Origin of the sequence: Variovorax sp. PAMC26660, from assembly GCF_014302995.1 — a bacterium.
Lineage (GTDB): Bacteria > Pseudomonadota > Gammaproteobacteria > Burkholderiales > Burkholderiaceae_C > Variovorax.
Genome location: NZ_CP060295.1, coordinates 6,891,757 through 6,946,782, shown reverse-complemented (window position 1 = coordinate 6,946,782; position 55,026 = coordinate 6,891,757). Strand labels below are relative to the sequence as shown.

Sequence of the window (55,026 nt, the reverse complement as noted above, 5' to 3'; positions counted from 1 at the left end):
ATCATCCTGACCGCCTCGGGTGGCCCTTTCCTCACGCGTGCCCCCGAAACCCTGGGAACGGTGACGCCGGAGCAAGCCTGCGCCCATCCGAACTGGGTCATGGGCCGCAAAATTTCGGTCGATTCGGCCACGATGATGAACAAGGCGCTGGAGGTGATCGAAGCGCGGCATCTGTTCGGCATCGCACCCGAACAGATCGAGGTGGTCATTCATCCGCAGAGCGTGGTGCATTCAATGGTGCAGTTCACTGACGCCTCTGTCATGGCACAGCTCGGCACGCCCGACATGCGGGTGCCGATCGCGGTCGGCTTGGCGTGGCCCGAGCGTATCGAAAGTGGTGCGGCGCGCCTCGATTTCCGCCAGATGGCATCCTTGAGCTTTGAAGCCCCGGACGCCGCGCTCTTTCCGGGATTGAGCCTTGCCTGGCACGCGCTGCGCGCTGCGCCGGGCACCACCGCGGTGTTGAACGCTGCCAACGAGGTGGCTGTCGAGGCTTTCCTGGACCGGCGCCTGCGTTTTGATCGGATTCATGCGGTCAACATGGAAACTTTGGAGAGGGTCTCCCCCTCCAAGCCGGCATCGCTGGCGGATCTGCTGGCGCTCGACGCCAGCGCCCGCGCAGCGGCCAACGCTGCGGCACTGCGTTTCGCAGCCTGACTGAACCCGTAGCACTCAAAGGTCCCGCATGCTTACTGTCGTAGCCTTTGTTGTCGCGCTCGGTGTCCTGATTGCAGTGCACGAATATGGGCATTACCGCGTCGCGGTGGCTTGTGGTGTCAAGGTCGAGCGGTTCTCGGTCGGGTTCGGCAAAACACTGTTCCGTTGGCAGCCCAAGCGCCAGCATCCGGGGCAGGCAACCGAATTCGTCATCGGTGCCTTCCCTCTTGGCGGCTACGTCAAGATGCTCGACGAGCGTGAAGGGCCGGTTGCACCGGAAGAACGCCACAGGGCTTTCAACACGCAGCCGCTGCGTTCGCGCGCAGCCATCGTCGCTGCCGGCCCGATTGCCAATCTGTTGCTTGCCGTCGTGCTTTACACGGCCGTCAACTGGATCGGCGTGCAGGAGCCGGTCGCCAAGCTGGCGCGGCCAGTGGCGGCCTCGCTGGCCGAAGCAGCGGGCCTGCGCGGAGGCGAGCAGATCACCCAGGCGGGTTTCGACGGCGACCTGTCGCCTGTGCAGTCCTTCGAGGATCTGCGCTGGCGCATGACACGGGGCGCGCTCGACGGCCATGACCTGACGCTCGAAGTGGCGGGCGAGGGCGGTCGTGCTGCGCGCCAACTGGTGCTTCCGCTGAGCCGCATCGAGACCCGGGATGCCGATCCGCAGATGTTCCGAAAGATCGGCGTGCTTGCCCCGTTGACCCGGCCCGAGATCGGGGAGGTCATGGCAGGCAGCGCGGCCGAGCGTGCAGGTCTTCGCAATGGTGACCTGGTGCGTGCCATTGGTAGCACCGCCATCATCGATGGGCAACAGTTGCGCGAGGTGATCCGCGCTTCGGTCGACGGCGACCAGCCGCGAGCCCAGGCCTGGCAGATCGAGCGCGGCAGCCAGCCGCTCACGCTCGAAGTGACGCCTGAAGTGCGGGAAGAGAACGGCGCGAAGGTCGGCCGTGTCGGCGCCTATGTCGGCGCCCCGCCCGAAATGGTGACAGTGCGGCTGGGCCCGGTCGACGGTGTCTGGCGCGGTGTGGTACGGACCTGGGAGGTGTCTGCGCTCACCGTGCGCATGATGGGCAAGATGGTGATTGGCGAGGCTTCGCTCAAGAACCTGAGCGGCCCGCTCACGATCGCAGACTATGCGGGCAAATCCGCCAGTCTTGGCTTCACCCAGTACCTCGTCTTCCTCGCGCTCATCAGCGTGAGCCTGGGCGTGCTCAATCTCATGCCGCTGCCGGTCCTCGATGGGGGACACCTGATGTATTATCTTTGGGAGGGCCTGACCGGCAAAAGCGTCTCTGACGCCTGGATGGAACGGCTTCAGCGCGGCGGTGTCGCTTTGCTGCTGGTCATGATGTCGGTCGCACTCTTCAACGACGTCACGCGGCTCTTTGGTTAACTTTCTGCTGGCCCTTTCCGTGCCGGCTCAATTCACAGATGAACAAAAACTTCAGTCGCTTTCGCCTGCGTAGCGTTGCCGCGGTGGTTGCCAGCGCGCTGGCAGCCACGGCAGCTTGGGCCGTCGAGCCCTTCACGGTACGCGACATTCGCGTCGAAGGCTTGCAACGTGTCGAGGCCGGTACGATCTTCGCGTCGCTGCCTTTGCGCGTTGGCGATACCTACAGTGACGAGCGCGGTTCCGCCGCGATCCGCGCGCTGTTCGACCTGGGGTTGTTCAAGGATGTGCGCATCGACGTGAACGGCAACGTGCTGGTGGTGATCGTTGAAGAGCGGCCCACCATTGCAGACGTCGATTTCGTCGGCGCTAAAGAATTCGACAAGGCAGCGCTGCAAAAGGCCTTGCGCGAGGTGGGGCTGACCGATGGCCGCCCGTACGACAAGGCCCTGGCGGACCGCGCAGAGCAGGAGCTCAAGCGCCAGTACGTGAGCCGCAGCCTCTACAACGCGCAGGTCGTGACCACCGTCACGCCGATCGAGCGCAATCGTGTCAACCTGACGTTCACCGTCACCGAAGGCGACTCGGCGCGCATCCGTGAAGTCCACGTGGTCGGTAACAAGGCCTTCAGCGAATCGACGCTGCTCAGCTTGTTCGACCAGGACAGCGGCGGTTACCTGAGCTGGTATACCAAGTCCAACCAGTACTCGCGCGCCAAGCTCACCGCCGACCTGGAAACGCTGCGCTCGTACTACATCACGCGCGGCTACCTCGAGTTCCGCATCGAATCGACCCAGGTTGCCATTTCGCCGGACCGCAAGGACCTGACGGTGACGGTCAACATCACCGAAGGCGAGAAGTTCGTGGTGGCGGGCGTCAAGCTCGATGGCAACTACCTCGGCCGCGATGACGAATTCAAGTCGCTGATCACGATCAAGCCAGGCGAGCCCTACAACGGCGAGCAGGTCACCGAGACCACCAAGGCCTTCAACGACTATTTCGGCACTTTCGGCTATGCGTTTGCCAAGGTACAGGCGCGGCCCGAGATCGATCGCGCCAATAACCGCGTCACGTTGACGCTGCAGGCCGAGCCTTCGCGCCGCGTCTATGTGCGCCGCGTTTCCGTTGGCGGCAACAACAAGACGCGCGACGAAGTGATTCGCCGCGAGTTCCGCCAGTTCGAAGCTTCCTGGTATGACGGCGACAAGATCAAGCTCTCGCGCGATCGCGTGGACCGCCTCGGTTTCTTCACCGAAGTGAACGTCGAGACACAGGAAGTGCCGGGCACACCCGACCAGGTGGACCTGGTCATCAATGTGGCCGAAAAGCCGACTGGCAGCCTTCAACTCGGTGCTGGTTATTCGAGCTCGGACAAGGTGGCGCTGACCTTCGGTATCTCGCAGGAGAACGTGTTCGGCTCAGGCAATTTCCTGGGCGTGCAGGTCAACACCAGCAAGTACAACCGTACGCTGTCGCTGACCACGACCGATCCTTACTTCACCAAGGACGGCATCTCGCGCACGATCAGCGTTTATCACACGACGACCCGCCCGTACTCGACCAACATCGATGGCGACTACAAGCTGGTCAACCAGGGCGCATCCATCCGCTTTGGCGTGCCGTTCAGCGAGGTCGACACGGTCTTCTTCGGCGTCGGGCTCGAGCGCTACGCGTTCGATCCGAACAAGTCAACGGCGTTCGCCGGGCTCACAACGCCGCGGTCTTATCTCGATTACTTCGGCTGCAAGCTGAATCAGACCCCCTTGTCCAACGGTTTCCTGCCCCCGACGCCTGCTGGCTGGGCGGTCACGGGTTGCTCGACCGACAGTGTCTGGGGTGTACCGCTGACTGTGGGTTGGGGGCGTGACAGCCGTGACAGCGCGCTGGTTCCGACCACCGGGGTTCTCCAGCGCGCCAATCTGGAATTGGGGATTGGCGGTGACATGAAGTATGTCAAGACCAACTACCAGTACCAGCAGTTCTTCGCGATCAACAAGCAGTACACCTTCGCGATCAACGGCGAGGTCGGTTACGCCAAGGCGCTTGGAGGCAAGGTTTATCCGATCTTCAAGAACTTCTATGCCGGTGGACTGGGTTCGATCCGCGGCTTTGAGCAAAACTCGCTGGGCCCGCGCGATGTGCCACTCTTTGGTCAAACCGAAGGTGCGGCACTGGGCGGTACCAAGAAAGCCATCTTCAACGCCGAGTTCAGCACGCCATTCCCGGGCGCCGGCAACGACCGCACCCTGCGCCTGTACTCGTTCTTCGACATCGGCAACGTGTTCGGTTCGCGCGCTGCCGGCCTGACGGATGCGCAATGGAAGGCGCAAAAGAAATTGCGCGCCTCGGTCGGTCTTGGCATCAGCTGGATTTCGCCGCTTGGCCCGCTGCGCCTGGCTTATGCCTTCCCCGTCATGTCCCAAAAGGAAGTGCTGGACCCTGCCACCGGCTTCGTCGTGATCCCGAAGGATAGAATTCAGCGCCTCCAATTCCAGATCGGAACGTCTTTCTAAATGAAGCATTTGATTCGCGCCGCAGCAGGCGCGTTGTTGGTCCCCATTTTCCTGCTCGCTGCTGTGCCTGCTCAGGCGCAGGAAACCTTTCGCATCGGGTTCGTGAATCCGGACCGCGTGCTGCGCGAAGCGCAGCCTGCCAAGGCGGCCCAGGCGAAGCTCGAAGCCGAGTTTCTCAAGCGCGAGAAGGATCTGACCGGGCAGGGCGACGCGCTGAAAGCGGCCTCGGAGAAGTTCGAGCGCGAGGCGCCGACGCTGTCTGAAAGTCAACGGGTTTCGCGTCAACGCGCGCTCGTCGACCAGGACCGCGATTTCCAGCGCAAGCGCCGGGAATTCCAGGAGGACCTCAATGCCCGCAAGAACGAAGAACTCCAGCAGGTCTACGAACGCGCCAACCGTGTGGTGAAGCAGGTGGCCGAAGCTGAAAAGTACGACGCCATCTTGCAGGAAGCGATCTACATCAACCCGAAGCACGACATCACCGACAAGGTGATCAAGGCGCTGAACGCATCGGCGGTCGGCTCTTCTGCGCCTGCGGCCGGCAAGTAACGCCGCGAACCGGCGTGTCGCTGCAGCTCGGAGCCATCGTTGACGCCCTTGGGGGCGAGCTTCATGGGGACGCCACTCTGTCCATCGAGCGGCTCTCACCGCTCCAGAATGCACAGCCCGACGCGCTCAGCTTCCTGAGCCATCCCAAGTACCAGCAGGAGCTGGCGGCCTCGAAGGCTGCCTGCGTGATCGTGTCGCCCGCCATGCGCGAGGCGGCCGAGGCACGTGGCGCATTCATCGTGACGCCTGATCCGTATTTCTACTTCGCGCGCCTGACGCAACTCTGGAAGGCGCATCACGCGCGTCCGGACGCCGATCGCATTCACCCCAGCGCGGTGATCCATGCCGAAGCGCAAGTCGACGCCACGGCGCGCATTGGCGCGCTTTGCGTGGTGGAGCGGGGGGCGCGCATTGGCGCGGGCACGGTGCTGAAGTCGCGCGTGACGGTCAGTGAAGACTGCAGCATCGGCGAGCGCTGCCTGCTGCACCCGGGTGTGGTCATCGGGGCCGACGGTTTCGGTCTCGCGTTGCACGAAGGGCAGTGGGTCAAGATCGAGCAACTGGGCGCGGTGCGTATCGGCAACGATGTCGAGATCGGCGCGAACACCTGTATCGACCGTGGCGCACTCGACGACACCGTGATCGAAGACGGCGTGAAGCTCGACAACCTGATCCAGATCGGCCACAACGTGCGCGTCGGCAAGAACACCGCCATGGCCGGCTGTGTCGGTGTGGCTGGCAGCGCCACCATCGGCGCCAACTGCACCTTTGGTGGTGGTGCCATCGTGCTGGGGCATCTGACGGTGGCCGACGACGTGCACGTGTCCGCCGCCACCACGGTAACCCGTTCGATTCACAAGGCCGGCCAGTACACCGGCATGTTTCCCATCGATGACAATGCGAGCTGGGAAAAGAATGCGGCAACGCTCAAGCAGTTGCACAGCCTGCGCGAACGACTGAAGGCGCTGGAGAAAGCCCCCTCGAAAAAATGACGACGATGCAGGAACAGAACATCATGACGACGACGCTCGATATCCACCAAATTCTCAAGTTGCTGCCGCATCGCTACCCGTTCCTTCTGGTGGACCGGGTGCTCGACATGGAAAAAGGCAAGCGCATCACGGCACTGAAGAACGTGACGATGAACGAGCCCTTCTTCAACGGCCACTTCCCGCACCGCCCGGTGATGCCGGGCGTGCTGATGCTCGAAGCCATGGCGCAGGCCGCGGCGCTGCTGTCGTTCCATTCGCTCGACATCGTGCCGGACGACAACACCGTCTACTACTTTGCCGCCATCGACGGCGCGCGCTTCAAGCGGCCGGTGGAGCCGGGCGACCAGCTCACGCTCGAGGTCGAGATCGAACGCATGAAGGCCGGCATCTCGAAGTTCAAGGGTCGCGCCCGGGTCGGCAGCGAACTCGCCTGCGAGGCCACGCTGATGTGCGCCATGCGCCAGATCAGCTGATCCGGCCGCAGTCATTTGCAAGGCATGACCCAGGTTCATTCGACAGCACTCGTCGACCCCAAGGCAGAACTCGACGCCTCGGTGTCGGTCGGGCCGTACACCGTGATCGGTCCGCATGTGCGGATCGGTGCGGGCACCACCATCGGCGCGCACTGCGTGATCGAGGGGCGGACCACCATCGGGTGCGACAACCGGATTTTTCAGTTCTCGTCGCTCGGCGCGGTGCCGCAGGACAAGAAGTACGCGGGCGAGCCGACCGAACTGGTCATCGGCGACCGCAACGTCATTCGCGAGTTCTGCACCTTCAACCTCGGCGTGCCGGGGGCAGGAGGCGTCACGCGCGTGGGCAACGACAACTGGATCATGGCGTACACGCACATCGCGCACGACTGCCGTGTCGACAACCACACCACGCTGGCCAACCAGACGACGCTCGCTGGTCACGTGCATCTGGCCGACTGGGTCACGATCGGCGGACTGACGGGCATTCACCAATTTGTGTCGATCGGCGCCCACGCCATGATCGGCTTTGCCAGTGCCGTGTCGCAAGACGTGCCGCCGTTCATGCTGGTCGACGGCAACCCACTGGCGGTCCGCGGCTTCAATGTCGTGGGCCTGCGTCGGCGCGAATTCTCGGCGCAGCGGCTCGCGGCAGTGAAGCAGATGCATCGCCTGTTGTATCGCCAGGGCAAGACGCTCGAAGAGGCGCGCGCGGGCATCGCGGCGCTGGCCACCGAAATGCCGGAAGCCGCCGAGGATGTCGCGTTGATGGAGTCCTTCATCGCCAACTCGACGCGCGGCATCGCGCGTTGACGTGACCGCGATGCAGACGGACGCACAGCGACGCTTCGCGCTGGTCGCTGGAGAAGCCTCCGGCGACCTGCTCGCCGGTCTGTTGCTCGATGGTCTCCATGCCCGATGGCCCGCACTGCAGACCGCCGGCATCGGCGGTCCCCGCATGCTGGCCCATGGTTTCCAGAGCTGGTGGCCGCAGGAAAAGCTCGCGGTTCGCGGCTATATCGAGGTGCTGCGCCACTACGCCGAGATCGCGGGCATCCGCCGCCAGCTCAAGGCCCGGCTGCTGCGCGAATGGCCTGAACTGTTCATCGGCGTCGACGCGCCCGATTTCAATCTCGACCTCGAAGCCGGGCTGCGCAGCCGCGGCATGAAGACCGTGCATTTCGTTTGCCCGTCGATCTGGGCCTGGCGCGCGGACCGCATCGAGAAGATCCGGGCCGCGGCCGACCACGTGCTGTGCATCTTTCCGTTCGAGCCCGCGCTGCTGGAAGAGCATGGCGTGGCTGCCAGTTATGTGGGCCATCCCCTGGCCAACGTGATTCCGATGACCCCCGACCGTGCCGGCGCGCGCGCCGCGCTGGGCCTGGCGCCCGACGCACAGGTCGTTGCGCTGCTGCCCGGCAGCCGCCGCTCGGAAGTGCGCTACCTGGCCGCGCGGTTCTTCGCCGCCGCGGCGCTGATGCAGAAGGCGCGGCCCGCGCTCCAGTTCGTGGCGCCCATCCTGCCGGGGCTGCGCACCGAGGTTGAAGCGATGCTGCAGGCCAGCGGCATGACCGGCCGTGTGAAGCTGCTCGATGGCCAGTCGCACGCCGCGCTGGCCGCTTGCGACGTCACGCTGATCGCCAGTGGCACGGCGACCCTCGAAGCCGCGCTGTTCAAGCGGCCGATGGTCATTGCGTACAACATGAACGCGCTCTCGTGGCGCCTGATGCAGCGCAAGCAACTGCAGCCGTGGGTCGGTCTGCCCAACATCCTGTGCCGCGAATTCGTGGTGCCCGAGCTGCTGCAGGAGGCCGCCACGCCGGAGGCGCTGGCCCAAGCCACGCTGGCCTGGCTGGACGCGCCCGAAAAGACGCAGGCGCTGCAACAAAGATTTTCCGAGCTGCACGTGCAATTGCAGCGCGATACGCCGACACTTTGCGCCGATGCGATCCAGAAAGTTCTTGAAGGCTGAGCAGGCCCCGCTGGTGTGGGACGCGCCAGGCCTGCTCGCGGGCGTCGATGAGGCGGGGCGCGGCCCCCTGGCCGGCCCGGTGGTGGCTGCGGCCGTGATCCTCGACGACCTGCGGCCGATCCGTGGCCTCGCCGACTCCAAGACCCTCACGGCCCTGCAGCGCGAGCGCCTGCACGACCAGATCCTGGCCAAGGCCCTGTGCTGCTCGATCGCGCACGCCACGGTCGAGGAAATCGACACCCACAACATCCTGCAGGCCACGATGCTCGCGATGCGCCGCGCGGTCGAAGGGCTGCGCCTGAAGCCGGCGAAGGTGCTGGTCGACGGCAACCGCCTGCCGACGCTCGATGTGCTGGCTGAAGCCATCGTCAAGGGCGACTCGCTGGTCAAGGCGATCTCTGCCGCGTCGATCCTGGCCAAGGTGCACCGTGACCGGCTGTGCGAGCAACTGCATACCGAATTCCCGCACTACGGCTTTGCCGGCCACAAGGGCTACGGCACGCCCGAACACCTGGAAGCGCTGAAGCGCCACGGGGCCTGCGTGCACCACCGCAAGTCGTTCAGCCCGGTGGCTGCGGCGCTGGCACGCACTGCTGCGGCGGCCACGAGCGTTGTCGTGGTGCCGGTGGGGGGCGCGTCAGCCGCAATGGTCATCGGAGCCTCCGAGCCTGTGCGCCTCGATCTGCGCGCTGCATCTTGAACCCCCAATGACATCCGAAGCCGGCGCCAGCCACATCAGCTCGCGCGACAACCCTCTGCTCAAGGATTTGCGCAAGCTGGCTCAGGACCCGGGTGCCTACCGCAAGCTGGGCCGCATCTGGCTTGAAGGGGACCATCTGTGCCGGGCAGCGTTGGCGCGCGGCGTGAAGCCGGCCATCGCTGTGTTTTCAGAGTCTTTCTGGGCCAAAGCGCACGCCGAATGGGTGAATGGCGCTATCAAAATCGTAGTGATCAGCGACGATCTGCTGCGCGGCGTCAGCGGCCTGGAGTCGCCCGCACCCATGGGCTTCGTGCTGGATCTGCCGACACGTCCGGAGCTGATTCCCGACGCGCCAAGCGTGGTGCTCGACCGCTTGCAGGACGCCGGCAATGCCGGCTCCATCCTGCGCAGCGCAGCCGCTTTCGGCTTCACCCAGGTGATCGCGCTCAAGGGCACGGCTGCACTGTGGGCGCCGAAGGTACTGCGCGCCGGCATGGGCGCTCATTTCGGTTTGCGCCTGATCGAGGGCGTCGAGGCCGACCTGCTCGACGGGCTGAAGGTGCCGCTCGTGGCGACCAGCTCGCACCACGGCGAGTGGCTGCACAAGGCCCACTTGCCGCACCCCTGCGCCTGGCTGATGGGCCACGAAGGGCAGGGCGTTTCGCCGGCCCTGGAGGCCCGCGCAACGCACCACATCCGCATTGCCCAGCCCGGCGGCGAGGAGTCGCTGAACGTGGCTGCAGCCGCCGCCATCTGCCTGCACGCAAGCGGAGCGGCCCTTCAAGCCGGATAGGGCCGCAGTCCGGGCTACAATCGGGGGCTTACTCGCAATAGCGTCGCCCGGCCGCCTTTCACGCCAAAATCCCCTTAAGCAGCAGTCCGCAGGCAACGCGCCTGGGGCTCCGGGCGACCGTAACCATTCGGAGAACCCAGTGCTTTTGTCTCTCAAGGGAAACTTCCCGCCCGCCATCCTGGCGCTCGCAGACGGCACGGTCTTTCAAGGCAATTCGATCGGAGCCGCCGGCTCCACGACCGGTGAAGTGGTGTTCAACACCGCCATGACCGGTTACCAGGAAATCCTCACCGACCCGAGCTACTGCCAGCAGATCGTCACCTTGACGTATCCGCACATCGGCAACTACGGCGTCAACGGGGAAGACATCGAAGCCGACAAGATCCATGCCGCGGGCCTGATCATCAAGGACCTGCCCCTCGTCGCTTCCAACTTTCGCAAGACCGCCACGCTGAGCGAATACCTCGTGGCCGGCAAGACGGTGGCTATCGCGAACATCGACACCCGCAAGCTCACGCGCCACCTGCGAACCCATGGCGCGCAGAACGGCTGCATCCTGGGCCTGGCCGCAGGCGAAGCTGTGACGCAGGCGCTGATCGACAAGGCCATCGCCGCCGCCAAGGCCGCGCCGAGCATGTCCGGCCTCGACCTTGCCAAGGTGGTGTCGGTCACGCAAACCTACGAATGGACCGAAACCGAGTGGAAGCTCGGTGCGGGCTACGGCGTGCAGATCACGCCGAAGTTCCACGTCGTCGCCTTCGACTACGGCGTCAAGAAGAACATCCTGCGCATGATCGCGCAGCGCGGCGCACGTATCACCGTCGTGCCGGCCCAAACGCCCGCAGCCGACGTGCTCAAGCTCAAGCCCGATGGCATCTTCCTGGCCAACGGCCCCGGCGACCCGGAGCCCTGCGACTACGCCATCAGCGCCGTCAAGGAACTGATCGAGACCGGCATTCCCACTTTCGGCATCTGCCTGGGCCACCAGATCATGGCGCTGGCCTCGGGTGCGAAGACCTTCAAGATGAAGTTCGGCCACCACGGTGCGAATCATCCGGTGAAGGACCTGGACAACGGCCGCGTGAGCATCACCAGCCAGAACCATGGCTTCGCGGTCGACGAGAAGTCGCTGCCGGCCAACCTGCGCCCGACCCACATCAGCCTGTTCGACAACACGCTGCAGGGCTTGGCCCGCACCGACAAGCCCGCGTTCTGCTTCCAGGGCCACCCGGAAGCCTCGCCGGGCCCGCACGACATCGGCTATTTGTTCGATCGCTTCACGGCACTCATGGAAAAGAACAAGACGGAAAAGACGGAGAAAGAGAATGCCTAAGCGTACAGACCTCAAATCGATCCTCATCATCGGCGCCGGCCCGATCATCATCGGCCAAGCCTGCGAGTTCGACTACTCCGGCGTGCAAGCCTGCAAGGCGCTGCGCGAAGAGGGCTACAAGGTCATTCTGATCAACAGCAACCCTGCAACGATCATGACCGACCCGGCCACGGCCGACGTCACCTACATCGAGCCCATCACCTGGCAGACGGTCGAAAAAATCATCGCCAAGGAACGCCCCGACGCGATCCTGCCGACCATGGGCGGCCAGACCGCGCTGAACTGCGCGCTGGACCTGTGGCGCAACGGCGTGCTCGACAAGTACACGGGCGCGGCCACCAACAAGCCGGTCGAGCTGATCGGCGCCACCCCTGAAGCCATCGACAAGGCCGAGGACCGCCTGAAGTTCAAGGACGCGATGACCAAGATCGGTCTCGGTTCGGCGCGCTCGGGTATCGCGCACACGATGGACGAAGCCTGGGCCGTGCAGAAGACGCTCGGTTTCCCGACCGTCATCCGTCCCAGCTTCACACTCGGCGGCACCGGCGGCGGCATTGCCTACAACCCCGACGAATTCGAGACCATCTGCAAGCGCGGCATCGAAGCCTCGCCCACCAATGAGCTGCTGATCGAAGAATCGCTGCTCGGCTGGAAAGAGTACGAGATGGAAGTCGTGCGCGACAAGGCTGACAACTGCATCATCGTCTGCTCGATCGAAAACCTCGACCCGATGGGCGTGCACACCGGGGACTCGATCACCGTGGCACCTGCGCAGACGCTGTCCGACAAGGAATACCAGATCCTGCGCAACGCCTCGCTGGCCGTGCTGCGCGAGATCGGCGTGGACACCGGCGGCTCGAACGTGCAGTTTTCCATCAACCCGAAGGACGGCCGCATGGTCGTCATCGAGATGAACCCGCGCGTGTCGCGTTCTTCGGCGTTGGCCTCCAAGGCCACGGGTTTCCCGATCGCCAAGGTCGCGGCCAAGCTGGCCGTGGGCTACACGCTCGACGAACTGCGCAACGAAATCACCGGCGGCGCCACGCCGGCATCGTTCGAACCGTCGATCGACTACGTGGTCACCAAGATTCCGCGTTTCGCGTTCGAGAAATTCCCGCAGGCCGACTCGCGTCTCACGACGCAGATGAAGTCGGTGGGCGAAGTGATGGCCATGGGCCGCACCTTCCAGGAGTCGTTCCAGAAGGCACTGCGCGGCCTTGAAGTGGGCGTCGACGGTCTGAACGAGAAGACGCAAGACCGCGAAGTGCTCGAAAAGGAATTGGGCGAGCCCGGCCCCGAGCGCATCTGGTACGTGGGCGATGCCTTCGCCATGGGCCTGAGCGTGGACGAAGTGTTTGCGCTGACCAAGATCGATCCGTGGTTCCTGGTGCAGATCGAAGAGATCGTGAAGATCGAACTCGAACTGGAAACCAAGTCGCTCGACGACATCGACAAGGACACGCTGCTCGCGCTGAAGAAGAAGGGCTTCTCCGACCGCCGCCTCGCGCGCCAGCTTAAGACCACCGACACCGCGATCCGCGAAAAGCGCCGCGCTCTCGGTGTGCGCCCGGTCTACAAGCGCGTCGACACCTGCGCGGCCGAGTTCGCGACCAACACGGCCTACATGTACTCGACCTATGAAGACGAGTGCGAAGCCGATCCGACGGACAAGAAGAAGATCATGGTGCTCGGCGGCGGTCCCAACCGCATCGGCCAAGGCATCGAGTTCGACTACTGCTGCGTGCACGCCGCGCTCGCCATGCGCGAAGACGGCTACGAGACCATCATGGTCAACTGCAACCCCGAGACCGTCTCGACCGACTACGACACCTCCGACCGCCTGTACTTCGAGCCGCTGACGCTCGAAGACGTGCTCGAGATCGTCGACAAGGAAAAGCCACTCGGCGTGATCGTGCAGTACGGCGGCCAGACGCCGTTGAAGCTCGCGCTCGACCTCGAAGCCAACGGCGTCCCGATCATCGGCACCTCGCCCGACATGATCGACGCGGCCGAAGACCGTGAGCGCTTCCAGAAGCTGCTGCATGAGCTGGGCCTGCGCCAGCCGCCGAATGCCACGGCGCGCACCGAACCCGAAGCGCTCGAAAAGGCTGCGGCCCTCGGCTATCCGCTGGTGGTGCGTCCGAGCTACGTGCTGGGCGGCCGTGCGATGGAGATCGTGCACGAGCAGCGCGACCTCGAGCGCTACATGCGTGAAGCGGTCAAGGTCAGCAACGACTCGCCGGTGCTGCTCGACCGCTTCCTGAACGACGCAGTGGAATGCGACGTCGACTGCATCCGCGACGCCGAAGGCGGCACGCTGATCGGCGGCGTGATGGAACACATCGAACAGGCCGGCGTGCACTCGGGCGACTCTGCCTGCTCGCTGCCGCCCTACAGCCTGAACGCCGACACCATCGCCGAACTGAAGCGCCAGAGCGCTGCCATGGCGAAGGCACTGAACGTGGTCGGCCTGATGAACGTGCAGTTCGCGATCCAGCAAAAAGATGGCAAGGACGTCATCTATGTGCTCGAAGTGAACCCGCGTGCTTCGCGCACCGTGCCTTACGTGAGCAAGGCGACCGGCATCCAGCTCGCCAAGGTGGCGGCCCGCTGCATGGCGGGCCAGTCGCTCGCGTCGCAAGGCGTGACGAAGGAAGTCACGCCGCCGTACTTCAGCGTGAAGGAAGCCGTGTTCCCGTTCGTCAAGTTCCCGGGCGTGGATACCATCCTCGGCCCTGAGATGAAGTCGACCGGCGAAGTGATGGGCGTGGGCAAGACCTTCGGCGAAGCCTTCGTGAAGTCGCAGATCGGCGCGGGCACGCTGCTGCCGAAGTCGGGCAAGGTCTTCATCTCGGTGAAAAACAACGACAAGGCGCGTGCCGTGGAAGTGGCGCGCGGCCTGGTCAAGCTGGGCTTCGTGCTGACCGCCACCAAGGGCACGGCCGCAGCCATCAGCGCGGCAGGCATCGAGTGTGCGACGGTGAACAAGGTCACCGAAGGCCGCCCGCACATCGTGGACATGATCAAGAACAACGAGATTGCCCTGGTCATCAACACGGTGGAAGAGCGCCGCAACGCGATCACCGATTCCCGGCAGATCCGCACCTCGGCGCTGTTGGCCCGCGTGACCACCTTCACCACGATCTTCGGTGCCGAAGCCGCGGTCGAAGGCATGGGCTTCATGGACGAGCTTGGCGTGATCTCGGTGCAGGAGATGCACGCGCAACTGGCGGCTGCCTGAGCCGCAGCGTCATGGAAACCCAGCTCGTCGAACTGGACCTGAGCGACTGGAACGCGGCCACGCCCAACAAGGCGTGGATCGCGGAGCTGGAAGCGGGCAAGGTGCTGTTCTTTCCGCGGTTGGGCTTCGAGCTGTTGCCTGAAGAGCGCAGCCTGCTGACGCCCAGCCTGCTGTCGCCCGACGTTCGCAACATCAGCCTCGATGCCAACGGCAAGCTCAAGGGCGCCGTTGGTGACGAGGCAGTGCAGCGTACGGCGGCCGCGATGGTGGGGCGGTTTCGCGCGCAGGCGCAACAGCTCATTCATGGCCTGCTGCCGCACTACACGCCGGCCCTGCGCCTCGCGCCCACGAGCTACCGGCCTGCGCAGGTCGAGACGCGCGTGCAGTCCTGGCGGGCGGACGACAGGCGACTGCACGTTGACGCCTTCCCGTCGCGGCCCAACTACGGCGAGCGCATCCTGCGTGTGTTCACCAACGTCAATCCCGAAGGCGCACCGCGCGTGTGGCGTGTGGGTGAGCCCTTCGAGGACATCGCCAGACGCTTCCTGCCGCGCGCCAAGCCCTATGTGCGCTGGCAGGCCAAGCTGCTGCGCGCGCTGCGCGTGACCAAGTCGTTCCGCAGCGAGTACGACCACCTGATGCTGCAACTGCACGACGGCATGAAGTCGGACATGGGCTACCAGGAAAGCTCGCCGCAAGAGACGGCCAAGTTCCCGCCCGGCTCCGTGTGGGTGTGCTTCTCCGACCAGACCTCGCACGCCGTGATGGCGGGCCAGTACATGCTCGAGCAGACGCTTCATCTGGCTGCGTCGAAGCAATACAATCCCGACTCGAGCCCGCTCGCCATCCTGAGCCGGCTGACCGGACGCACACTCGTCTGATCTTGTCCCTCATCGACCGCCGAACGGCAGCGTTCGGCGGTTTCGCTTTATGGAGAACCAACAACATGGCCACCATCCCTGTCACCAAGCGCGGCGCTGAAAAACTGCGTGCCGAACTGCATCAACTCAAGACGGTGGACCGTCCCTGGGTCATCAACGCCATCTCGGAAGCGCGCGCGCAGGGCGACCTGAGCGAAAACGCCGAATACGAAGTCGCGAAAGACCGCCAGGGCTTCATCGAAGGCCGAATCCAGGAAGTCGAAGGCAAGCTCTCGGCTGCGCAGATCATCGATCCGACCGAACTCGATGCCGGTGGCAAGGTGGTCTTCGGCTCGACCGTCGAACTCGAAGAAGAAGAGAGCGGCGAAGCGGTGAAATACCAGATCGTCGGCGAAGACGAAGCCGACCTGAAGCTGGGCCTCATCAACATCTCCAGCCCGATCGCGCGCGCGCTGATCGGCAAGGAAGAGGGCGACACGGCCGAAGTGCAGGCGCCCGGCGGCCTGAAGCGCTACGAGATCGTCGCGGTTCGCTACATCTGAGTTCCAGGATGAAAGACCGTGTTGCGCTGATGCTGGCCGCCTTCTGGTGGGGCAGCCTCACCACGATCGGCTTTCTGGTGGTGCCGATGCTGTTCGCCAGGCTCGGCAACCCTTCGGTGGCTGGCAACTTCGCCGGTCAGTTGTTCGAGGCGCAAAGCTGGATTGCGATTGCCTGTGGGCTGATCCTGCTGATCCACTTCCGTGCCAAAGCGGATGAGCGCATGGATGGCCCCGCGTTGACGGCCATCTTCCTGATCCTTGGGGCTTTGCTTTTGGCGCTGCTTCAGCAGTACGCCGTGGCGCCGCGCATTCTTGCGCGCGAGAACCTCAAGCTGTGGCACGCCGTGGGCAGCGGCATGTACCTCGTGCAGTGGCTGTGCGCCGGTGTGCTGCTCTGGCGCATGGGCGCTCGCGCGCCGCGCTGAAGAAGGGCTGCGACCTTTGAGGTCGCCAGCCGCTCGCTCATCTCGTCATTCTTTCCAGAACTTCGCGACCCAGCGTGCCGGTCGGATGTAGCGGAAGGCGCGGTTGCGCCGGCCAGCCAATGCATCGGGCGGATTGCACTCGCCATGGAACACCATGATGCGTGCGCCTTCGGGCACGAAGGGCTCTTCCCAGTAGTTGGTTGGCCAGGTCGGGATGCCGTGGTACTTGAAACTCGGGCACCAGGCGTCGGGCCAATAGGCGAGCTTGCCTTGTTTGTGCAGCACGTCCGAGAGGTAGGTCTGCTCGTTGCGGTAGTCGGCCTGGACTTTGTCCATGTTGGCGCGAAAGTACGCCAGCACATCGGCATGGGCGCCCAGCTCGAAGCGGTAGACCGATGAATTTCCCCTGATCCGCTGACTGCGCCAGGGGCGGGCGTAGTCGTGAATGATCAGGAATTCACCGGGCTGCTCGAAGAAGGCATCCAGGCTGCCAACGACGACCACATCGACATCGAGGAACAGGGCCGTGCCGCGCAGTCCATGCAGGTCCTGCTCGAAGGTCGTGAGCTTCTTCCAGGCACCGTCGCGCTGCCCAGGAGCAAGTTGCAGGTTGAGTGGGGGAATCGGCAGGCACGTCACCTCGGGGCGAATGCCGTTGCCATCGTCGGTCAGGCACACGAACTTGAAGTCGCCGCTGAGATTGCGGCGGACCATCGCGTAGAGCCGGTTGACGTATTCGGGGCCGTACTTCGTGCCCCACTTCATGCAGAGGATGTGGCGCTGTGCGCCTTGAACCGCCGCCAAGCTCAATCTGCCTGGTTGCGCTTCTTGGCCGACAACGGCCGCTTGGCCTTGGCGCGCTTGATGGTGCCGCCAGGCGTGAGACGCTGGTTGCCGAGCACGCGCAGGGTCTTGATTTCGGGGCGTTGGCCGCCGCGCTTGCTGTACTTCAGGATCTTGACGTCGCGCGGGCCGGGCATGCGGTCTTCATCGACCGCTTTTTCCTTTTCGGGAATCGGGCGCCAGAGCACCAGCAGCTTGCCGATGTGCTGGATGGGGGCGGCGTCGAGCTCGTTGGCGAGTTCTTGCAGCATGGCGTCGCGGGCGAGACGGTCGTCGGAGAACACGCGCACCTTGATCAGGCCGTGGGCCTTCAGGGCGGCATCCGCCTCTTTTTTCACGGCAGGGGTGAGCCCGTCTCCACCGACCATGACGATCGGATCCAGGTGGTGAGCTTCGGCGCGGTGCACCTTGCGCTCGGCAGGGGTAAGTTGAATGGCGGGCATCCCCGTATTATCGAGGGTAGATAAGCACCTCATGAGCACTAAAGCAAAAAGCAAAAAAGTCAATAAAGCCTGGCTTCACGATCACATCAATGATCCGTACGTGAAATTGGCCACGCGAGAGGGGTACCGCGCACGCGCTGCCTACAAGCTCAAGGAGATCGACGAGTCACTCGGATTGATCAAACCGGGCCAACTTGTGGTCGACCTGGGCTCCACGCCCGGGGCCTGGAGCCAGTACCTGCGGCGGCGCATGTCGCCCGGAGGCGCCGCGGCCGGCGAGCTGAACGGCACCATCATCGCGCTCGACATGCTGCCGATGGACCCGATCGAGGGCGTGACCTTCCTGCAGGGGGATTTCCGCGAGGCAGAGCTGCTGGAGCAGGTCCTGAGCGTGCTGGCCGGCCGGAAGGCCGATGTTGTGGTGTCGGACATGGCGCCCAACCTGTCGGGCATCCATTCGGCCGATGGTGCCCGCATTGCGCACCTGATCGAGCTTGCGATCGACTTCGCCCAGCACCATCTGAAGCCCGAAGGGGCGTTGGTGGCCAAGCTCTTTCATGGCAGCGGATATGACGAATCGGTGAAGCTCTTCAAGGCCAGTTTCCGCACTGTCAAGCCGTTCAAACCCAAGGCGTCGCGGGATAAATCGTCCGAGACTTTCCTGGTCGGCATGGGCTTAAAGGCCACAGATACGCCTTGATACCTTGCTGCAGGGGCGTGCGCTCAGGGCGCAAACCCCTGTCAGCCTATGGCTGCTTTAGGGAAATGCCCGCTTTTCGCAGCTTGAAAAGCCTAAAATGGGGCGCAATTGCGTACTCACAGCGCGTATTTCACATTCTCGTCACGCGCTTTCGACTGGAGCTTCGTTTGAACAATCAGTGGTTTTCCAAAGTTGCCGTATGGCTCGTCATTGCCATGGTGTTGTTCACTGTGTTCAAGCAGTTCGACACCCGCGGTGGCGTCGGCTCAGGAGCAGTCAGCTACTCCGAGTTCCTTGACCAGGTCCGGAACAACCAGATCAAAAGTGCCGTCATCCCCGAGGGCGCCGGCGGCGGCGAGATCATCGCTGTCACCAATGACGACCGCAAGATTCGTACGACGGCCACGGTCCTTGACCGCGGCCTCGTGGGCGACCTGATCGACCACAACGTCAAGTTCGACGTCAAGCCGCGCGAAGAGGGCTCGCTGCTCATGACGCTGCTGGTCAGCTGGGGCCCGATGCTGCTGCTGATCGGCGTCTGGATCTACTTCATGCGCCAGATGCAGGGCGGCGGCAAGGGCGGGGCGTTCAGCTTCGGCAAAAGCAAGGCCCGCATGATGGACGAGAACAACAACACGGTGACCTTCGCCGACGTCGCGGGCTGCGACGAGGCGAAAGAAGAAGTCCGTGAAGTGGTCGACTTCCTGAAAGACCCGCAGCGCTTCCAGAAGCTCGGTGGCCGTATTCCGCGCGGTCTGCTGCTGGTCGGCCCTCCGGGTACCGGCAAGACCTTGCTGGCCAAGTCGATCGCCGGCGAAGCCAAGGTGCCGTTCTTCTCGATCTCGGGTTCCGACTTCGTTGAAATGTTCGTCGGCGTGGGCGCTGCCCGTGTCCGCGACATGTTCGAGAACGCCAAGAAGAACGCGCCTTGCATCATCTTCATCGACGAAATCGATGCGGTGGGTCGTCAGCGCGGTGCCGGTCTCGGCGGCGGCAATGACGAACGCGAACAAACCTTGAACCAGATGCTGGTCGAGATGGACGGTTTTGAAACCAACCTCGGCGTGATCGTGGTGGCTGCCACCAACCGCCCGGACATCCTGGACGCCGCGCTGCTGCGCCCCGGCCGTTTCGACCGTCAGGTGTATGTCACGCTGCCCGACATCCGTGGCCGCGAACAGATCCTCGGCGTGCACATGCGCAAGGTCCCGCTGGGCCAGGACGTGAACCCGAGCGTGATTGCCCGCGGCACGCCCGGCATGTCTGGCGCCGACCTGGCCAACCTTTGCAATGAAGCCGCCCTGATGGCAGCACGCCGCAATGCGCGCGTCGTTGAAATGCAGGACTTCGAGAAGGCCAAGGACAAGATCTTCATGGGCCCCGAGCGCAAGAGCATGGTCATGCCCGAGGAAGAACGCCGCAACACGGCGTACCACGAGTCCGGCCACGCCCTCATCGGCAAGCTGCTGCCCAAGTGCGACCCGGTCCACAAGGTCACGATCATTCCGCGTGGCCGTGCCCTTGGCGTGACCATGAGCCTGCCGGCGCAAGACCGCTACAGCTACGACCGCGAATACATGCTCAACCAGATCAGCATGCTGTTCGGTGGCCGTATTGCTGAAGAAGTGTTCATGCACCAGATGACCACCGGTGCCAGCAACGACTTTGAGCGTGCGACTTCCATTGCCCGCGACATGGTCACGCGCTACGGCATGACCGACGCGCTGGGCCCGATGGTCTACGCCGAGAACGAAGGCGAAGTGTTCCTGGGCCGCTCGGTCACCAAGACCACGACCATGAGCGAACAGACCATGGAAAAGGTCGACGGCGAAGTGCGCCGCATCATCGACGAGCAATACGCCCTGGCGCGTGGCCTGATCGAAGCGAACAGCGACAAGATGCACGCGATGGCGAAGGCGCTGCTCGAATGGGAAACCATCGACTCCGAGCAGCTCGACGACATCATGGCTGGCCGCGCACCGCGTCCGCCCAAGGACTGGACGCCGCGCACCCCTCCTTCGGGCAGCGGTGGCAGTGGCGGCACGCCGGCCGTCAATACCGACCCGGCGCCGACCGCCGCTTGAGGTGGGCTTGATATCAAGCAACAACGGGGCCTCTGGCCCCGTTTTCCATGGTGCGCCGTCGAACGCGGTCTGGCAGACCTCGCGCTTCGCAATCGACCTTGCACAGCCGCGTGTGATGGGCATCGTCAACGTCACGCCCGATTCCTTTTCGGACGGTGGTGCGCACGCTTCCACCGGCACCGCGCTGAAGCATTGCGAGCAGTTGCTGAAGGAGGGCGCGGACATCCTCGACATCGGCGGCGAATCGACCCGCCCCGGCAGCCCGGCAGTCCCCCTCGATGCGGAACTGGCGCGCGTGCTGCCCGTGGTGCGCGAGGCCGTGAAGCTGAACGCGCCGCTGTCCATCGACACCTACAAGCCCGAAGTCATGCGCGCGGTGCTCGACCTGGGCGCGGACATCGTCAACGACATCTGGGCGCTGCGCCAACCGGGCGCGCTGGAAGCCGTTGCCGCGCACCGTTCGTGCGGCATCTGCCTGATGCACATGCACCGCGATCCGCAGACCATGCAGGCCACGCCCATGGATGGCGACGTGATCCCCGAGGTGCTGTCGTTCTGGGCCGAGCAGGTGGCACGGCTTCGCGCGCTGCGCATCGATCCCTCGCGCATCACGCTCGATCCGGGCGTTGGCTTCGGCAAGACCGTGGCGCAGAATTTCGCGCTGCTCGCGCGACAAGGCGAACTGCTCGAAGGCGGCTATCCGCTGCTGCTGGGCTGGTCGCGCAAGTCGTCCATCGGCGCCGTCACCGGGATCGAAGCGGCGAATGAGCGCATCGCACCCAGCGTGGCTGCGGCACTGCTCGCCGTCGAGCGGGGCGCGGCTGTGGTGCGCGTGCACGATGTGCGCGACACGGTCGCTGCCGTCGCGGTATGGCGCGCCATGAGGGCGCAAGAGTCACAACAAACACAAGAACGAACACCATCACCATGACCCGCAAATATTTCGGCACCGACGGCATCCGCGGCACCGTCGGCCAGGCGCCCATCACACCCGACTTCGTGCTGCGCCTTGCGCATGCCGTGGGCCGCGTGCTCAAGAAAACCGAGTCCCGGCCCCGGGTGCTGATCGGCAAGGACACCCGCATTTCCGGCTACATGCTCGAATCGGCGCTCGAATCGGGCTTCAATTCGGCCGGTGTCGACGTGGTGCTGCTGGGCCCGCTGCCCACGCCCGGCGTGGCGTACCTCACACGCGCCCAGCGCGCGAGCCTCGGCGTGGTGATCAGCGCCAGCCACAACGCCTTTCCCGACAACGGCATCAAGTTCTTCAGCGCGCAAGGCACCAAGCTCGACGACGCCTGGGAGCTGGCCGTCGAAGCCGCGCTGGAAGAAGCGCCGGTGTGGGTGGACTCCGTCAACCTCGGCAAGGCCCGGCGACTGGACGATGCGTCCGGCCGCTACATCGAGTTCTGCAAGAGCACTTTCGCCAACGATCTCTCGCTGCGCAACATGAAGCTGGTGGTCGACGCGGCGCATGGTGCGGCCTACCAGGTGGCGCCCAACGTGTTCCACGAGCTGGGCGCGGAAGTCACCAGCATCGGCTGCGCCCCGGACGGACTCAACATCAACAAGGGCTTCGGCGCGACGCATCCCGAAGCGCTGGTCGCCGCAGTGACGGCGCAGAAGGCCGACTACGGCATCGCACTCGACGGTGACGCCGACCGCCTGCAATTGGTCGATGCCAGCGGCCGCCTGTTCAATGGCGACGAGTTGCTTTACCTGATGGTGGCCGAGCGTATCGCGCGCGGTGAAAAGCCGGCAGGCGTGGTCGGCACGCTGATGACCAACAAGGCCGTCGAAGTGGCGTTGCGCGGGCAGGGCATCGAGTTCGTGCGTGCCAAGGTCGGCGACCGCTATGTGCTCGAAGAGTTGGACAAGCGCGGCTGGCTGCTCGGCGGCGAAGGCTCGGGCCACTTGCTCGCGCTCGACCGCCACACCACAGGCGACGGCATCGTGAGCGCGCTGCAGGTGCTGCAGGCCTGCGTGCGCAGCGGCAAGACGGTGGCGCAACTGCTCGAAGGCGTCACGCTGTTCCCGCAGACCCTGATCAACGTGCGCCTGGCGCCCGGCCAGAACTGGAAAGACAACAAGGCGCTCGCCAGCGAAACGCAGCGCATCGAGGCCGAGCTTGGCGATGCCGGCCGCGTGCTGATCCGTGCGAGCGGCACCGAGCCGCTGGTGCGTGTGATGGTCGAGGCGCGCGATGCAAAGCAATCGCTGTCTTGCGCGCAGCGCCTCGCCGCAACGCTGGAGCCGGCGCAATGAGCAACATCGAAACCCTGGTGGCGAACTACCGCGATGCGGTGCAGGCCGCGGCCGTGGTCGATTTGCTCAATGCCTATGCGAGCGACCCCGTCGGCGGCGGCACGCCGCTCGATGCAGCCGTGCGCGAGAAGCTGCCTGCCGCACTCGCAGCACGCCCGCAAGCCTTCAGCGTGCTGGCCTTCGACGGCGACACACCCGTGGGCCTCGTCAACTGCATCGAAGGCTTCTCGACCTTCGCCTGCCAGCCGCTGGTGAATGTGCACGACGTGGTCGTGCTGCCCAGCCATCGCGGCCAGCGCGTGGCACAGAAGATGTTCGCGCAGGTGGAGCAGGAAGCGCGCAGGCGTGGTGCCTGCAAGCTCACGCTTGAAGTGCTGTCGGGCAACGCGCCCGCGCTGCGCACCTACGAGCGTGAAGGCTTCACCAACTACCAGCTCGATCCCGCCTTCGGCAGCGCGGTCTTCCTGCAGAAGAAGCTCTGAAAATAAAAAGGGCCGAGGCGAGTTCATCGCTGTCGGCCCTCACCCCAAGCCTCTCCCCGAGGGGAGAGTGGGTAAGACAGATCAGAAGCGAGTGACAGGCATGTCGGCTTCGGTCTTGTCGGCCGAGTACCTGCCCAGCTCCCACTTGGCAATCGCGTTGCGGTGCACCTCGTCCGGGCCGTCCGCAAAACGCAGCGTGCGCGCATGGGCGTAGGCGTTGGCCAGCGGGAAGTCGTCGCACATGCCGCCGCCACCGTGAACTTGCATGGCCCAGTCGATCACCTGGCAGGCCATGGTCGGTGCCACCACCTTGATCATCGCGATCTCGTTCTTGGCGACCTTGTTGCCGGCCACGTCCATCAGCCATGCGGCCTTGAGCGTGAGCAGGCGCGCCATGTCGATCTTGCAGCGTGCTTCGGCGATGCGTTCCTGCGTCACGGTCTGCGAGGCGACGGTCTTGCCGAAGGCCACGCGCGACGAGGCGCGCTTGCACATCAGCTCCAACGCGCGCTCGGCCAGACCGATCAGGCGCATGCAATGGTGGATGCGTCCCGGGCCAAGGCGACCCTGGGCGATCTCGAAACCGCGGCCTTCGCCGAGCAGGATGTTGCCCACCGGCACGCGCACGTTCTCGAAGTACATCTCGACGTGGCCGTGCGGCGCATCGTCGTAGCCCATCACGTTGAGCGGGCGCACGATGCGGATGCCCTTGGCGTCCGCCGGCACGATGACCATGCTCTGTTGTGAATGGCGGGGCGCGTCGGGGTCGGTCTTGCCCATGGTGATGTACACCGCGCAGCGCGGATCGGCCGCGCCGGAGATCCACCACTTGTGGCCGTTGATCACGTACTCGTCGCCCTGGCGTTCGATGCGCGTCGAGATGTTGGTGGCGTCGCTCGAGGCCACTTCGGGTTCGGTCATCGCGAAGGCCGAGCGGATCTGGCCTTCGAGCAGCGGCTTGAGCCAGCGTGCCTTGATCTCTTCCGAGCCATAGCGCGCGATGGTTTCCATGTTGCCGGTGTCGGGCGCCGAGCAGTTGAAGGCTTCGCTCGCCCACGGCACCGCACCCATGATCTCGGCCAGCGGTGCGTATTCCTGGTTGGTCAGGCCGGCACCGGCGTAGCCGGAAGCCGAGGCGCTGTCGACCGGCAGGAACAGGTTCCACAGGCCCTGGGCCTTGGCTTTGTCCTTGACCTTCTCGACCGTCTTCAGCGCGGTCCAGCGCTTGCCCGCGACCGTGTTGGCGGCCAGCTCGGCGCTGTACTCGGCTTCGGCCGGGTAGATGTTTTCATCCATGAACGCCTTGACGCGTTTCTGCAGATCTTTGGTTTTGGCCGAGTATTCGAAATCCATCTTCGTCTCCTGGTGGGTGTAGGGGCGGTTTACTGAGTAACCTTCGCCTTCGGCTGCGGTATTCGCCTTGGGGCGGCCCTGCGGCTCATGCCTTTTGGGCAAACTGCCAGGCCATTTCGGCCATCGGACGCGCGCCACGGGCCGAAGCCACGGCTTGCTCGCTAGATGCGGTACCGGCCTCGACCCGCTTGGCAATGCCTTGCAGGATCGCGGCCATGCGAAACAGGTTGTAGGCCTGGTAGAAATTCCAGTCGGGCGCCAGCGCCTCGGGCGTGCTGATGCGGGTGCGTTCGCAATAGCGGCGGATGTATTCGCTCTCGGTGGGAATGCCCAGCGAGGCGACATCCACGCCGCCGATGCCGCGCCCGGTGGTGGGCGGCATGTGCCACGACATGCAGTGGTAGCTGAAGTCGGCCAGCGGATGGCCCAGCGTGGAGAGTTCCCAGTCGAGCACCGCGATGATGCGCGGCTCGGTGGCGTGGAACATCACGTTGTCCAGGCGGTAGTCGCCATGGACGATCGACACCTTGCTTTCGTCGCGTGCGCTCGCCGGCATGTGGGCGGGCAGCCAGTCGATCAGCCGCTCCATGGCCTCGATGGGCTGCGACAGTTCGCTGGCGCCATCCGCCGAAGCTTTGTACTGCTTGCTCCAGCGGCCGATCTGGCGCTCGAAGTAGTTGCCGGGCTTGCCGTAGTCGGCCAGGCCGCGGGCGGCGAAGTCGACGGTGTGCAGCGCCGAGATCACGCGGTTCATTTCGTCGTAGTGGGCTGCGCGCTCGGCATTGCTCATGCCGGGCAGCGACTGGTCCCACAGCACGCGGCCCTGCATGAACTCCATGACGTAGAAGGCGCGGCCGATGATGGCTTCGTCTTCGCACAGGCAGTGCATGCGCGGCACCGGCACGTCGGTGCCGGCGAGGCCGCGCATGACCTTGAACTCGCGTTCCACTGCATGGGCCGAGGGCAGCAGCTTGGCGACCGGGCCCGGCTTGGCGCGCATCACGTAGCTCTGCGAGGGCGTGAGGAGCTTGTAGGTCGGGTTCGACTGCCCGCCCTTGAACATCTCGACCGTCAGCGGTCCCTTGAAACCATCGAGATTTTTTTCGAGCCAGGCGGAGAGCGCATCGACGTCGAAAGCGTGCTGTTGCGAAACGGCGCGGGTGCCGATGAAGTTGGAGAAGTCCTGGCTCATTTCAGCTTTCTAGCTTTCTGCTTCCGACACGCGCATCAAGGCCGCGCGATCCGAAACGACGAGGCCGCCCGGCTCGATCCGGATCGTGCCCTCGCGCTCCATGGTCTTGAGTTCCTGGTTGACCCGCTGGCGCGAAGCGCCGAGCAACTGCGCGAGTTCTTCCTGCGCCAGTTGCAGGCCGATGCGCATCTGGCTGCCGTCTTCCAGGTTGGGCACGCCGTAGCTGCGCACCAGATGAATGAGCTGCTTGGCCAGCCGTGCCCGCAGGGGCAGGGTGTTGAGGTCTTCCACCAGCCCGAACAATGTGCGGATGCGGCGTGCCTGCAGCCGCATCAGTGCTTCGTACAGCTCCACATGCGAGGCGAGGATCTTCTGGAAGTCCGCACGCGCCACGCAAAGAATGGTGCTGTCCCCGTGCGAGTAGGTGTCGTGTGTGCGCCGGTCCCCGTCGAACATCGCCACGTCGCCGAACCAGATGCCCGGCTCCACGTAGGTCAGCGTCACCTGCTTGCCCGAGACGGCCGTCGAGCTGACGCGCACCGCGCCCTTGGCGCAGGCAATCCAGTGGTCGGGCGGGTCGCCGCGGGCAGCGATCAGGTCGCCGTCCTTGTAGCGTTTGACGAAAGCACATCGGAGGATGTCGTGCCGTAGCGATGGAGATAGGGAAGAAAACCAGCGACCACTGTTGATCGCTTCACGTTCTTCGATAGTAAGAATGGGGTCGTCCATTGGTCTGTCCTCTCGGCGACTGAAAAGCTGAAGGGTGTCACGGGAGCGACGCCGTCAGGCGTTACTCGTATTGCGGCGGTTTCTTGTCGAGGAACGCGGCGATGCCGATGCCCGCGTTCGCGTGGTGCAGGTTGCGCACGAAGTGGTCGCGCTCCTGCGAAAGCTGCGAGGCCAGCGTGGCGCCGTGCGCCTCGCTCAGCAGCTCCTTGATGCTGGCCAGCGAGTTCGGCGCGCGTGCGTTGAGCTTGCCGGCCAGCGCCAGGGCGCCCGCGAGCGCCTGGCCGTTCTCGGTCAGCTCGTTCACCAGCCCTGCTGCATGCAGGCGCGGTGCGCCGATGCGCTCGCCGTTCATGAGCCATTCGCTGGCCAACTGGCGCGGCAGTTGCTGCCCCAGGTGCCAGCTCAGGCCGCCGTCGGGCGACAGCGCCACGTTGCTGTACGAGGCCGCGAAGACCGCGTCACGCGCGGCCACCACGAAGTCGCAGGCCAGCGCGAGCGAGAAGCCCGCGCCCGCCGCCGCGCCTTCGACCGCCGCGATGATCGGCTTGGGGAAGGTGCGGATCGAGTCGATCCAGTTGTGCAGGCCCTCGATGCTCTCGGCCTGCACCGAGCGGTCGAGCTGGCGGTTGGCCAGCAGCCGCTGCAGCGAGCCGCCAGCGCAGAACCATGCGCCTTCGCCCACGATGACGACGCTGCGGATCTCGCTGCTGCCCTCGGCGCCGTTGAGCGCCTCGATGCCTGCGGCGTAGATCTCGGGGCCCAGTGCATTGCGCTGGGTCGGGTTGGCGATGGTCAGCACCATGGTGCTGCCCTCGCTGGTGCTCTTGAGTTCGGCGGTCATCGCTGTGTCGCGTTTCCAGTCGGTCGGTTGTTGGTTTCTTATTCTTCTTCGTGCAGCAGGCTCAGGCCCAGGGCGCCGCGGCGGCGCAGCCACGGGCTCGGGCGATAGCGCGGATCGCCGTACACGGTCTGCAGGTTGAACAGCACTTCGAGCATGTTGGTCGGGCCGTAGAGGTTGCCCATGGCCAGCGGGCCGCGGGGATAACCCAGGCCCAGTTGCACGGCCGTTTCGAGGTCGGCCGGCGAGCACACGCGCTGCTGGCACATGTCGGTGGCGATGTTGACGATGGTGCCGATCACGCGCTGCGTGACGAAGCCGCCGCTGTCGCGGATCACGCTCACGGCCTTGCCGTCGCGTGCGAAGAGGGCGTGCGCGGCATCGCGGATGTCGCGGCGCGTGGCGGGGTTGGTGGCGAGCACGCGGCGCTTGGTGGCGGCGTCGTCGATCAGCATGTCGATGCCGATGGTGCGCGTGGCGTCCAGGCGCTCGACGGCGGCGACGGTGGTCACGTCGAAGCCCAGCGGCGCGACCAGGATCAGCGATTGCGGGGCGGCCGTGGCGCCGCTGTCGATCTGCGCGCCCAGCGTGTTGATCAGGCGCAGCAGCTCGGCACGGCGTGCGGCGCGCGGCGACACCCACACCGAAGGCGTGCCCTCGACAACGGGTGCGGGGGCCTCGGGTGTCTGCTGCATCACGCCGTCGGTGTAGCGGTAGAAGCCTTCACCGGTCTTGCGGCCCAGTGCGCCGGCAGCCAGGCGCTGCGCAGTGATCACGCTCGGGCGGAAGCGCGGTTCCTCGAAATACTGGTGGTAGATCGACTCCATCACCGGATGCGACACGTCGAGCGCCGTCAGGTCCAGCAGCTCGAAGGGGCCAAGGCGAAAGCCCGCCTGGTCTTTCAGGATGCGGTCGACGGTCGCGAAGTCGGCCACGCCTTCGCCGACGATTCGCAGCGCCTCGGTGCCGTAGCCACGGCCCGCGTGGTTGACGATGAAGCCGGGCGTGTCTTGCGCCTGCACGGCGCTGTGGCCCATCTGCACCGCGTAGCCGGCGAGCTGCTTGCAGACCTCGGGCGCGGTCTTGAAGCCCGCGACCACCTCGACCACCTTCATGAGCGGCACGGGGTTGAAGAAGTGGAAGCCCGCGATGCGTTCGGGACGCGCCAGCCCGGCCGCGATGGCCGTGACCGAGAGCGACGAGGTGTTGGTGACCAGCGTGGCCGTCGGTGCCACCACGGTTTCGAGTTCACGGAACAGCTTGCGCTTGACTTCGAGGTCTTCGATCACGGCCTCGATCACCAGATCGCAGCCGGCCAGGGCCTGGATGGCATCGACCGCCTTGACGCGGGCGATCTGGGCATCGCGCGCGGCGGCGTCGATCTTGCCCTTCTCGTGCAGCTTGTTCCATTGGACGACGAGGGCTTCGCGGCCGCGCTCGGCGGCGCCGGCAAAGCTGTCGAGCAGCAGCACCTCGCTGCCCGCCTGGGCGGCGATCTGAGCGATGCCGCGACCCATGGCGCCGGCGCCGATCACGCCGATTCGGGTGTAGTTCACTGTCATTGGTTGAAGATTTTCGCTGGTTGAGTGGTATCCGGGCCGCAGCGCCGGGAGGGGGCGAGGCGCGGTGGCAAGCTCCGATTTTGCAATCCCGCGCGGGCAGGGCGTGACGGGTTTTACGCGGAGGCGCGATTCAAGGCCGAACGGTGGCTGCGGTCGATGGCCGCGCTGAGGGCGATGGCGAGCAGCATCAGGGCAAAACCGACCCAGCTCATCCATGCCGCCGCGTCGTTGGCCAGCAGCCAGCCGCCCAGGGCCGCGCCCACCGCCTGACCGGTATAGATGCCCGAACTGTTCAATGCAACGGAGCCCGGCGCGAGAGCGGGCGCCAGACCCACCAGGCGCGCCTGCTGGGCCGAGTTGGTGGCGAAGCAGCCCAGACCCCAGGGAACGAGCACCACGGCCAGCCAGGCGAGCGTGGAAGCCAGCGGCCACAGCAGCAGGCTCAGTGCAATCAGCACGGTCGTGACCAGCACCATGCGCCCGGCGCCGATGCGGTCGATGAAGCGGCTGACCACCATGTTGCCCACCAGGCCGCAGGCGCCGAACAGCGCCCACATCACGCTCAGCGTGGTGGCATCGGCGCCGAAGCTCTGCTTGAGGATCGGGCCGAAATAGCTGAAGAGCACGAACTGGCCGGCCCCTTGCAACGCCGTGACCGAGACGATGCCCATCAGCACCGGACTGCGCAGCACGCGCGACCACGCGGCGGCCGTCAGCGCGGCTGGGCGAATGCCCTGGGGAAGGGTGAGCCAGATCGACGCGGCGCTCACGATACTCAGCGCCGCAATCGCCATGAAGGCCATCCGCCAGCCCAGGTGGCCGCCGATCAGCGCGCCGATGGGCAGGCCCAGCACCGAGGCCATCGACCAGCCCAGAAAGACGAAGGTCACGGCCCGCCCGCGCTGCTCAGGCGGCACGAGCATGCCGGCGCAGGCGGCGGCCTGTGGCGTGAAGATCGCGGGGGCGATCACCGTGAGCATGCGCATTGGCAGCAGGGTGCCGAAGCTCGGCATCAGCGCCGAGAGTGCGTGCCCTGCGGCGTACCAGAGCAGGGTCAGGGCCAGCAACTGCCGGCGGTCCCAGCCGGCGACCGCGGCGGCCAGCAGCGGCGCGCCAATGCACATCACCGCTGCCGCGGCCGCGATCAGTTGGCCCGCGGTTGCGACACTGACGGCGAGAGATGTGCTGATTTCATTGAGCGTGCCCGGCACGACCATCACGCCCGTGCCGATCACGAAGTTGCCGGCCAGCAGCGCCCAGAGCGCGCCCCGCGGCGCGGGCTGCCGACTCATGAATTCACCGGCGAACCTGCAGCGCGCCTGGATTCACGATGTTCGTGGGATTGCCGTTGATGTAGCTCACGACGTTGTCGAACGCCTGGCCGAAATAGCTCTCGTAGCTTTCCTGCTCGACATAGCCGATGTGCGGCGTGCAGATGCAGTTTTCCAGCCGCAGCAGGGCATGGCCTTGCAGCGGCGGCTCGCTCTCGAACACGTCGATGGCCGCCAGGCCCGGGCGCCCGCGATTGAGCGCGGCAAGCAGGGCATCGGCTTCGACCAGCTCGGCGCGGGAGGTGTTGACGAACAGCGCCGTCGGCTTCATGCGCGAGAGGTCTTCCAGCGTGATGAGGCCGTTGGTTTCTTCGTTCAGCCGCAGATGCACCGACAGCACGTCGGCCTGGGCAAAGAATTCGTGGCGGTTCTGCGCCACCTGAAAGCCGTCGGATCGGGCCTTGGCGCAGCTCGCTTCGCGGCCCCAGATCACGACCTGCATGCCGAATGCCTGCCCGTAGCGCGCGACCAGTTGGCCGATGCGGCCATAGCCCCAGATGCAGAGCGTCTTGCCCTTGAGCACCGAGCCGAGCCCGAAGTTGGGTGGCATCGAGGCCGACTTGAGCCCCGATTGCTGCCACGCCCCGTGCTTGAGGTTGCTGATGTACTGCGGCAGTCGGCGCATGGCCGCCATGATCAGAGCCCATGTGAGCTCTGCAGGCGCCTGGGGGGAGCCAGTGCCTTCGGCCACCGCAACGCCCCGCTCGGTGCAGGCCGTGACGTCGATGTGGCCACCGACCCGTCCGGTTTGCGAAATGAGCTTGAGCTTGGGCAGCTTTTCGATCAGCTGGCGCGAAATCTGGCTGCGCTCTCGGATCAGCACGATCACGTCGGCATCCTTGAGGCGAACCGAGAGTTGTCCGATGCCTTTGACCGTGTTGGTGTAGACCTTGGCCGCGTACGCGTCCAGCTTGGCGGCACAGCGCAATTTGCGCACGGCGTCCTGGTAGTCGTCGAGGATCACAATGTTCATGGCGTGCCATTGTGCCTCGCAGCATTGGGATGTCGCGCCTGTGAACGTTTGGATACCCACCCCAGAAGGCTTTCGCAGGGGTGTTCGGGCTCAGTGCAGGTGTGCCGAACGGGGGGCGGTGGCCATGATTTCCGCCGTTTCGAGCGCCGCCAGTCGGTCGAGTTCTGCGCACACATCGGCCATGCGGCCCGAGATCACGACACGGTTGTTGGTGCGTTGTGAGCCCTGCCGGTCAATCACGCGAACCACGCGCAGCGGGCGTGCCGGTGCGGCGGCTGCCGTTGGCGACGTGGCGGCGTTGGCAGACCGGGTGGTGCAGGCGGGACGCACTGCGACGTAGCGCAGCCCGGCCGAGGTTTCGCTGTGGTCGAGCTTGTCCAGCCGGTGAGGGCGGCGAGCCGGCATCAGGCGGCTGGCGAGCGATTGCAGCGGCATCCAGAAATCAGCGATGGCGAGGAGGGCGATTCCCATGTGAACTCCAAAAAAATATGAGGTTGAACACAGGCAGGATTTCTTGAATCGGCCGCGACAGGGTGATGGCGACTTCGCGCCATACGCCCGCCACCTGTTGCGGCCGGATGGGGTGCTGCTGCAAGCAGGCCGTGCGGCCTACATCAGCATGGTGTTGCGGATGAGTCCGACAGCGAGGCCTTCGATTTCGAAAGGTTCGCCGGGCTGGACGATGATGGTCGGGTAGTCGGGGTTTTCGGCGTGCAGCTCGATCACCAGCTTGTTGCGCTTCAGGCGCTTGACCGTGACTTCGTCGCCAAGGCGCGCCACCACGATCTGGCCGTTGCGCGCTTCCTTGGTGGCCTGCACGGCGAGCAGGTCGCCGTCCATGATGCCGGCGTCGCGCATCGACATGCCGCGCACCTTGAGCAGGTAGTCGGGCTGGCGCTGGAACAGCGTGTTCTCGACGTAGTAGGTCTGGTCGATGTGCTCTTGCGCCAAGATGGGCGAGCCGGCTGCGACGCGACCGATGAGCGGCAGCGCCAATTGCGCCATGCCGGGCAGCGAGAGCGAGAACTGGCCGCCTTCGCGATGGCGTGTTTCGTTGAGCGAACGCAACGCGTCGCCCTTGAGGCGGATGCCGCGCGAGGTGCCGCTGACGAGTTCGATCACACCCTTGCGGGCGAGCGCCTGCAGGTGTTCTTCGGCGGCGTTGGCCGACTTGAACCCCAGCTCGTTGGCGATTTCGGCGCGCGTTGGCGGCGCACCGGTACGTGCGATGGCGCTCTGGATCAGGTCCAGGATCTGCTGCTGGCGGGCTGTAAGCTTCACGGCGAACTGCATATGTGGTTCCTTGCGGCACTGGCTATTTATCCAGTGCCTGTATTTTTAACCAGTTTTTAGAAGTTGACAAGCCATGGCCAATGCCCCTTTGTCCGAGTTGCGTCGCGTGGTGGTTCTGGGCACCGGCGGAACCATTGCCGGCCGGGCGGCCAGCAGCGGCGACAACATCGGCTACACCGCCGGGCAGGTGGGGGTGGCCGACCTGCTGGGCGGCATCGAGGCGCCAGAGGGCGTGACGCTGGTGGCGGAGCAGGTGGCGCAGGTCGACAGCAAGGACATGTCGCTCGACATCTGGCAGAAACTTGCGCAGCGCTGCGTGCATTGGCTGGCGCAGCCCGATGTGGTCGGGGTGGTGATCACGCATGGCACCGACACCTTGGAGGAAACGGCGTTCTTCCTGCATTCGGTGATTGCGTCGGCCAAACCTGTAGTGCTGACCTGCGCGATGCGCCCGGCCACAGCCCTGGCGCCGGACGGCCCTCAGAACGTGCGTGACGCCATCGTGGTGGCGGCAACGGCCGGTGCGCATGGCGTGACGGTGGTTTGCGCCGGCACGGTCCACAGTGGCGTGGATATTCAAAAGGTGCACACCTATCGGCTCGATGCCTTCGCCTCGGGCGATGCCGGCCCGATCGGCTACGTGGAAGAAGGAGCGGTGCGCCGTGTCAGGGCGTGGCCCGAAGGTGCCGCGCTCGAGGCCTCGAAAGCCCTGGATGCCGTGGGTCAGTGGCCCCGCGTCGAGATCGTCATGAGCCACGCTGGCGCAAGCGGTGCGCTCGTCGATGCGCTGCTGCAGGTTGGGGGCGCCGAGCCTGTGCGTGGGCTGGTTCTGGCTGCGACCGGCAACGGCACGCTGCACCATGCGCTGGAAGCGGCAGCGCTCAAGGCGCAAGACCGTGGTGTTGCCGTGCTGCGTGCCACGCGATGTGCCAACGGACGCATCCTGCCCAGGCCGGACGACCGGCTGCGCGATGCCGGCGCGCTCACGCCGGTGAAGGCGCGCATCGCGCTGATGCTGGAATTGCTGGGGAAATAAAAACCGCCCTGTCGAAGGGCGGCCGGAAAGTCAGATCAGCTGCTCAGCGCAGCCAGTGCACGTTGCGTGATTTCATCGACCGTGCCCACGCCCTTGATGGCGCGGTATTTCGGCGCGGCGGCCGGATCGGTCTTGGCCCAGGCCGAGTAGTAGTCGACCAGCGGGCGCGTCTGCTGGCTGTAGACGTCGAGCCGCTTGCGCACGGTTTCTTCCTTGTCGTCCTCGCGCTGGATCAGCTCTTCGCCGGTCACATCGTCCTTGCCTTCGATCTTGGGCGGATTGAATTTGACGTGGTACGTGCGGCCTGAGGCAGGGTGTGAGCGGCGACCGCTCATGCGCTCGATGATGTCGCTGAAGGGCACATCGATTTCAAGCACGTAGTCGAGCTTGACGGCTGCCGCCTTCATGGCGTCGGCCTGCGGAATGGTGCGCGGGAAACCGTCGAACAGAAAGCCGCTGGCGCAGTCGGCCTGTGCGATGCGTTCTTTCACGAGATTGATGATCAGGTCGTCGCTGACCAGTGCGCCGGCGTCCATGACGGCCTTGGCCTGCAGCCCCAACGGCGTGCCGGCCTTGACGGCGGCGCGCAGCATGTCGCCGGTCGAGATTTGAGGGATGCTGTATTTCTGGCAGATGAAGGCCGCTTGCGTGCCTTTGCCCGCTCCGGGCGCGCCCAGCAAAATTAGTCTCATGGTGTCCTCGGACGGTTCTTAGATTTTGTGTCGCGCCGAGCGTCGGCCCGAAGGCTGGGCAAGGCGGAGTTGCATCGAGGATAGCACGCGTGCCAGTGAGGATTTTCCCTTGTCTTCACTCGGGCGACACCTCGCCTCAGGGGGAGGTTTTCGCTGCAAAGACCGCGCGCACGCGAGCCAGGTCTTCGGGGGTGTCGATGCCGGGGCCGGGTGCGACATGGCTCACATGCACTGCAATGCGATGCCCGTGCCACAGCGCGCGCAACTGCTCGAGTGCTTCGGTCGCTTCGACGGGGGACGGTGGCAGCGATGGAAACTTGCGCACGAAGCCCGCGCGATAGCCGTAGATACCGATGTGGCGCAAGGGGGCCGGAGTCGGCAGCACGGTCGGCGCCGCGCCGTTGACGGAGCCGTCGCGCCACCAAGGGATTGGCGCGCGGCTGAAATAGAGAGCGTGGCCCTGCGCGTCGAGCACGGCCTTCACGACGTTCGGGTTCATGAAGTCGCTGATCGAATCGATCTCGTGCGCCGCGGTGCTCATGGCGGCCTGCGGGTGAGCCTCCAGTTCGGCCGCCACGGCGTCGATCAGGGCGGGGTCGATCAATGGTTCGTCACCCTGCACGTTGACGACGATGTCGTCGCCGTCGAGGCCCAGTTGCTCGCAGGCTTCGGCCAGCCGGTCGGTGCCGCTGGGGTGGTCCTGGCGCGTCAGGATGGCTTCGACGCCATGCGCCTTACAGGCCGAAATGATGGACGGATCGTCCCCGGCGACGACCACACGTGCTGCACCCGATTCGCTGGCGCGCTGGGCAACGCGCACCACCATGGGCACGCCGGCGATGTCGGCGAGGGGTTTGTTGGGCAGCCGTGTCGACGCCAGTCGCGCCGGCACGAGGACGGTGAAACTCACAGCCCCAGCTCGTCGTCGGACAGCGTGCGGGCTTCGTTCTCGAGCAGCACCGGGATGCCGTCGCGCACCGGATAGGCCAGACGCGCACTGCGCGAGCACAGCTCTTGCTTCTCGGGGTTCCAGGTCAAAGGGCCCTTGGTGACGGGGCAGACGAGCAGTTCAAGCAGCTTGGTATCCATCGAGCGATGATAACTTTGCGTCGAGCGCAGTGAAGAATTCCGGGGAGGGGGCGAAGTGCAGCGGCACGGCCAGTGCGTCGGGCGCCTGACGCCACAACTTGACAGCATCTTTTTCGGTGCAGACAAGGGCGTGGGTGGTGTTGGAGGGGCGTTGCCAGCCGTCGAAATCGTAGTGATCGGGCAGTGCGATGGTTTCGGCGAGCGTGAGGCCGCGTGCGCGCAGCATCTCGAAGAAGGCCTCGGGTCGTGCGATGGCCGCCAGCGCGATCACCGCCTGGCCTTCGAGGGTCTGCAAGGGCACATGCTTTCCGTCGCTGGTCAAAGCGTCCGCTGCAAGGTTGCGGGTCGCGGTGTAGCCGCCAGCGAATGCGGGCCGTTCGCCGCTGTGCAGGACGAGGTCGCAGCGGCGCGGCCAGGCCTCGCGCAAGGGGCCCGCGGGCAGCCGCCAGCCATTGCCGATGCCACGGTCGTCGAACACGCAGATCTCGATATCGCGTCCCAGCGCCAGATGCTGCAGGCCGTCGTCGCTGACGATGACCTGTGTGCCCGGATGCCGTGCCAGCAGGGCGCGTGCCGCTTCGACGCGCTGCCGGGCGACGAACACCGGCGCGTTCGTGGCATGACGGATCAGCGCGGGTTCGTCGCCGACATCGTGCGGATCGCTGTCGTCGAGCACTTCGCGGCAGTCGTCGGTGCGGCGCCCGTAGCCGCGCGACACCACGCCAACTTGCAACCCTCGCGCCTGGAGGTGCCGAACGACGGCCATCACCACCGGCGTCTTGCCGGCGCCGCCTGCAATCACGTTGCCCACGACGATCACGGGCACCTGCACACGCGCAGTCCGAAGCCATCCCAGGCGATAAAGCCAGCCCCGAACAGCGAAGAGTGCGGCGTACAGCAGCGACAGCGGCCAGAGCAGGCAGGCCAGCGGCCCGCGATGCAGCCAGGCGTCCTGCAGCCGCGAGCCCGACGAGCCGGTGCTGCTGCGACCTTCTGAAGGCACTCAGTGCCCGGCTTGCGCCGTCGACTGGGCTGCGAAGGTGATCTGCATCAGGCCGACGCGGCGAGCCGCTTCCATCACCGTGATGACGGCCTGGTGCGGGCTGCTCGCGTCGGCGCTGATGATCACCACGCTGTCCTTGCCGCCGGTGGCTGCTGCGGCGAGCGCTGCCGCCACGGTTTCCACATTGCGGTCCGCCACGGCGGCCTTGTTGACCGAATAGCGCCCGTCGGCTGACACTGTCACGATCACTTCCTTTGGATAGTCGCGCTGCGCGTCGACGTCCGCCGTGGGCAGCCGCAGCTGCATCTCGGTGAACTTGCTGTAGGTGGTCGACAGCATCAGGAAGATCAGCACGACCAGCAGCACGTCGATGAACGGGATCAGGTTGATCTCGGGCTCATCGCGCGAGCCGTGCCGAAACTGCATGCGGGCGCGGGTCATTTGCGCAGGGCGTTGAGGTGGCGGGCGAAGCGTTCGCCGGACAGTTCAAGATTCAGCAGATATTCGTCGACGCGGCTGCGAAAGTAGCGCCAGAAGATCAGCGTGGGAATTGCCACGATCAGCCCGAAGGCCGTGTTGTAGAGCGCGATCGAGATGCCGTGCGCCAGTTGTGCCGGGTTGCCCGAGCCGACGGCGCCGCTGCCGGGCGACTGCGAACCGAAGATTTCGATCATGCCGATCACCGTGCCCAGCAGGCCGAGCAGCGGTGCGGCAGAGGCGATCGTGGCCAGCGCAGGCAGGTAGCGCTCCAGCCTGTGCGCGACCGTGCGGCCCGAGGCCTCCATGGCCGCACGCAGGTCGTCTTCGGTGCAACGGGGGTTGGCGTTGAGTGCGCGAAGGCCAGCGGCCAGCACCTGGCCGAGCATCGAGTTGCTTTCCAGCTTCGTCACGACATCGGGGCCGGGAATGGCGCCTCGCGAGACGGTGATGGTTTCGTCGAGCAGCTTCGGCGGCAGTACCCTCACGGTCTTGAGACTTGTGAAACGTTCTATAACCAGCGCGAGCGCAATGACGGAACAGGCGAGCAATGGCCAGATAGGCCAACCCGCGGCAACAATGATGGAAAACAAGAAAATCCTCCGACCCATAGACTGCAAATGCGCGGCGATTATCCACTGAGCCCACCATCGCCACGCGGCTTGTTTTCGTGTCGGCAAGGGCGCACAGATTCTGTGGATAACTTTGTGATTAACCTGCTGCGCAATGCGTCCGAACCCGCATGGGACGGGCTTTCCGCTAGATCGACTGAATTTTGAGCAGCACTTTTTTCAATAAAATCAATGACTTGCACGAGAAGTCGTGCGCTTGTTCAGCCCTGGGGCATGAAAAAGCGATGTACGCCGTCCGTTGTGGAAGAGTGGCACCGGGCCACGCGTGCATTCCATGAACCTGCGCGACACGAATTCCGCGCCCGGGCCGCGCGTCTGGGCTGTCGGCGCGTTGTGCCGCGCGGTCGCCGACGCGCTCGACGCGCGCTTCAATCCGGTTGCCGTGCGCGGCGAGATCTCCGGTTTTTCGCGGGCGTCGAGTGGACATTGTTACTTCTCGCTCAAGGACGAGTCCGGTCAACTGCGCTGCGCGATGTTCCGTCGAGCCGCCGGTTTGCTCGACTTTTCACCGCGCGACGGCGACCAGGTCGAGGTGCGCGGACGCTTGGCGGTGTACGAGCCACGCGGCGATCTGCAACTGGTGGTCGAGAGCCTGCGGCGTGCGGGGCAGGGCGCCCTGTTCGAGCAGTTCATGCAACGCAAGGCGCGGCTGGAAGCCGAAGGGCTGTTCGATCCGGCGCGCAAGCGGGCACTGCCGGCCATGCCGCGTGCGGTGGGCGTCGTCACCTCGCTCGGCGCTGCGGCGTTGCATGACGTGGTCACCGCGCTGCGGCGGCGCGTGCCACACATTCCGGTGGTGCTGGCGCCGGCGGCCGTGCAGGGCGTCAATGCGCCGGCCGAACTGGTGCGGGCATTGCAATCCCTCTACGCGCTGGAGCCGGCGGTCGACGTGATCCTGCTGGTGCGTGGCGGTGGTTCCATCGAAGACCTCTGGGCCTTCAATGACGAAGCGCTGGCGCGCACCATCGTTCAGAGCCCCGTGCCGCTGATCAGCGGCGTGGGCCACGAGACGGACTTCACCATCGCCGATTTCTGCGCCGACCTGCGCGCACCGACGCCCACTGCGGCGGCGGAACTCGTCAGCGCGCCGCGCGACCTGTGGCTCGGCGCGCTCGATCTGCTCGATGAGCGGCTCAGCGATGCTTTGGGTGGGCGCCTCGATGCGCTCGGGCAGCGTCTCGACCAGGCGGCGGGGCGTCTCGGGCGGCCTTCGAATCTGGTGGCTCGCCAGCAGCTCCGGCTGGCGCACCACGCGCAGCGCCTTCAGTACGCGGTGCTATCGCGGCGAGAGCGCCTGGCGCAAGCACCGCGTTCGATTGCGGCCGATTTTCCTTTGAAGTTCGAGCGTGCCCTGGTGCAGCGACGCGAACGCCTGGAGCGCGTGGCCTTGCGCCTGCGGCTGCTCGATCCGGCCTTGGTTCTGCAGCGCGGGTATGCGTGGCTGACCGATCCAGGTGGCCGAGCGATCGTCAGTGCCACGCAATTGACGGCCGGCGACGCTGTCGTCGCGCGGCTTGCCGATGGCGAGGTCGACCTGACCGTCACGCCCGGCGACGCAACGGGCCCGCGTCCGACGCGCCCTCAATAATTACTTCCTAGAATCCTGCATTCCCCACAACCAACCCACGAGAAAAAACCATGGAACATGTGCTCCCACCCCTGCCGTACGCCCTCGACGCGCTGGCCCCGGAATATTCGAAGGAAACCCTCGAGTACCACTACGGCAAGCACCACAACGCCTACGTCGTGAACCTGAACAACCTGCAAAAGGGCACCGAGTTTGAAGCCCTGACGCTGGAAGAGATCATCAAGAAGGCCAGCGGCGGCATCTACAACAACGCCGCCCAGATCTGGAACCACACCTTCTTCTGGAACTGCATGAAGCCGCAAGGCGGCGGCGCTCCCACCGGCGCGCTGGCCAAGGCCATCGATGCCAAGTGGGGCAGCTACGACGCCTTCAAGGAAGCCTTCGTGAAGTCGGCCGTGGGCAACTTCGGTTCGGGCTGGACCTGGCTGGTGAAGAAGGCCGACGGCTCGGTGGACATCGTGAACACCGGCGCAGCCGGCACGCCGCTGACGACTGCAGACGTCGCGCTGCTGACCGTCGACGTCTGGGAACACGCCTACTACATCGACTACCGCAACCTGCGCCCGAAGTTCGTCGAGACCTTCTTGGCCAAGCTGGTGAACTGGGATTTCGTCGCCAAGAACTTCGGCTGAAGCCGCGCTTCTAGATCAAAAAAGCCGACCTGCGGGTCGGCTTTTTTTGTGGCCTTCAGGCGCTAGAAACTCAGCGTTTGGTGGCTGAGAACAACTCGCCGCTGAGCTTGGCGCCCTTCTTGATGTTCTTCTTGGCGAACCAGCCCTGGTTCATTTCAAGCACGTAGCGCACGGGTTCGAGGGAGCAGTGCGAGTTCTCGGTCATCGGCTGCATGTCGACCAGGTTGACGATGCGGCCGTCGTCCGCGACGAAGGCGGCGGTCAGCGGCAGGATCGTGTTGCGCATCCAGAAGCACTGTGTCGCAGGCTGCTCGAACACGAAGATCATGCCTTCGGCCTGCGGCATTTCCTTGCGGAACATCAGGCCGATTTCTCGTTGCTGGGGCGTTTGCGCGATCTGCACATCGATCTTGTACAGGCCGACCGACAACTGCGTGCGTGCCAGATCGGTTTGAGGTTGCTGTTGCGCATGCGCGGGCATCATGAAAGACGCGGACAACAGGAGCAGGGCGGCGAGACGCTGAAACATCGGATAACTCTTTCAGGGCGGGGTCAGGGCCCGGCCCGTAACCAATAAAAATGCCCGCTGAAGCGGGCATTGCCGGTGAGCTGGAAAGCTTACACCTTCTTGGCGGCGGCCGTGTGGGCCTTGGCGACGTGGCGAACCTTGTGCTTCTTGGCTGCAACGTGCTTCTTCGAAGCGTGCTTGGCAACCTTGGGAGCGGCAGCAGGAGCAGCCGTGGTGGGTTCGGCTTGTTGAGCGAAGGCACCGGCAGCGAAGAGACCGGCGATCAGGGCTGCGAGCAGCTTGTTCATGAGAAATCCTTTGATATCGTTGATTTGGATAGCCCTCCCTGCGGAAGGTAGACATTCAACGGAGCCCGCTTCTGGCGGTTGACAGCAATGCAGTCGCCACAGGCGAAAAAAAAGAGCGCTCCGAAGAGCGCTCTTTTTTAGGGGGTCAGGCTGACTTACTTGGCGGTCGGCATGTCGGGCGTGCCGCCTTGGGTCGACTTGCGCTTCACGCTGCCGTCCTTGTTGCGACGACGCTGGTCGCGGGTGCTGGCGCGCTTTTCGCCAGAAGCCGCAGCCTTGTCGGCACCGATGGCGCCGCCTTCGGGGGTCTTGGCTTCGTCGCCAGCAGGAGCGGCAACCTTGCCAGCGGGCTTGGTAGCCTTCTTGGCTTCGGCGCGTTGCTGAGCCTTGCTGTTGGTGGCGTTCCCTTGTTCGGGCGTCGTGCCGGCCGGGTTTTGGGCGTAGGCGCCAGCGGCGAACAGGCCGGCGATCATGACTGCGAGAATTTTGCTCATTGATGATTCCTCTATCGAGAATTGGTTGGAAACGCCTCCCGGCGAGCAGAAGGTCAGCCACTAACGAGGCCATTGGCCCTATGGTTGACAAACGCTTGCTGATGGGTTGCGTCTAAAATGTACAGCGATTTGTTCGCGGGCTGTACAGCGATTCCCCGTCGTGTCTGAATTCGCTGACAGTCGTCAAAATTACGCCACTTCCGGAGCCATCCCCCTCATGTCCAGCTACCAGCACATCAAAGTTCCGGCCGAAGGTCAGAAGATCACGGTCAACGCAGCCAACTCGCTCAATGTGCCGGACCAACCGATCATCCCGTTCATCGAAGGCGACGGAACCGGTTTGGACATCACCCCGGTGATGCTGAAGGTGGTGGACGCGGCAGTGGCCAAGGCCTACGGTGGCAAGAAAAAGATCCACTGGATGGAGGTCTACGCTGGCGAGAAGTCGACCAAGGTCTATGGTCCCGACGTCTGGCTTCCCGAAGAAACGCTGCACGCCGTGCGCGACTACGTGATCTCCATCAAGGGCCCGCTGACCACGCCTGTCGGTGGCGGCATCCGTTCGCTGAACGTTGCGTTGCGCCAGGAACTCGATCTTTACGTCTGCCTGCGCCCCATTCAGTACTTCGAAGGCGTTCCCAGCCCCGTGCGTGAGCCGCACAAGACCAACATGGTCATCTTCCGCGAGAACTCGGAAGACATCTACGCCGGCATCGAGTTCGAAGCCGAAAGCGACAAGGCAAAGAAGCTCATCAAGTTCCTGCAGGACGAATTGGGCGTCAAGAAGATTCGCTTCCCGAACACTTCGGGCATCGGCGTCAAGCCCGTGTCGATCGAAGGCACAGAGCGCCTCGTGCGCAAGGCGTTCCAGTACGCCATCGACAACGACAAGCCCAGCGTGACCATCGTGCACAAGGGCAACATCATGAAGTTCACCGAAGGTGGATTCCGTGACTGGGCCTACAACCTCGCCGCCAAGGAGTTCGGCGCCGAGTTGATCGACGGCGGCCCGTGGATGAAGTTCAAGAACCCGAAGACGGGCAAGGAAATCACCGTCAAGGACAGCATCGCCGATGCGTTCCTGCAGCAGATCCTGTTGCGTCCCGCCGAATACAGCGTGATCGCCACGCTCAACCTCAATGGCGACTACGTCTCCGACGCGCTGGCCGCACAGGTCGGCGGCATCGGCATCGCTCCGGGCGCGAACCTGAGCGACACCGTTGCCATGTTTGAAGCCACCCACGGCACGGCGCCCAAGTACGCAGGCAAGGATTACGTGAACCCCGGCTCGGAGATTCTCTCGGCCGAAATGATGCTGCGTCACATGGGCTGGACCGAAGCCGCCGACCTGATCATCAGCTCGATGAAGAAGTCGATTGCGAGCAAGAAGGTCACCTATGACTTCGCCCGCCTGATGGACGGCGCCACGCAAGTGAGCTGTTCGGGTTTTGGCCAAGTGATGATCGACCACATGTGACACATTGAATAGTCCTGCACCGGCATGACTTACAGCCCCGTCTTCCCTCTGGGAGGGCGGGGCTGTATTGCTTTTGGGTTGCCCATTGTTGAACCGGGTTGCCTTACATTTGGGGCCATGTTCGGGGGCCATCGTTTTTTGCATGGCCCCATTCCTCGAAGATGCGCCACGTCAACTACACCCTCAAGCCTGCAGTAATAAATAGCGCCTCGCCTCGCGACAAAGCGTATTCCTTGACAGACGGCGGGGGGCTGCACATCGAGGTGTTGCCGTCCGGCTCAAAGGTCTGGCGCTACAAATACCACCTGGACGGCAAGCGCGAGAAGGTCACCATCGGCGCCTACCCTGCGTTCAGCATCAAGGCGGCCCGAGACCGGCACGAGGAAATGCGCGCAATGGTCGAGCGCAATGAGAGTCCGGCCAGGCAGAAACAAGTCGACGGGGCAGAACGGCGCAGCGTAGAGGCCAGGGCGGTGACGTTCAAAATGTTCGCGGAGCAGTGGATCGATGAGACGCTGTTCTATCGGTCGGCGGGCTACCGCGCGCAGATCATTCGCTGGCTTCAGGCATACGTCTATCCGGAGATCGGCGACCTCGCCCTGGGCAACGTTCAGCCGGCACACGTGCTCTCGATCATCGAGAAGCGGCTCGACACCACCGTGGCCGCCGAGCGGATCCGCGTGATCATCCAGCAGATTTACAACCACGCCATCCGAAAGCTGATCGTGACCAGTAATCCGGCCACGCCGCTGCGTGGCGTGGTGACGCGCGCGCCAGTCGAGCACCATCGACACCTCAACGAAAAGGAGCTCACGGCGTTCTGGCGGGGCATCGATTTGCAGGGCGCCCATGCGACCACGATTGCAGCGTCGAAGCTGCTCGTGCTGACGATGGCACGCAAAGTCGAGCTGCTGCGGTCGACGTGGGCCGAATTTGATCTCGACTCCGGCGTTTGGGATGTACCGGGACCACGCATGAAGATGAAGAAGCCGCATCGCGTTTTTTTGTCGACTCAGGCGGTCAGCATCTTGACGACGGTTCACGCGCTGACGGGACACGGCGACTACGTCTTTCCGTCGATCTTTCGAGGCGGCGTTCCGATGAGCGACGTGACTCTCAACCACTTCTTCAAGCGCATCGACTTTGGCGTGCCGGAGTTCAGTCCGCACGGCACGCGGGGCACCGCTGCAACGTTACTGCGTGAGCATGGTTTCGGCCGCGATGTGGTCGAGTTGCTGCTCGCCCATTCGGAGAAGAACCAAGTGGTCGCGGCGTACACGCATGCCGAGCATGTTGGCGAGCGGAAGAGGGCGATGCAGTTCCTGGCGGACTACATCGACCAATTGGCCGCGCCCTAGTTCGACAGGCCTTCGGCCAAGCCCTTGCGCACGGCGAGAACCTGCTCGACGGGCCACACGCGCGTGCGTGCACCGAGCAGGATGCCCTTTGGGACCCTCCCTTCCTCGACCCACTTCAGCCACGTGCGGCTCACGATGGGCAGTAGCCCCGGTTTGCCATGTTTGCGGTCGCCGCAGATGTCCTTCACGCGCAACAATGCGCCGGCAGGGTATTGCTTCAGCGGCTCGCTCGTGGCGTTGACGGCGTTCTTCATTGAATTTCCGGCGTGAATTGGGCGTGGTCCTCGTCGCTGAGCCAGAGCACGGGAGGCAACGAAAGAACGCTGTCGCGCAGCGCCTCGAGGCTTCCATCGTTCTGCAGCTCGAAGTCGACGGCGATCTGGTGCCGCTCGCTGCTGTGATGCGCCGTATCGGCATCGAGCGTTGTCGCGTTCGGGCTGTGGACACGCACGACGCTGAGCTGCGCGCCGAGGGCATACAGCGCTGCCATTTCGACCGGATCTCGCAGATCGGTGATCGCGAAGCGACGGAAGCCCACAGACGCCTTCCGGTTGATCCAGCGGCAGGCAATGTCGGCGTAGTAGGTCGGCCGAAAGCGCCGCTGGAAGTCCGCCCAGTGTTGCATCGCCCAGCGTGGGCTGCGCGGTTCATGCAGGCTCTCGCCGGCGTCGAAGCACCAACTGACGAAGGCCGGCTCGTTGCACATGCCCACGGCAAGTGCGGGAATCGACCATTCCTTCGTCGGGCGGTGGTTGAGCATCCGCTCGTCGATGCGCCAGGCGGACGCGATCTCACGCCGGAGTGCATCGCCGAACGCGATGGTCTCGAACTGGCAGTGGTTGAGCAGCACTGCGGCAGCGCTGTCCTTGCCGGCACCTGTCTTGCCGGTGAAGGCGATCACGGTGATGCCATGCTGCGTGGCCTTGCCGCAGTGGCGCGGCGATTCAATGTAGACACGATTCATGCTGGGTCTTCTCTTTTGGGTGGATCAGTCCTCGTCGCGCTCGCCTGATGCGGCGCGCTTGTGGTCGAAGAAGGGAAGGCCGCCCGTGGGCGGTGGGAAGGGCCGGCAGGCCGCAGCGCGCTGTACACGCACGGGCAACGCGCCGGCGGCGCTCGGATGCTGGGCCGCGAGGCGCACCATGCGGCTGCGCACGCGGTCACGCATGACGGTCTCGAAGTCCTCGGCCCGCCGAAAGCGCGCCGCCATGCGTGCGCAGGCTTCGCGCAGCAGCTGGTCGGTGGGCTCGATCGCGTGGGCCATGTCGGCTTCGCCAGGTCAGCGCCAGGCCGGCATGTCGAGGTGCCGCGCATTGGGGCCGCAGCTGCCGTGCGCGGAGCGCGCAGCGTCAAGGGCTTCGGGGCCATGGCATTCACGACACCGGTGTCGACGGCGTACGTCGACCTGTGCGCTCGCGGTGAGCGCGTGGTAGCGATAGCTTTCCTCGGGCCCGGCAGTCGTGATGCCTTCGGGCGCGAGCTGGATGCGCTCGCGAAACCGCTCGTCGTCTTCGTAGGCGGCCGCCACCGGTGGCACCGCGTTCGGATTGGCTGGCGTCACGACCAGGCGGGGCACCTGATAGTTCGCGCCGAGGTTGTCGAGGTCCGTGCCCTTGGCGTAGGCCAGCATGCAGGCCTTGGCCGCGTCGTTGATGCGCTGGCGCATCAACAGCTCCTGATAGGCCATCTCCTCGAGCAGCTTGTAGGCCGGATCGGATTCCAGCACGAGGCTGTAGTCCGGGTAGCGCGTCTGAAACGATGCGAGGCGACGCGCGAGGATGACCTCGAAGTCCAGCACCTCGATGACGGTCGGCGCCGGCAACAGCGACATGTCCATGCTCATGTCGCGGCCCCGATCTGTACCGGCACGCGCATCGACAGCACGCTGCGACGTTGGCCGGGCGGGGTGTAGATGCCTTGCAGGTCGAGGATGGCCTCGCCCGGGTTCTCTCCGGTGAAGATCTGCACGCGCGACAAGCGCAGGCGCGGCTCCCATTTCATGAGTGCACCTGCCGTCGCGGCATACAGCCGCACGCGGGTCATTCCGTTGTCCGGGTGATCGAGCAGCTCGGGCCAGAGGCTGCCGTAGGGACGGCGCATGGTTCGCGAACCCAAGGGTGTGCCCAGGATGTCGGGGATGCTCTGGCGCAGGTGCTCGATCCCGTCGAGCGGCTTGCCTGTGAGGCGATTCATGCCGCTCATGACGCCACCGGCCTTCCGCTGGTCTGGTCGCCGCGCTCGATGTCGGAGGTGAGGTGGTCCTGCAGGCTGATGTCGCCGGCCTTGATGTCGCCACCGTCGGTCGTGATGCCGTGCCCTTCGATGAAGTGCATGTCGCACCTGATCTGCGCGCCCTGGCCGCTGGGCCCAATGCCGTAGCCGACCATGCCCGCCTGCCAGGTGAGCAGACCCTGCACGACCATTTCCCCGGTGGCGATGGTCTTGGGCGCGTCGAGCGTGATCTCCTGCGAGTGCACGGAGGCGCTGTCGCTGGCGGTCACATCGGCCGTCTTGCAGTGAACCGTGATCGAGTCGGGCACGGTGATGTCGGCGGTGCCCCCTTCGGGCAGCGTAGCCTTCAGGGCGCTTGTGGCGTGGTCGTATTCGATGACTGCGCCGTCCGGGTAGGTCGTGCGCTCCACGTCGCCGCTGTCGCCGTTGGCCGGGATGCCATCGCTGAAGATGCCCACGAGCACGAAGCCGGTCGCCATGTCACCACCGGGCGAGAGCACCATGCACTGCTCGCCCTCGGAAGGTGGCGACCAGTGGCGCACATCACCGGCGCGGCGCGCGAACCATGGGAGCCAGTTGGTGGAGAGGTTGCCCGATTTCACGCGGCAGCGGCGCGTTTCATGATCGACCGCGAACACCGTTCCAGCACGAACGAGGTTCTCGATCAGGCGCTGCAGTTCGACGGTGGATGCGGGCTTTCCAGACATGCCGTCGATGGTGCCGGCCATGCGCGCGCGACGCACTCGAGGCACTTTGTATCGGGCGCTCCTACAACGGCATGTCTCAGACGGCGAGGTGCTGTGACAGCGGATCTACGGAAGGTCTGGTCCCTTAGCGGGCCTACTGTCGCAGCGAAGGCGGACGCACACGATGGCTACTCGCTCTTGAACTCCACTGCTCGATGGTGCGCCATGTATTTCTCGTGTTCGGGCTTCAGCGCAATCTTCATCGAAGGCGTGATCCCAAGTTTGGCGGCCTCAGTGAGAAGGGGGGAGAGGCGAATAGACCCGCCCGTATCGAACGTGATGAAGCCCTTGTCGAACGCCTTGTCCAGGTTTGGCGAAAGCAGCAGACCGTTCCACTGGTCCAGTCGCTCACTGTTCGTCGACTTCTTCCATGGCTTGATGTGAGACGCAACAAGGAGGCTGGTGTCGCTGAACCCCGTAACAGCACAGCCGGTCCAGTGCAGCAGCACCTTGTCTCGGAACGTGCCCTGGCCGATCCTGGACTTGATCAGCGCCGTCTTCTCGGTCGTCGTCGTGGTCGGATCGCTGATGATCTGTTCGAGGTCGGCTTGCACGTCATCGCTACCGTTGCTCGTGAGGTATGCGGCGAACTGCGACAGCGTGGCGCTGTACATGTGATGCCCGCGCGCGTTTCGCTCTTTGAAGACGGGCAGTTCCTGGATGCTTGGGGAAAGGGCGCCAAAGGCCGAAGAACTGCTCAATGCGATCAAAGGACCTGAGATTAGGCCGCCATCCATTGCCCATTCGGACAGTGAGCCACGGAGCGCTCCGTCGTAGCTCCTCGCCGAGGACTTCGACAGCCCTTTGTGAATCATCCAGTCGTAGAAGTTCATGCAGTAAGAATTGCGCCAAGTCCGGCTATTCTCGCGCAGGGCTAGGCTGACAAACGTTTTCGGAGGTACGACCGCTAACCGGCTGACTCCCGAGGGGCGGCCTGTCGCGTGGTTGCTCAGTTTGCCCTCTGCGGAGCGGGTTAACATCCCGCCCCCGATGCCCAAGAAGAAGCCACGCAAGCGCCATAGATCAGTCACCAGCGGCATCGCCGTCACACTGCGCCGCACAGCGGTCTGGCTCATCACCGCCGGCGCCATTTCGATCCAGGCGACCAGTTGCGGATTTCTTCCAGCTCCATCGCCGCCTGCTCCCTCCCTGGAGCGTTCTGGCCCGACCACCGCCACTCAGTTTTCAGGCTGCCGCGAGTTCTTCGCCGGTGGTGTCGCACCCTCGATTCCGCAGGCTCCCCTGCAGCGCGAGCTTTGCTACGAGGCGTTTGCCATCCTGCACAGCGGCACAAGCAAGACCCCGGTTTTCGTTGCCGAGCGGCTCGCCCGCGCGAGCATCGAAGATGCCAACGAGAAGCGCACCAACAAGTTCTTTGCGGATGCCCGGCTGCCGCGCAGCGAGCGCGCAGAGCTGAGCGACTACAAGGGCTCAGGCTATGCCCGCGGACACATGGCCCCGGCCGGCGACATGTCGAACCCGACGGCGATGGCACAGAGCTTTTCACTGGCAAATATGGTCCCGCAGAACCCGACGCAGAACTCCGGTGCCTGGTCCAAGATTGAGCAGGACACGCGCCGGTACGTCCTGCGCGCCAAAGGCAATGTATTCGTGATCACGGGGCCGGTGTTTGGCCCCGAAAGCCTGATAGTCGGTGCCAACCGCGTGCGTGTGCCTACGCACCTGTTCAAGCTTGTCTATGACGAGAGCACGGGCAAGGCCTGGGCGCATTGGCAACCGAATTCTGAAGACGCCCGCGCCGGACGGCCGATCAGCTACGGGGACCTAACGCAGCGGGTCGGCATGGAGCTACTGCCGGGGGTTGAAGTGCGGTGATTGTGCTTCGGATGGCGGCCACCGTCGCCTTCGGGCCCTGAGCAGACATCACAACGCCCGGAAGTACGTCCACACCCCATTTTCTCACGCACCACGCGATTTTTAGTTAGGACGCTCGCAAAGCTCGTGCGTGCTGGAGCACTTGAGCCGTCCTGACGGCGGCGCTAAGCATTCCATACATTCAGGGCCGAGGTAGCTCGCGCAAGAACCCTTGATGGCTCCTGCCTAGTTGGGTTCCTGCGCTGCAGCCCCAAAGACCTCGGCCTCGACGTGTGCCGGCAGCTTGGGCACGCATTCGACCATGGCGAATGCGCCAGCCCAGTCATCGTCCGTTACTGGGTGGAGGGGGTACCAGGCGACTTTGATCCCTTGCCGGAGAAACACCATGGCCTGCGGGTTCAAGAAGTAGTACTGCGCGCCTTCTTGGGCCGTCTCTTCGTCTGTGTAGAAGATCGTCTTCGTCTCCTTCAACACATTTCCTTCATGATCCTCGAGGCGTGCGTCTACAAGCTCCCCTGCGAAGAATTTGTCGATGATTAGCTCGTCGACAATCGGGACGCCATCGATCGGCATACCGGTCTGCGTGGCGCCGTTGGTCACAACCAGCGTGCAGATTTCAAAGTTTTCCGGCAGGAGGAATCCAGCCCGGTCGAGGGTCTTGCGAATCTCGCCTTTGTGCTTGTTCGCGGCCGCCGCCTTGCGGGTGATCTGGGCCGCCGCAGCGGTCAAAGTCTCCCGGTGCATTGCAATCGCTTTCGGCTCCGTCGGGTCCAGAATGCATTTCAGTTCACAGAGGAAGAGCAGCCTGCCGATGCTGAATACGACGTCCACTTCCTCGGTCTGCTCGCCCGGGGCGGTGAAGCTGAATGATTTGTCGAGGCACTGGGAGACCGCGGCCAGCTTCGGCGACTGTTCGATAGACTCCGCCACTTTCGCACGAATATGCTTTTCGAACGCAGGGCCTCGCAACGCGAGATCAATGCCAAGCTGCCGAAGCCAGATGTCCACGATCCTGCGCAGGTTCGGACTTTGTGCGGCGCCGAACACGGGCGTTAGCGTTTGCTGGCCCACAGGGACGAGGGGTTGGGCCCAGAGCTCCTGCCCCTGTCGCCCGCGGTAGGTCATGAACTCCAGCAGGGCGATCGCCCCAGCTCGAGTGACGTTGCCACCTTGCATGAACCCTTCGATCAGGGCATCGCGCTGTAGTGTCGGCACGTACGCTGGCAGCCAGCTCGATCCGTCATCTTCTTCATCATCCTTGGTGTACTGGTGCCGTTGCTTGACGGCGCCGAGCAACAGATCGGAACAGCGGCTGATGATCGTCCACGCGTTCATCGCGTCTGCGAGTGTCAGTCCTGCGAGCTCCTTGCGCGGCATTGCCAGCAAGTCTTCGTAGTAGTCCTCAGTGGCGTAGGCCCGGAGGGCAAGCAAGTACTTGTGTTCTTCTGAACTGTCTTCTGTCTTCGTGAGCACAAGCTGTTGCCGGCGCCCCATTTTTTCGATTTTTTTCACATCTTCGACAACGGGCCGAAACGCCTTCTCGAACGGCGGGAACTGACTTTGAGCGTCGAGCGCTTGCTTCATGAATTCGACCGCAAGGTTTCGCCCGCGTGCTCGTCCCATAGCGTATCGCGCCTGCCACCGCGGTTTCGTCGGGCGAAACTTTCGCAACCCTTCTTCGACCTGCAGCTCATAGCCGTTCCAAACGCAGTCGTTCCAGAGATCTTCTGCGAGTAGGTAGAGCAGGCCGAGGTTCAGTTCAAACATGGCTTCGCGCCAGTCCAGCGAGACTTGAAGGTTCCCGGAGAGTTTGGGGTCCTCTTCGAGGATCACGCGGAGCGGAACCTGCAGGCCATCGACCAAGCCCTCCGCGACGGCGTCCGGGGAATATGAAGCCCCGCCTGGGAGGCGCACCTTTGTCGCCATGAGCTTGTGCATCAACACTGGTTCGCCATCGCCGTTCTCGACTTGCTTGGCTGTGGCCGCTTCGAGCACCTCAGGCGTCCTGTCGGAGAGGATCCGGTAGTCGTGGTTCGAGCACGCGACAAGGGCGCGGACCTTGGTTGTCGCGTTGAGATCGTTGTTCGTCGAAATCTTGAGATTGGCGCGAATGGTGGATAGCTTCTTGTTGATTTCGAGGCCGGCAGCATGCAGGCGCTGATCCTCGGGTTGGTTTCCACAATCTTCAAGCGCGCTGGCCCACGCCTGCGGATTGAACCCTTTGCGCAGGGGGCCCTGAATCTTGTTGGCGCGGACGCGCTTTGCGAACTCTCCCACGGTGGCTCCAGTATTTCAACGCGAGAGCCCCGAGTGGGCGAGGCTTTCGATTCTTCTAGCCGAGCGCATGATCGACTTCCACCATGTGTCAGCCCGAGGGTTCTTCAGTGCAGTTCGAAGCTCTCGGCCACCTACCCCAGCATACAGCCGGACATCGAGCGTCCCCACAACGTCATCATGATGATGTTCGGGCCTACGTCTGGCTCTCGCGCCTTGCGATCCGGCATGCAATCTTCGAACACACGGTGCTGACGGGCGACTGTCTGCTTCTGGCCGACTGTAGCCGGTCGCGCCGCCGTCGTGAACGGGCCCGAAGTCGACTATGCCCGTCCCATACCGATCACTAGCTAAATCCGGTTCTGGCACTGAGGCCACCCACGGACCTGAGCGCCTATTCGCGGTCCGGGAGTTCGACCTCGGCTTCTTCATACTGAGCATCGCTATCGAAGCGAATCACGACCGTCGAGTTGCCGTAAAACTTCCCGCTCGTATCCCGGTATTCCAGATGACCACCGTCGGGAAAATCGATGCAAAGCACTTGCGGCTCCATGGAGGCGGCGGCGGACGTCACCTCGGCCAGATACCTGCGCCGGTCCTCCTCTGAGGCTCGGGAGCCCGCCGCTTCTGCAATCTCCTGCGCACACTGTCGTCTGAGGCTCGTCTCGTTCTTCAGCACTTTGGCATGCAGCGCTTTGGCGTACTCGATTGATTCAACCTGCTGCGCGCGAGTAATGTTCTCTTCATCCAAATCGATTACAAGGCGAACGCGATGCGTGCCGAGTTCGACAGCACCAATCCACGCGGACTCATTCCAGGACAGTTCGCCAAGGATCGAGTCATCGCTCCGGCTCAGCGGGTCTTCGGCGCTTGTCATCTTGAAACTTTCATACGGTTTGTTGATCTGGATCGCTGGAAGAAATCATGGCGAACTAGGCACTGCCGACAAACGTCGGGTCATGGCCGAGTGCGGTCCCCGAATCGTCGCACGAAACCCCTCTACGAGTTCAGTGAAACACGACATCAACCTGCGAGGTGCTTCAGCAGCAGATCCTTGATCAGCTCGCGTTCGGCGTAGGTCAGGCCCAGAAGACCGCGCGCTGGGTATTGATAACTTGGGCCGCCGGGCTGCACAAGGTCGCGAAGGCCGAAGTGGTGAACGCGGGCGATGCGTGCCGTGCGACCGAAGAAGCCAACCGCCACGCCTTCCTCATCGGTCTGCACCTTGAGGTGGCGCGCTGCGCGCAGCTTCTCGAACATGCTGCGGCGAATCTTGCCCATCTGCAAGCGCGCCTGCGTCGTCTTGCGTGGCTCGTAGGCGCTACCGTCCGGGTTGCGCTGGCCGGCGATTCGCGCGGCCTGCTCACGCCGCAGTGCCTGCCCGATGGTGCGTGCGAGCGCACGTCGCTTCGGCATCGTCAACGCGGACAGCAACGGGGTCGCCCAGTCTTCGAGCGCGCGCAGGTCGTCGGTCATGTCAGTTCTTCACAGGCTCGAAGTCCCAGGCCGCAAGCGGCTGATCGCCGAACCACACCTCGATGCGCTCGGCGCGCTGCACCACGCCGACGTGCGGCGGCTCGGCCGCATGCTTCACGTTGTAGCGCTTGGTTGTCTCGGGCGAGTCGGGATCAGCGCCGGGCGAGACGATCACGCGCTCGGTCAGGTCCAGCTCGATCGACAGGTCGATGGTTTCCTTGTTGAGATATTCGGCCTCGAAGCGAAAGCTGCGCTCACGCAGATCCGGGTTCTCAAGGATCTCGACCTGCTCGGTGCGAAGCCAGGCCAGCATCGGCACCATGATGGCGTCGGCGTGGCTGCTGTAGTCGAGCACCACTAGCTTCAGGGTGTAGCGATAGACGAACGACAGCGACGCGGCGCCGGCGGCCACGATCTTCCCATTGGTGATGAAGATCGACAGCTTGTCCGGATCGTTCTGCAGCTCGGGCGTTGCCGCCGTCAGATGCGTGCGCAGGCTATGGGGTTTGAGCACCGGTATTCCCGATCAGGGTGTTGAGGGCGTTGAGGGCGTTGAGCCTGAAACGAACCTCGTTATAGCGGTCGATGCAGGCGTTGAGGTCGACGATGGCGAGGTCACCGTCGCTGGTGATTCCAGCCACAGCTGCCGCAAACGCTGGGTCAAGTTCGGCTCGCGCTTCTGCAGGTTCGCCGGCAGCGGCGGGATCTGAGGCGACGACGGGGCGACAGGTGGCAGGGACTGACACCCGCACACCACCAGTGGCAAGCAGATGCTCAAAATGATCTCTTTCATTGCGGACACGTTCGATCTCCTTCTTGTGTGCGAGGTCGCGCGCGGCGAGCCCTTCGGCCAGGGCGCGCTCGGCGTCGAGGGTGTCCGGTGCCGTATGCACGGCCAGCTGCAGCAGCGCGGCCAAGCCAAGCAGCACGGCGAGAACCCACATCATGGTTTGCTCCTTTCATCGGGCGGTGGCATGAGGTCGCTGCCGGGGGGCGTGCGCGCCGAGTGGTCGCGCCCGCGCAGCGCATCGAGCAGGCGCACCGCAAAGCCGAGGGGGTCGTTGCGCATGGCGCCGCCGATGGAGCGCAGGCCCATCCAGATGTCCTCGCTGACCACTGCGCATGCCCCAACGATTGCCAGGCGCAGCGTCTCGGCGGTTACGAAGCCCTCGATGCCGAGGCCGACGAACACCGCGACCGCCACGCCCGTCAGCACCGCGCGAAAGAAGCCGCCCCATCCGCCGTGCCGCTTCTCGACGACACCCTGCGCGAGGCCGGCGAAGAGGCCGACAAGGGCACTGGAAACGATGATCCCCAGCGTCTGGGGTTCGGTGAACAGCTTCTTGAGCCAGTCTTGCATGTCGTCAGTCCCAGAGCTGAACGGTGCGGCGCGTGGCCGCGCTGGCCGGCGGGGCCAGTTCGACCTGCAGACCTGCCGGCAGGATGGGCCCGTGATCGGCGAGCCCGGGGTTGAGGAGGAGGGTGCCGTCTTCGACCGGTCGCGATTCCACCGACAGTACATCGCCGTAGGCCCGGAACGAGCTTTCGGGAACGGTGCCGCGATAGTGCTCGAGCCACACGCGTGCGCCGTACTTGTTCGGGTCGAAGTTCTTTGCCATCTGCTCGATCCACGAGCGTTCGATGCGGCGGCCGTCGGTAGTGGCGCCTTCGGTGGCGACGCGGAACTTCTTGGATTTCTGGGCCATGGTGGTGTGCGTGTAGGTTGAAGACGTGGTGCGGGATGCGATGGGACCGATGGTCGGCGCAGCGCGCGAGCGGCTCAATGCAATCTCGTTGTGAGATGCCGATCTACAACCTGCGGCGCACTGAGAACCGTCGCGCACCCTTTCCGCAGAGGCTGGCGTCAATCCGGACGACAAGGGCAGGGCGGCGCCCATCCTGGTCCGTGTCTATGAGCTCAAGTCGGAAGGCCCTTTTGAATCCGCCGACTACTTCTCGCTCTACAACAACGACAAAGTCCTGATCGGCAGCGATCTGCTGGTTCGCGACGAGTTCATCCTCAAGCCGGGCGATGTCAAGACCATCCGTCGCAAGTCGCATCCTGACCTCGCTGCGATCGGCGTGATTGCGGGCTACCGCGATCTGGCGCAAGCCGACTGGCGCATGGTGCAAAAAATCGATCCGGCCCCCGAGGTCGCCTGGTACCGATCGGTACTGCCTGCCAACAAGGTCAAGTTGCAAATCGACCTTCAGGCCAAGGGCATTCAACTCACCCCTCTCAAATAAACCCACGGCGCGCAAGCAAGCAAACGATCGATTTCATGAGTTGGTACAACAAAGTCGCCTGGAGTGAAGGGCTCTTCCTGCGCCCTCAGCTGTTTCAGCAGCAGGAACGCTACCTCGAGCATCTTGCGCACAAACGCACCGCGTCGCTCAGCCCCTTTTATTGGGGCTTCAACCACTACAGCATCGATGTCGAGTCCCTGTCTCTGGGAAAGCTCGTGCTCGCCAGCGCGGCCGGCATCTTTTCCGATGGCACGCCCTTCGATGCGCCGGGACAGACCCTGCCGCCCGCGCCACTCACGATCCTGCCCGAGCATCTGGAGCAGGTCATTCACCTCGCGGTGCCCATCCGCACGCCCAATGGCGAGG

Annotated in this window: 61 protein-coding genes and 1 pseudogene (2 of these 62 cut by a window edge); 28 read left to right on the top strand and 34 right to left on the bottom strand. The window is 64.3% G+C overall.

All coding sequences use genetic code 11. The annotated features are described in order from the left end of the window. The 15 genes from ispC to H7F35_RS32480 form a co-directional block, all read left to right on the top strand. Positions 1–657: the 3' portion of a 1-deoxy-D-xylulose-5-phosphate reductoisomerase gene (gene ispC / locus H7F35_RS32550; protein WP_187114493.1), read on the top strand. The gene continues 531 nt to the left of window position 1, outside the view; the window shows 657 of its 1,188 coding nt (coding positions 532–1,188); its start codon lies beyond the left edge, outside the window; it ends in the stop codon at positions 655–657. Between the two features lie 28 nt (positions 658–685). Beyond that, positions 686–2,056, top strand: coding sequence for an RIP metalloprotease RseP (rseP, locus tag H7F35_RS32545; protein WP_187110600.1), 1,371 nt, complete (start codon positions 686–688; stop codon positions 2,054–2,056). Positions 2,057–2,094: 38 nt separating this feature from the next. Beyond that, complete coding sequence (gene bamA / locus H7F35_RS32540; RefSeq protein WP_187110599.1) at positions 2,095–4,566, top strand: outer membrane protein assembly factor BamA; 2,472 nt, start codon at positions 2,095–2,097, stop codon at positions 4,564–4,566. Beyond that, positions 4,567–5,115 (top strand): OmpH family outer membrane protein, encoded by a 549-nt coding sequence (locus H7F35_RS32535; protein WP_187110598.1) that lies wholly within the window; start codon positions 4,567–4,569, stop codon positions 5,113–5,115. It begins immediately after the preceding gene. Between the two features lie 14 nt (positions 5,116–5,129). Next, complete coding sequence (gene lpxD, locus H7F35_RS32530) at positions 5,130–6,107, top strand: UDP-3-O-(3-hydroxymyristoyl)glucosamine N-acyltransferase (RefSeq protein ID WP_187110597.1); 978 nt, start codon at positions 5,130–5,132, stop codon at positions 6,105–6,107. A 23-nt stretch (positions 6,108–6,130) separates the two neighbouring features. Beyond that, a complete protein-coding gene (gene fabZ, locus H7F35_RS32525; RefSeq protein ID WP_237680227.1) occupies positions 6,131–6,580 on the top strand; it encodes a 3-hydroxyacyl-ACP dehydratase FabZ in 450 nt (149 codons plus the stop codon). A gap of 24 nt (positions 6,581–6,604) precedes the next feature. Then, a complete protein-coding gene (gene lpxA / locus H7F35_RS32520) occupies positions 6,605–7,393 on the top strand; it encodes an acyl-ACP--UDP-N-acetylglucosamine O-acyltransferase (RefSeq protein WP_187110595.1) in 789 nt (262 codons plus the stop codon). A 10-nt stretch (positions 7,394–7,403) separates the two neighbouring features. Then, positions 7,404–8,552, top strand: a complete 1,149-nt coding sequence (gene lpxB, locus H7F35_RS32515) for a lipid-A-disaccharide synthase (protein WP_187110594.1) — start codon at positions 7,404–7,406, stop codon at positions 8,550–8,552. Further along, positions 8,524–9,252 carry a ribonuclease HII gene (gene rnhB / locus H7F35_RS32510; RefSeq protein ID WP_187110593.1) on the top strand — a complete coding sequence of 243 codons (729 nt, stop codon included), beginning with the start codon at positions 8,524–8,526 and terminating at the stop codon, positions 9,250–9,252. The genes lpxB and rnhB overlap by 29 nt, the downstream gene beginning before the upstream one ends. A 7-nt stretch (positions 9,253–9,259) precedes the next feature. Then, positions 9,260–10,045, top strand: coding sequence for a TrmH family RNA methyltransferase (locus H7F35_RS32505; protein ID WP_187110592.1), 786 nt, complete (start codon positions 9,260–9,262; stop codon positions 10,043–10,045). Between the two features lie 139 nt (positions 10,046–10,184). Beyond that, positions 10,185–11,378: a glutamine-hydrolyzing carbamoyl-phosphate synthase small subunit gene (gene carA, locus H7F35_RS32500; protein WP_187110591.1), complete on the top strand. Its 1,194-nt coding sequence runs from the start codon at positions 10,185–10,187 to the stop codon at positions 11,376–11,378. Continuing rightward, a complete protein-coding gene (gene carB, locus H7F35_RS32495) occupies positions 11,371–14,619 on the top strand; it encodes a carbamoyl-phosphate synthase large subunit (protein WP_187110590.1) in 3,249 nt (1,082 codons plus the stop codon). Before carA ends, carB begins: the two co-directional genes overlap by 8 nt. An 11-nt stretch (positions 14,620–14,630) precedes the next feature. After that, positions 14,631–15,500 carry a Kdo hydroxylase family protein gene (locus H7F35_RS32490; protein ID WP_187110589.1) on the top strand — a complete coding sequence of 290 codons (870 nt, stop codon included), beginning with the start codon at positions 14,631–14,633 and terminating at the stop codon, positions 15,498–15,500. A 65-nt stretch (positions 15,501–15,565) separates the two neighbouring features. After that, positions 15,566–16,042: a transcription elongation factor GreA gene (gene greA, locus H7F35_RS32485; protein WP_187110588.1), complete on the top strand. Its 477-nt coding sequence runs from the start codon at positions 15,566–15,568 to the stop codon at positions 16,040–16,042. 8 nt (positions 16,043–16,050) lie between these two features. After that, on the top strand, positions 16,051–16,467 hold the full coding sequence (locus tag H7F35_RS32480; protein ID WP_187110587.1) for a DUF4149 domain-containing protein: 417 nt from the start codon (positions 16,051–16,053) through the stop codon (positions 16,465–16,467). A gap of 45 nt (positions 16,468–16,512) precedes the next feature. On the opposite strand, the gene H7F35_RS32475 is transcribed toward H7F35_RS32480, so the two are convergent. Next, complete coding sequence (locus H7F35_RS32475; RefSeq protein WP_187110586.1) at positions 16,513–17,271, bottom strand: glycosyltransferase; 759 nt, start codon at positions 17,269–17,271, stop codon at positions 16,513–16,515. A 2-nt stretch (positions 17,272–17,273) separates the two neighbouring features. Further along, a complete protein-coding gene (locus H7F35_RS32470; RefSeq protein WP_187110585.1) occupies positions 17,274–17,753 on the bottom strand; it encodes a YhbY family RNA-binding protein in 480 nt (159 codons plus the stop codon). Positions 17,754–17,784: 31 nt separating this feature from the next. On the opposite strand from H7F35_RS32470, the gene H7F35_RS32465 reads away from it, so the two are divergent. The 5 genes from H7F35_RS32465 (at position 17,785) to H7F35_RS32445 (ending at position 23,284) form a co-directional block, all read left to right on the top strand. Further along, positions 17,785–18,453: an RlmE family RNA methyltransferase gene (locus tag H7F35_RS32465; RefSeq protein ID WP_187110584.1), complete on the top strand. Its 669-nt coding sequence runs from the start codon at positions 17,785–17,787 to the stop codon at positions 18,451–18,453. 167 nt (positions 18,454–18,620) lie between these two features. Then, positions 18,621–20,537 (top strand): ATP-dependent zinc metalloprotease FtsH, encoded by a 1,917-nt coding sequence (ftsH, locus tag H7F35_RS32460; protein WP_187110583.1) that lies wholly within the window; start codon positions 18,621–18,623, stop codon positions 20,535–20,537. A gap of 115 nt (positions 20,538–20,652) precedes the next feature. Beyond that, the gene (gene folP, locus H7F35_RS32455) at positions 20,653–21,468 is read left to right on the top strand and encodes a dihydropteroate synthase (protein WP_187114492.1); all 816 of its coding nucleotides are present in this window, start codon (positions 20,653–20,655) and stop codon (positions 21,466–21,468) included. Further along, complete coding sequence (gene glmM, locus H7F35_RS32450; RefSeq protein ID WP_187110582.1) at positions 21,465–22,802, top strand: phosphoglucosamine mutase; 1,338 nt, start codon at positions 21,465–21,467, stop codon at positions 22,800–22,802. Before folP ends, glmM begins: the two co-directional genes overlap by 4 nt. Further along, on the top strand, positions 22,799–23,284 hold the full coding sequence (locus tag H7F35_RS32445) for a GNAT family N-acetyltransferase (RefSeq protein ID WP_187110581.1): 486 nt from the start codon (positions 22,799–22,801) through the stop codon (positions 23,282–23,284). The genes glmM and H7F35_RS32445 overlap by 4 nt, the downstream gene beginning before the upstream one ends. Before the next feature lie 81 nt (positions 23,285–23,365). Here the strand turns inward: H7F35_RS32445 and H7F35_RS32440 are convergent, their stop codons facing one another. The 9 genes from H7F35_RS32440 to lexA form a co-directional block, all read right to left on the bottom strand. After that, the gene (locus tag H7F35_RS32440; protein WP_187110580.1) at positions 23,366–24,637 is read right to left on the bottom strand and encodes an acyl-CoA dehydrogenase family protein; all 1,272 of its coding nucleotides are present in this window, start codon (positions 24,635–24,637) and stop codon (positions 23,366–23,368) included. 85 nt (positions 24,638–24,722) lie between these two features. After that, on the bottom strand, positions 24,723–25,829 hold the full coding sequence (locus H7F35_RS32435; RefSeq protein WP_187110579.1) for a phosphotransferase: 1,107 nt from the start codon (positions 25,827–25,829) through the stop codon (positions 24,723–24,725). Positions 25,830–25,838: 9 nt separating this feature from the next. Then, complete coding sequence (locus H7F35_RS32430; protein WP_187110578.1) at positions 25,839–26,558, bottom strand: Crp/Fnr family transcriptional regulator; 720 nt, start codon at positions 26,556–26,558, stop codon at positions 25,839–25,841. A 61-nt stretch (positions 26,559–26,619) separates the two neighbouring features. Further along, positions 26,620–27,399 (bottom strand): oxepin-CoA hydrolase, alternative type, encoded by a 780-nt coding sequence (locus tag H7F35_RS32425; RefSeq protein WP_187110577.1) that lies wholly within the window; start codon positions 27,397–27,399, stop codon positions 26,620–26,622. A gap of 38 nt (positions 27,400–27,437) precedes the next feature. Continuing rightward, positions 27,438–28,958, bottom strand: a complete 1,521-nt coding sequence (locus tag H7F35_RS32420; RefSeq protein ID WP_187110576.1) for a 3-hydroxyacyl-CoA dehydrogenase — start codon at positions 28,956–28,958, stop codon at positions 27,438–27,440. Positions 28,959–29,071: 113 nt separating this feature from the next. After that, positions 29,072–30,250 carry an MFS transporter gene (locus H7F35_RS32415; RefSeq protein WP_187110575.1) on the bottom strand — a complete coding sequence of 393 codons (1,179 nt, stop codon included), beginning with the start codon at positions 30,248–30,250 and terminating at the stop codon, positions 29,072–29,074. A gap of 4 nt (positions 30,251–30,254) precedes the next feature. After that, a complete protein-coding gene (locus H7F35_RS32410; RefSeq protein ID WP_124462567.1) occupies positions 30,255–31,262 on the bottom strand; it encodes a D-2-hydroxyacid dehydrogenase family protein in 1,008 nt (335 codons plus the stop codon). A gap of 90 nt (positions 31,263–31,352) precedes the next feature. Then, positions 31,353–31,733, bottom strand: coding sequence for a hypothetical protein (locus H7F35_RS32405; protein ID WP_187110574.1), 381 nt, complete (start codon positions 31,731–31,733; stop codon positions 31,353–31,355). A gap of 138 nt (positions 31,734–31,871) precedes the next feature. Beyond that, positions 31,872–32,555, bottom strand: a complete 684-nt coding sequence (gene lexA / locus H7F35_RS32400) for a transcriptional repressor LexA (protein ID WP_187110573.1) — start codon at positions 32,553–32,555, stop codon at positions 31,872–31,874. Between the two features lie 73 nt (positions 32,556–32,628). Between lexA and H7F35_RS32395 the strand changes: the two genes are divergently transcribed. Further along, positions 32,629–33,591, top strand: coding sequence for an asparaginase (locus tag H7F35_RS32395; RefSeq protein WP_187110572.1), 963 nt, complete (start codon positions 32,629–32,631; stop codon positions 33,589–33,591). Between the two features lie 35 nt (positions 33,592–33,626). On the opposite strand, the gene adk is transcribed toward H7F35_RS32395, so the two are convergent. The 6 genes from adk to H7F35_RS32365 all read right to left on the bottom strand — a co-directional run bounded on the left by adk (position 33,627) and on the right by H7F35_RS32365 (position 37,445). Beyond that, positions 33,627–34,283, bottom strand: coding sequence for an adenylate kinase (adk, locus tag H7F35_RS32390; protein WP_187110571.1), 657 nt, complete (start codon positions 34,281–34,283; stop codon positions 33,627–33,629). 136 nt (positions 34,284–34,419) lie between these two features. Next, on the bottom strand, positions 34,420–35,193 hold the full coding sequence (gene kdsB / locus H7F35_RS32385; RefSeq protein WP_187110570.1) for a 3-deoxy-manno-octulosonate cytidylyltransferase: 774 nt from the start codon (positions 35,191–35,193) through the stop codon (positions 34,420–34,422). After that, the gene (locus tag H7F35_RS32380) at positions 35,190–35,372 is read right to left on the bottom strand and encodes a Trm112 family protein (RefSeq protein WP_057596378.1); all 183 of its coding nucleotides are present in this window, start codon (positions 35,370–35,372) and stop codon (positions 35,190–35,192) included. Before H7F35_RS32380 ends, kdsB begins: the two co-directional genes overlap by 4 nt. After that, complete coding sequence (lpxK, locus tag H7F35_RS32375) at positions 35,353–36,375, bottom strand: tetraacyldisaccharide 4'-kinase (protein WP_187110569.1); 1,023 nt, start codon at positions 36,373–36,375, stop codon at positions 35,353–35,355. The genes H7F35_RS32380 and lpxK overlap by 20 nt, the downstream gene beginning before the upstream one ends. Continuing rightward, a complete protein-coding gene (locus tag H7F35_RS32370; RefSeq protein WP_410010807.1) occupies positions 36,376–36,801 on the bottom strand; it encodes an ExbD/TolR family protein in 426 nt (141 codons plus the stop codon). 11 nt (positions 36,802–36,812) lie between these two features. Further along, positions 36,813–37,445: a MotA/TolQ/ExbB proton channel family protein gene (locus H7F35_RS32365; protein ID WP_093241076.1), complete on the bottom strand. Its 633-nt coding sequence runs from the start codon at positions 37,443–37,445 to the stop codon at positions 36,813–36,815. A gap of 313 nt (positions 37,446–37,758) precedes the next feature. Between H7F35_RS32365 and xseA the strand changes: the two genes are divergently transcribed. After that, positions 37,759–39,072, top strand: coding sequence for an exodeoxyribonuclease VII large subunit (gene xseA, locus H7F35_RS32360; RefSeq protein WP_187110567.1), 1,314 nt, complete (start codon positions 37,759–37,761; stop codon positions 39,070–39,072). Between the two features lie 50 nt (positions 39,073–39,122). Beyond that, positions 39,123–39,704: a superoxide dismutase gene (locus tag H7F35_RS32355; protein WP_187110566.1), complete on the top strand. Its 582-nt coding sequence runs from the start codon at positions 39,123–39,125 to the stop codon at positions 39,702–39,704. A 70-nt stretch (positions 39,705–39,774) separates the two neighbouring features. On the opposite strand, the gene H7F35_RS32350 is transcribed toward H7F35_RS32355, so the two are convergent. The 3 genes from H7F35_RS32350 to H7F35_RS32340 all read right to left on the bottom strand — a co-directional run bounded on the left by H7F35_RS32350 (position 39,775) and on the right by H7F35_RS32340 (position 41,014). Beyond that, positions 39,775–40,233: a DUF192 domain-containing protein gene (locus H7F35_RS32350; RefSeq protein ID WP_187110565.1), complete on the bottom strand. Its 459-nt coding sequence runs from the start codon at positions 40,231–40,233 to the stop codon at positions 39,775–39,777. 89 nt (positions 40,234–40,322) lie between these two features. After that, positions 40,323–40,520, bottom strand: coding sequence for a hypothetical protein (locus tag H7F35_RS32345; protein ID WP_187110564.1), 198 nt, complete (start codon positions 40,518–40,520; stop codon positions 40,323–40,325). 155 nt (positions 40,521–40,675) lie between these two features. Continuing rightward, positions 40,676–41,014, bottom strand: a complete 339-nt coding sequence (locus H7F35_RS32340) for a cell envelope biogenesis protein TolA (protein WP_187110563.1) — start codon at positions 41,012–41,014, stop codon at positions 40,676–40,678. A 217-nt stretch (positions 41,015–41,231) separates the two neighbouring features. On the opposite strand from H7F35_RS32340, the gene icd reads away from it, so the two are divergent. Beyond that, positions 41,232–42,491 carry an NADP-dependent isocitrate dehydrogenase gene (gene icd, locus H7F35_RS32335; protein ID WP_187110562.1) on the top strand — a complete coding sequence of 420 codons (1,260 nt, stop codon included), beginning with the start codon at positions 41,232–41,234 and terminating at the stop codon, positions 42,489–42,491. A 161-nt stretch (positions 42,492–42,652) separates the two neighbouring features. Beyond that, the gene (locus H7F35_RS32330; RefSeq protein ID WP_187110561.1) at positions 42,653–43,849 is read left to right on the top strand and encodes a tyrosine-type recombinase/integrase; all 1,197 of its coding nucleotides are present in this window, start codon (positions 42,653–42,655) and stop codon (positions 43,847–43,849) included. Here H7F35_RS32330 and H7F35_RS32325 read toward each other — a convergent pair. The 7 genes from H7F35_RS32325 to H7F35_RS32295 form a co-directional block, all read right to left on the bottom strand. Continuing rightward, entirely contained in the window at positions 43,846–44,103 is a 258-nt protein-coding gene (locus H7F35_RS32325; RefSeq protein WP_187110560.1) for a helix-turn-helix transcriptional regulator, read from the bottom strand. The genes H7F35_RS32330 and H7F35_RS32325 overlap by 4 nt on opposite strands. After that, the gene (locus tag H7F35_RS32320; protein ID WP_187110559.1) at positions 44,100–44,813 is read right to left on the bottom strand and encodes a hypothetical protein; all 714 of its coding nucleotides are present in this window, start codon (positions 44,811–44,813) and stop codon (positions 44,100–44,102) included. Before H7F35_RS32320 ends, H7F35_RS32325 begins: the two co-directional genes overlap by 4 nt. A 24-nt stretch (positions 44,814–44,837) precedes the next feature. Beyond that, the gene (locus H7F35_RS32315; RefSeq protein WP_187110558.1) at positions 44,838–45,113 is read right to left on the bottom strand and encodes a hypothetical protein; all 276 of its coding nucleotides are present in this window, start codon (positions 45,111–45,113) and stop codon (positions 44,838–44,840) included. Positions 45,114–45,128: 15 nt separating this feature from the next. Next, on the bottom strand, positions 45,129–45,692 hold the full coding sequence (locus H7F35_RS32310) for a baseplate J/gp47 family protein (RefSeq protein ID WP_187110557.1): 564 nt from the start codon (positions 45,690–45,692) through the stop codon (positions 45,129–45,131). Continuing rightward, positions 45,689–46,042 carry a GPW/gp25 family protein gene (locus H7F35_RS32305; RefSeq protein WP_222621991.1) on the bottom strand — a complete coding sequence of 118 codons (354 nt, stop codon included), beginning with the start codon at positions 46,040–46,042 and terminating at the stop codon, positions 45,689–45,691. Before H7F35_RS32305 ends, H7F35_RS32310 begins: the two co-directional genes overlap by 4 nt. A 5-nt stretch (positions 46,043–46,047) precedes the next feature. After that, entirely contained in the window at positions 46,048–46,809 is a 762-nt protein-coding gene (locus H7F35_RS32300) for a phage baseplate assembly protein V (RefSeq protein ID WP_187110555.1), read from the bottom strand. 146 nt (positions 46,810–46,955) lie between these two features. Next, on the bottom strand, positions 46,956–47,660 hold the full coding sequence (locus H7F35_RS32295; protein WP_187110554.1) for an HNH endonuclease: 705 nt from the start codon (positions 47,658–47,660) through the stop codon (positions 46,956–46,958). A 157-nt stretch (positions 47,661–47,817) separates the two neighbouring features. Here H7F35_RS32295 and H7F35_RS32290 point away from each other — a divergent pair, with 157 nt between their 5' ends. Next, the gene (locus tag H7F35_RS32290) at positions 47,818–48,663 is read left to right on the top strand and encodes a DNA/RNA non-specific endonuclease (RefSeq protein WP_187110553.1); all 846 of its coding nucleotides are present in this window, start codon (positions 47,818–47,820) and stop codon (positions 48,661–48,663) included. 225 nt (positions 48,664–48,888) lie between these two features. On the opposite strand, the gene H7F35_RS32285 is transcribed toward H7F35_RS32290, so the two are convergent. The 7 genes from H7F35_RS32285 to H7F35_RS35205 all read right to left on the bottom strand — a co-directional run bounded on the left by H7F35_RS32285 (position 48,889) and on the right by H7F35_RS35205 (position 54,119). Continuing rightward, positions 48,889–50,940 (bottom strand): hypothetical protein, encoded by a 2,052-nt coding sequence (locus tag H7F35_RS32285; RefSeq protein ID WP_187110552.1) that lies wholly within the window; start codon positions 50,938–50,940, stop codon positions 48,889–48,891. Between the two features lie 391 nt (positions 50,941–51,331). Then, positions 51,332–51,814: a hypothetical protein gene (locus H7F35_RS32280; RefSeq protein ID WP_187110551.1), complete on the bottom strand. Its 483-nt coding sequence runs from the start codon at positions 51,812–51,814 to the stop codon at positions 51,332–51,334. Positions 51,815–51,960: 146 nt separating this feature from the next. Then, positions 51,961–52,413: a phage virion morphogenesis protein gene (locus H7F35_RS32275; protein ID WP_187110550.1), complete on the bottom strand. Its 453-nt coding sequence runs from the start codon at positions 52,411–52,413 to the stop codon at positions 51,961–51,963. 1 nt (position 52,414) lies between these two features. Beyond that, the gene (locus tag H7F35_RS32270) at positions 52,415–52,927 is read right to left on the bottom strand and encodes a phage tail protein (RefSeq protein ID WP_187110549.1); all 513 of its coding nucleotides are present in this window, start codon (positions 52,925–52,927) and stop codon (positions 52,415–52,417) included. Next, positions 52,911–53,360, bottom strand: a complete 450-nt coding sequence (locus H7F35_RS32265) for a lysis system i-spanin subunit Rz (RefSeq protein WP_187110548.1) — start codon at positions 53,358–53,360, stop codon at positions 52,911–52,913. Before H7F35_RS32265 ends, H7F35_RS32270 begins: the two co-directional genes overlap by 17 nt. Continuing rightward, positions 53,357–53,773, bottom strand: a complete 417-nt coding sequence (locus tag H7F35_RS32260; protein WP_187110547.1) for a hypothetical protein — start codon at positions 53,771–53,773, stop codon at positions 53,357–53,359. The genes H7F35_RS32265 and H7F35_RS32260 overlap by 4 nt, the downstream gene beginning before the upstream one ends. Before the next feature lie 4 nt (positions 53,774–53,777). Further along, positions 53,778–54,119 (bottom strand): GPO family capsid scaffolding protein, encoded by a 342-nt coding sequence (locus H7F35_RS35205; protein ID WP_187110546.1) that lies wholly within the window; start codon positions 54,117–54,119, stop codon positions 53,778–53,780. A 190-nt stretch (positions 54,120–54,309) separates the two neighbouring features. Here H7F35_RS35205 and tssJ point away from each other — a divergent pair, with 190 nt between their 5' ends. Beyond that, positions 54,310–54,660 (top strand): type VI secretion system lipoprotein TssJ, encoded by a 351-nt coding sequence (gene tssJ, locus H7F35_RS32250; protein WP_315970486.1) that lies wholly within the window; start codon positions 54,310–54,312, stop codon positions 54,658–54,660. Positions 54,661–54,695: 35 nt separating this feature from the next. Next, positions 54,696–55,026: pseudogene (gene tssK / locus H7F35_RS32245) on the top strand (type VI secretion system baseplate subunit TssK); its annotated part runs 522 nt beyond the window's last position; the annotation flags it as partial.

Coding starts and splice junctions, on each gene's coding strand:
- H7F35_RS32380 (WP_057596378.1), bottom strand. CDS start 35,372: ATGGATACCAAGCTGCTTGAACTGCTCGTCTGCCCCGTCACCAAGGGC.
- H7F35_RS32430 (WP_187110578.1), bottom strand. CDS start 26,558: ATGGACGACCCCATTCTTACTATCGAAGAACGTGAAGCGATCAACAGT.
- H7F35_RS32350 (WP_187110565.1), bottom strand. CDS start 40,233: ATGTTTCAGCGTCTCGCCGCCCTGCTCCTGTTGTCCGCGTCTTTCATG.
- H7F35_RS32395 (WP_187110572.1), top strand. CDS start 32,629: ATGGCCAATGCCCCTTTGTCCGAGTTGCGTCGCGTGGTGGTTCTGGGC.
- H7F35_RS32410 (WP_124462567.1), bottom strand. CDS start 31,262: ATGAACATTGTGATCCTCGACGACTACCAGGACGCCGTGCGCAAATTG.
- H7F35_RS32415 (WP_187110575.1), bottom strand. CDS start 30,250: ATGAGTCGGCAGCCCGCGCCGCGGGGCGCGCTCTGGGCGCTGCTGGCC.
- H7F35_RS32490 (WP_187110589.1), top strand. CDS start 14,631: ATGGAAACCCAGCTCGTCGAACTGGACCTGAGCGACTGGAACGCGGCC.
- H7F35_RS32505 (WP_187110592.1), top strand. CDS start 9,260: ATGACATCCGAAGCCGGCGCCAGCCACATCAGCTCGCGCGACAACCCT.
- carB (WP_187110590.1), top strand. CDS start 11,371: ATGCCTAAGCGTACAGACCTCAAATCGATCCTCATCATCGGCGCCGGC.
- H7F35_RS32315 (WP_187110558.1), bottom strand. CDS start 45,113: ATGGCCCACGCGATCGAGCCCACCGACCAGCTGCTGCGCGAAGCCTGC.
- folP (WP_187114492.1), top strand. CDS start 20,653: ATGGGCATCGTCAACGTCACGCCCGATTCCTTTTCGGACGGTGGTGCG.
- rseP (WP_187110600.1), top strand. CDS start 686: ATGCTTACTGTCGTAGCCTTTGTTGTCGCGCTCGGTGTCCTGATTGCA.
- H7F35_RS32275 (WP_187110550.1), bottom strand. CDS start 52,413: ATGACCGACGACCTGCGCGCGCTCGAAGACTGGGCGACCCCGTTGCTG.
- adk (WP_187110571.1), bottom strand. CDS start 34,283: ATGAGACTAATTTTGCTGGGCGCGCCCGGAGCGGGCAAAGGCACGCAA.
- H7F35_RS32445 (WP_187110581.1), top strand. CDS start 22,799: ATGAGCAACATCGAAACCCTGGTGGCGAACTACCGCGATGCGGTGCAG.
- icd (WP_187110562.1), top strand. CDS start 41,232: ATGTCCAGCTACCAGCACATCAAAGTTCCGGCCGAAGGTCAGAAGATC.
- greA (WP_187110588.1), top strand. CDS start 15,566: ATGGCCACCATCCCTGTCACCAAGCGCGGCGCTGAAAAACTGCGTGCC.
- H7F35_RS32310 (WP_187110557.1), bottom strand. CDS start 45,692: ATGAGCATGGACATGTCGCTGTTGCCGGCGCCGACCGTCATCGAGGTG.
- H7F35_RS32300 (WP_187110555.1), bottom strand. CDS start 46,809: ATGGCCGGCACCATCGACGGCATGTCTGGAAAGCCCGCATCCACCGTC.
- lpxA (WP_187110595.1), top strand. CDS start 6,605: ATGACCCAGGTTCATTCGACAGCACTCGTCGACCCCAAGGCAGAACTC.
- H7F35_RS32265 (WP_187110548.1), bottom strand. CDS start 53,360: ATGATGTGGGTTCTCGCCGTGCTGCTTGGCTTGGCCGCGCTGCTGCAG.
- H7F35_RS32320 (WP_187110559.1), bottom strand. CDS start 44,813: ATGAATCGTGTCTACATTGAATCGCCGCGCCACTGCGGCAAGGCCACG.
- H7F35_RS32330 (WP_187110561.1), top strand. CDS start 42,653: ATGCGCCACGTCAACTACACCCTCAAGCCTGCAGTAATAAATAGCGCC.
- H7F35_RS32325 (WP_187110560.1), bottom strand. CDS start 44,103: ATGAAGAACGCCGTCAACGCCACGAGCGAGCCGCTGAAGCAATACCCT.
- H7F35_RS32465 (WP_187110584.1), top strand. CDS start 17,785: ATGAGCACTAAAGCAAAAAGCAAAAAAGTCAATAAAGCCTGGCTTCAC.
- H7F35_RS32295 (WP_187110554.1), bottom strand. CDS start 47,660: ATGAACTTCTACGACTGGATGATTCACAAAGGGCTGTCGAAGTCCTCG.
- H7F35_RS32420 (WP_187110576.1), bottom strand. CDS start 28,958: ATGACAGTGAACTACACCCGAATCGGCGTGATCGGCGCCGGCGCCATG.
- lexA (WP_187110573.1), bottom strand. CDS start 32,555: ATGCAGTTCGCCGTGAAGCTTACAGCCCGCCAGCAGCAGATCCTGGAC.
- H7F35_RS35205 (WP_187110546.1), bottom strand. CDS start 54,119: ATGGCCCAGAAATCCAAGAAGTTCCGCGTCGCCACCGAAGGCGCCACT.
- fabZ (WP_237680227.1), top strand. CDS start 6,131: ATGACGACGACGCTCGATATCCACCAAATTCTCAAGTTGCTGCCGCAT.
- H7F35_RS32305 (WP_222621991.1), bottom strand. CDS start 46,042: ATGAATCGCCTCACAGGCAAGCCGCTCGACGGGATCGAGCACCTGCGC.
- H7F35_RS32435 (WP_187110579.1), bottom strand. CDS start 25,829: ATGAGCCAGGACTTCTCCAACTTCATCGGCACCCGCGCCGTTTCGCAA.
- H7F35_RS32290 (WP_187110553.1), top strand. CDS start 47,818: ATGCCCAAGAAGAAGCCACGCAAGCGCCATAGATCAGTCACCAGCGGC.
- H7F35_RS32480 (WP_187110587.1), top strand. CDS start 16,051: ATGAAAGACCGTGTTGCGCTGATGCTGGCCGCCTTCTGGTGGGGCAGC.
- H7F35_RS32355 (WP_187110566.1), top strand. CDS start 39,123: ATGGAACATGTGCTCCCACCCCTGCCGTACGCCCTCGACGCGCTGGCC.
- H7F35_RS32440 (WP_187110580.1), bottom strand. CDS start 24,637: ATGGATTTCGAATACTCGGCCAAAACCAAAGATCTGCAGAAACGCGTC.
- rnhB (WP_187110593.1), top strand. CDS start 8,524: ATGCGATCCAGAAAGTTCTTGAAGGCTGAGCAGGCCCCGCTGGTGTGG.
- H7F35_RS32405 (WP_187110574.1), bottom strand. CDS start 31,733: ATGGGAATCGCCCTCCTCGCCATCGCTGATTTCTGGATGCCGCTGCAA.
- H7F35_RS32470 (WP_187110585.1), bottom strand. CDS start 17,753: ATGCCCGCCATTCAACTTACCCCTGCCGAGCGCAAGGTGCACCGCGCC.
- H7F35_RS32260 (WP_187110547.1), bottom strand. CDS start 53,773: ATGCAAGACTGGCTCAAGAAGCTGTTCACCGAACCCCAGACGCTGGGG.
- H7F35_RS32535 (WP_187110598.1), top strand. CDS start 4,567: ATGAAGCATTTGATTCGCGCCGCAGCAGGCGCGTTGTTGGTCCCCATT.
- bamA (WP_187110599.1), top strand. CDS start 2,095: ATGAACAAAAACTTCAGTCGCTTTCGCCTGCGTAGCGTTGCCGCGGTG.
- H7F35_RS32345 (WP_187110564.1), bottom strand. CDS start 40,520: ATGAACAAGCTGCTCGCAGCCCTGATCGCCGGTCTCTTCGCTGCCGGT.
- xseA (WP_187110567.1), top strand. CDS start 37,759: ATGAACCTGCGCGACACGAATTCCGCGCCCGGGCCGCGCGTCTGGGCT.
- H7F35_RS32280 (WP_187110551.1), bottom strand. CDS start 51,814: ATGACAAGCGCCGAAGACCCGCTGAGCCGGAGCGATGACTCGATCCTT.
- H7F35_RS32425 (WP_187110577.1), bottom strand. CDS start 27,399: ATGACCGCCGAACTCAAGAGCACCAGCGAGGGCAGCACCATGGTGCTG.
- H7F35_RS32340 (WP_187110563.1), bottom strand. CDS start 41,014: ATGAGCAAAATTCTCGCAGTCATGATCGCCGGCCTGTTCGCCGCTGGC.
- lpxB (WP_187110594.1), top strand. CDS start 7,404: ATGCAGACGGACGCACAGCGACGCTTCGCGCTGGTCGCTGGAGAAGCC.
- glmM (WP_187110582.1), top strand. CDS start 21,465: ATGACCCGCAAATATTTCGGCACCGACGGCATCCGCGGCACCGTCGGC.
- H7F35_RS32370 (WP_410010807.1), bottom strand. CDS start 36,801: ATGCAGTTTCGGCACGGCTCGCGCGATGAGCCCGAGATCAACCTGATC.